Genomic DNA, 57671 nt, shown 5'->3' on the forward strand with positions numbered 1-57671 from the left:
GCAGTTGCTCAAAAATTTGATGCACTTTGGAAAGGGGTAGAATGGAACTGGTATACAAACAACAAAAATGTATTGTATTGGCACTGGTCGCCAAACTACGCATGGCAGATGAATTTTCCATTACAAGGATACAATGAGTGTTTAATTACGTATGTGATGGCTGCCTCTTCACCAACTCATTCAATTGATGCAAAAGCATATCATGAAGGATGGGCCAGAAGTGGCGATATAGTTTCTTCAAAAACAAAATATAATATTCCACTTATTTTAAAACACAATGGTGCAGAAGAATTTGGTGGACCGTTATTCTGGGCACATTATTCTTACTTAGGTCTGGATCCGAATCAGTTAAGCGATAAATATGCTAATTATTGGGATTTAAATGTAAATCAGACCAAAATCAACTATGAGTATTGTGTCGAAAACCCTAACAAAATCAAGGATTATGGACCGAATTATTGGGGGTTAACAGCATCCTATTCCAGAAATCCAGACGGTTCTATTGGTTACAATGCTCACATGCCAAGTAACGATCAGGGGGTTATTTCGCCTACAGCAGCCATAAGTTCTATTGTTTATACTCCAAAAGAATCATTGGCTTTGATACGTAATTTATATGAAAATCATAAAAATGAAACCTGGGGAGATGCAGGCTTTTATGATGCAATTAGTTTAGGCAATAAGTGGGTGGCTAAACGTTATTTAGCAATAGACCAGGGACCAGAAGTTGTCATGATTGAAAATTACAGAACAGGTTTATTGTGGAAATTATTTATGAATGCACCGGAAGTAAAACAAGGTTTAACAAAACTTGGATTTAAATCTGGTAAATACGGAATTTAAATAGGTTTTTCATGAATTACAAAGTAACATTTTTATTGCTGTTATTTTCAATAGTTGGATTTTCCCAAAGTGAAACAACCGGAAAAATCAATACAGTCATACTATCAAAATATGAATTGGGTTATGCTTTGCATCGTCCAGCCAATCTGAAAGAGAAAAAGCCATTAATCGTTTTTATTTCAGGAGATGGAGAAAAAGGAACTGACATTGAAAAAGTAAAAATTAATGGCCCTTTTAAGTATTTAAAAACACATCAGTTAGATGCTTATGTTTTGGCTCCTCAATGCAAAGAAGATGAAAATTGGGATATTGAATCTATTTATCAACTTATTGTAAAAATTCAGAAAGAAAATAAAATCGATTCAGAAAGAATATATGTTACTGGTTTGAGCTCAGGAGGATGGGCTTCCTGGAATTTGGCTTTTGCACATCCGGATCTATTTGCCGCAAATGTACCTGTCGCTGGTTTTGTAGATTTAATTCAGTTAGAACACGCTTGCGCAATAGCCAATATTCCAACCAGAATTTATCACGGATTATTGGATGATGTAGTGAATGTGAATTATGCGATTACGATTTACAAAGAATTGAAAAAATGTAATGCAAAAGATGTCAGGCTGACCATTTTTGATGATGCAAATCACGATAGCTGGACAAGAGTTTATGACAATCCCGAAATTTATGACTGGATGTTTAAACAGATTAAAATCAATAAATAAAAATAAATACCACAGAATGAAAAATCGCCATTGTTCCGAACCAAAATAGGAATAGACAATGGCGATTATATAAAAGAATAAATATTATCTAATATGAAATGAGCATTACAGTAAATTGGTTTCAAACACCAATGAAAATATGCGAATTACATATGACAGATAAAAATCAATAAATATCTTCATATGAAAAAGAAATTAATCATACTCTTTTTAGGATGCACTATTTTAGGTTACACCCAAAAAAAGAACACTAAAAATGCTGTAAAAATAAAACCAAAGTCGGAGTTTGTGGCAGAGTTAATGTCAAAAATGACTTTAGATGAGAAATTAGGTCAGCTAAATTTACCAACATCGGGAGATATTACGACAGGTCAGGCAAACAGTTCGAACGTTGCAAAAAATATTGCTGAAGGTAAAGTAGGTGGGTTATTCAATATTAAATCGGTTCAAAAAATAAAAGAAGTACAGAAAATTGCGGTTGAAAAAAGCCGATTGAAAATTCCGTTGCTTTTTGGTATGGACGTGATTCACGGTTACGAAACCACATTTCCAATTCCGCTTGGATTATCCTGTACCTGGGATATGAAGCTAATTGAGAGAAGCGCGCAGATTGCTGCGCAGGAAGCAAGTGCTGATGGTATCAACTGGACATTTTCTCCTATGGTAGACATTTCGCGGGATCCTCGTTGGGGAAGGATTTCCGAAGGTTCAGGAGAAGATCCGTATTTAGGAAGCCAGATTGCAAAAGCAATGGTGAACGGGTACCAACAGCACGATCTTTCTAAAAACAATTCCATTTTAGCCTGTGTTAAACATTTTGCCTTATACGGAGCTCCGGAAGCTGGTCGTGATTATAATACAGTAGACATGAGCCACATCAGAATGTTTAACGATTATTTTCCGCCTTATAAAGCAGCGGTTGATGCGGGTGTAGGTTCAGTTATGGCTTCTTTCAACGAAATTGACGGAATCCCTGCAACCGGAAACAAATGGTTAATGACCGATGTTCTAAGAAAACAATGGGGTTTTAAAGGTTTTGTAGTTACTGATTTTACAGGAATTCCTGAAATGATTGAACACGGAATGGGAGATTTACAAACAGTTTCGGCTTTATCATTAAACGCCGGAGTTGAAATGGATATGGTTGGAGAAGGATTTTTAGGAACTTTGAAAAAATCTTTAGACGAGAAAAAAGTAACAATTCAGCAGATTGATAATGCTGTTAAATTGATTTTAGAAGCAAAATACGATTTAGGATTATTCCACGACCCATACAAATATTGTGATCCAAAAAGAGCCAAGACAGAAATCTTTACAACAGCTAGCCGAAAAGAAGCCCGTGAGATTTCAGCGCAGTCATTGGTTTTATTAAAAAATCAGCATCAGGTATTGCCTCTTAAGAAATCGGGAACTATTGCTCTGATCGGACCATTGGCAGATGCCAGAAACAATATGTCAGGAACCTGGAGTGTAGCCACTGTTGGCGAAAAATGTATTTCATTATTACAGGGAATTCAGGATGTAGCCGGAAAAGCTGTAAAAGTACTTTATGCAAAAGGAAGCAATTTAGATTACGATGAAACGTTTGAAACCAATGCTACAATGTTTGGTAAAACCTTAAATCGTGATGCCCGTCCTAAAGAACAATTAATTGCAGAAGCTTTAAAAGTTGCTGAACAATCTGATGTAATTGTGGCTGCCTTAGGAGAATCTGCTGAGATGAGCGGAGAATCCAGCAGCCGTACTAATTTAGAAATCCCACAGGCTCAAAAAGATTTACTGAATGCTTTGCTAAAAACTGGAAAACCTGTCGTTCTTGTTTTATTTGATGGCCGTCCTTTAGTTTTAAATGATGAAAGCGCAACAGTTCCTGCTATTTTAAACGTTTGGTTTGCCGGAAGTGAAGCAGGTCACGCCATTGCGGATGTTTTATTTGGAGACGTTAACCCTTCCGGAAAATTGACAACGACTTTCCCAAGAAGCGTGGGTCAGGTACCCATTTATTATGCACATAAAAATACAGGAAGACCGCTTTCTAATACAGAAGGAAAGTTCGAAAAGTTCAGGTCGAATTATATTGACGAAAGAAACGAGCCTTTATTTCCTTTTGGATTTGGTTTAAGTTATACGACTTTCGATTATTCAAACCTGAAAATATCTGCTGATAAAATGAATTCAACCGGAAAATTGAAAGTTACGGTTGAGGTAACAAACACCGGAAATTTTGATGGAAAAGAAACCGTTCAGTTATACATCAGAGATTTAGTGGGTTCAGTAACAAGGCCGGTTAGAGAACTAAAAGGTTTCCAAAAAATAGAGCTTAAAAAAGGAGAGAAACAAGCAGTAAGTTTTGACATTACTGTTGAAGATTTAAAATTTTATAACTCTGATTTACAATTTGTAGCAGAGCCCGGACAGTTTGAAATTTTCGTAGGAGGAAATTCGGCTGCCGATAAGAAAGTTAGTTTTGAGTTAACTAAATAATTGGTTTGTTATTAGTAATTGCCCTTCGTACTGGTTATACGAAGGGCTTTTTTTCTGAAATAAAAACCAATTTTAAATTCTTAAACAGATGAATACTTTTAAAAAAGTTTCTTTTTTGTTCGTGCTGATCGTTCTTTCTTCGTGCAGTATCAAAAAGAATGAAATTGTAGCACATAGAGGAGCCTGGAAAAAAAAGAATCTTCCTGAAAATTCAATTGCAGCTTTACGCCATGCAATCGATTTGAAATTTGCAGGTTCAGAATTTGACGTTTGGAGAACCGCTGATGATTCACTTGTAATCAATCACGACTCTCATTTCAATAAATTATTGATTGAAGAAACCAACTACGCTGATTTGATAAAATTTAAACTTTCAAATGGAGAAAAACTGCCAACCTTGCATGAATATATTTCTGAAGGAATGCAAAATAATAAAAAAACACTTTTGGTCTGCGAAATAAAACCTTCGGAAATTAGCCAAGAAAGAGGAAAAAAGACTGCTGTATTAACTGTTGAAATTATCAGGAAGCTGAAAGCAGATAAAAATACTTGCTACATTAGTTTTGACTATGAAATTCTAAAACAGATTCGGCAAATAGATCCTAAAACTTCTTTGCAATATCTGGAAGGAAATAAATCTCCGAAACAGGTAAAAGCAGATAATATCAACGGCATCGATTATCATTTTTCGGTCTTTAAAAAACATCCGGAATGGATTCAGGAAGCCAAAGACAGCAAAATGATTCTGAATGCATGGACCGTAAACGAACCTGGAGATATGGATTGGATTATAGCTCACAAATTCAATTACATCACCACAAATGAACCGGAGCTGTTAATTCAGAGGGTAAAAAGTAAAAAGTAAAAAGTAAAAAGTAAAAAGTAAAAAGTAAAAAGTAAAAAGTAAAAAGTAAAAAGTAAAAAGTAAAAAGTAAAACTGCTAATCACGAATAACAAGATTTTAAAAAATAAAATAAAGAAATGTATAAACTGTCTTCAATATTGCTTTTGTTGTTTTTGATAGCATTTAATATCAATCTCAGGGCACAAAAAACAGAATGGTTTGATCCTGTCAGAGCTGCAACAACGTATTGTAATCCAATAAATATTGGTTACAATTATACGACACACAATCACAACGGAATTCCGGAGTCCCGTCGTTCCAGTGCTGATCCGGTAATTATTACGTATAAAGGCGATTATTATTTATTTGCCACAAATCAGGCGGGTTTCTTTTGGAGTAAAGACATGTCCGACTGGAATTTCGTTTACGGAAGTTTTCAAAGACAACCTGGCGATGATGATCAGTGTGCTCCGGCAGCCTGGGTCGTAAATGACACTTTATTTTACGTAGGTTCAACATGGAAAAGAGATCATCCCATCTGGAAAACAGCCGACCCGAAATCAGGCAGATGGACACGTCACGTAGACAAAGCAATGCTGCCTACGTGGGATCCTGCTATTTTTCAGGACGATGACAAAAAAGTCTATATGTATTACGGTTCAAGCGGAAAACTGCCTCTTGTAGGTGTTGAGGTTGATTATAAAACCTGGCTTCCAAAAGGCAATCAGGCCGATTATGCAACATTGTATAAAGCGACTGAGGTAGAGGATATTCAGCGCCCGTATGGTCAGATTAAAGAAGTGGCTATATTAGATCCTTCAGCTCACGGCTGGGAGCGTTTCGGACCAAACAACGATATGGAACCTGCGCCCTGGGGGAATTTTATCGAAGGTGCCTGGATGACCAAGCATAATGGAAAATATTATATGCAATACGGAGCTCCTGCAACCGAATTTAAAGGCTATGCCAATGGTGTTCACGTAGGTGATCATCCGTTAGGGCCTTTTACCTATCAAAAACACAATCCAATGTCGTATAAACCGGGCGGATTTGTAATTGGTGCCGGACACGGAAATACTTTTGCAGACAATTATGGAAATTACTGGAATACCGGAACCTGCAAAATCTCTATTAAAGACCGTTTTGAGCGCCGTATCGATATGTTTCCTGCCGGATTTGATAAGGATGATGTTATGTATTCTATTACTTCATACGGCGATTTTCCAATCGTGCTTCCAACCAGTGAACGCGATCAGACAAAAGGCGCTTCATCAGGATGGATGTTACTTTCGTATAAAAAGCCTGTAACTGTTTCTTCTTCGGAAGAATGTATGGAAGTCGAAACACACCGAATGGATAATGGCGGAAAAAAAGTCTATGAGAAATTCTGCTACGGAGCTGAAAATTTGACGGATGAAAATATTCAGACGTATTGGTCGGCTAAAACCAATAATGCGGGTGAATGGCTTCAAATGGATTTGGGAAGACCTATGGAAATAAAGGCGTTGCAGATTAATTACGCAGATCATAAAGCAACACAGTTCAATAAAGCAATGGATATTTATTACCAGTACAAAATTTTCATGTCTGATGATGCTGTAAACTGGACATTGGTTGTAGACAAATCCAAAAATGATAAAGATGTGCCTCACGATTACGTAGAACTCACAAAATCGATTAAAGCGCGTTATATTAAAATGGAAAACATTCATAACGCTTCCGGATTATTTGCAATTTCAGATTTCAGGGTTTTTGGTAATGGATTAGCAGCAAAACCAAAAGCAGTTGCCTCTTTTAAAGTAAACAGAAATAAAACCGATTTAAGAAATGCCATAATTTCATGGAAAAAACAAAATGATGCAGTCGGATACAACATTTATTACGGAATTACTCCGGATAAATTATACAACAGCATTATGGTTTACGGAGACAACACGTATGATTTTAGAGGTCTCGATAAAGGCACAGAATATTACTTTACAATCGAAGCCTTTAATGAAAATGGAATCGGTATAAAAAATAAGATTATCGAAGTAAAATAATTTTTATTTAAAGAATTTATAAAAGCTCTGACTGCAAATTGAAGAATTTGTAAATCAGAGCTTTTTTATGAAAAGGCTGAAGAAAAAATCTGACAGATTTGGAGAATTTTTGTTTCTTTGTGAAAGAACTAACCAACACAAAAACACCCAAAACACATATAAAAACGATGAAAAAAACAACTCTTCTGCCTGTTTTGATTTTAAGCGGTTTGATGGCTTTTGCACAATCAAATGATGAAAAAAATATTAAATTATTTTATAAAAAAGCCTTAACCGATTCCAAATGTTATACATGGTTAGAGTATTTATCCAACGATATTGGGGCTCGTTTATCAGGTTCTCAAAATGCGCAATTGGCGGTTAATTACACCAAGTCCCAATTAGAGAGTTTAGGACTTGACAAAGTCTATCTGCAGGAAGTAATGGTGCCGCATTGGGTACGTGGCGAAAAAGAAACAGCATTTATTTTAGACGGAAAAGTAAAAACCGTAGTGCCAATTTGTGCTTTGGGAGGCTCTGTTGCCACACCAAAAACAGGACTAACCGCTGAAGTAATAGAAGTACAGGGTATCGAAGAATTAAAAACGTTAGGAGATAAAGTAAAAGGAAAAATTGTGTTTTTTAACAGGCCAATGAATCCTGAAAATATTGAGACCTTCAAATCATATGGAGCTTGTGTAGACCAGCGATTTGCAGGCGCAAAAGAGGCGGCTAAACTTGGTGCAGCAGGAACGATTGTTCGTTCAATGAATTTGCGTTTAGATGATTTTCCACACACAGGAGCTCAGAGTTATGGTGACTTGCCAAAAGAGCAATATATTCCGACTGCGGCGATCAGTACGAATGGCGCTGAATTATTAAGTGCTGCTTTAAAAAATAATCCTGCGTTAAAATTTTATTTCAAACAGTCCTGCGAAACTTTGCCGGATGTATTATCTTATAACGTTATAGGTGAATTGACAGGAACAGTGACGCCTGAAAATATTATGGTTGTAGGCGGTCATTTGGACTCATGGGATTTGGCAGACGGATCTCATGACGATGGTGCAGGAGTAGTGCAAAGTATGGAAGTGGTTCGAATTCTTAAAAGTTTTAATTATAAACCTAAAAATACGATTCGTGTCGTATTATTTATGAACGAAGAAAACGGCGGAAAAGGCGGAGCCAAATACGAAGAAGTTTCAAAGCAAAAGAACGAAAACCATATTTTTGCTTTAGAAAGTGACTCAGGTGGATTTACACCAAGAGGATTCTCAATTGAAGCAGACGATGCGAATTTGAAGAAAATTCAGGGATTCAAAGACTTTTTCGAGCCATATCTGGTACATAGTTTTACCATTGGTCATGCTGGTTCAGATATTGGGCATTTAACCTCTAAAGCGATTGTTAAAGCAGGTTTAAAACCGGATTCGCAGCGTTATTTTGATTACCATCATGCTGCAAATGATAAGTTTGACGCCATTAATAAGAGAGAATTAGAACTTGGTGCAGCGACTATGACTACTTTACTTTATTTGATAGATCAGGGTGGGATTGTTTTGCCTGGAGCTAATTGATTTTTTAAGAAACATCTATAAGCTACTAGTTTAAACATATTCTCAAATTCTAATAAAATAGAACCATTTAAATGTATGAAAAAAACATTATTCATTTTTCTTTTTTTACATTTTTCAATTTATTCTCAGGAAAAGAAGAAAGCGATAAAAACAGCGAAAGAAGTATTTTCAATTATTATAAATAATGATTTTCAAAAGCTATATGAAAAATTAGAAGACACAATAAAATTTCAAGTTAACATAGAGGAAATAAAACTATTTACTAATAACTTAAATAAAACATTAAATAATACATCTGTAGATTTTGAGAATTTTAAATCTGAAATAGTTGTTCCATTAGATACAAAATCAAAGTTCGATTATATTGTTTATCAATTTCCTTTGACTGGAGAACCTAACAATAAAGATTATTTTGAAATCTCCTTTATTTTGAAAAACAATTTCTCAAAAATATTTAGTACAAATGTTGTCAGAATTGATAAAATGCCTGATATAACAGTTAAATATGGAGCTGAATATGAAAAAATTCCTAAAGTTGGAGAAGTTGTTACTGAAAAGAACAGTAAAACCGGATTTATAGAAAAAATTAAATACCGAGATTTCAATAATTTAATCATTATTGAGTTTAACGAAAAACAAGTAAAAATAAGTGAGTCAAATTTTTTGCTTAAAAATTTGAAATTCAAAAAAATTACCGAGTTCTATGAAAATGGAAACATTAGTTTGATTGCGAGTTATGACAATGGAATTGTAATTGGTGAATTTAAAAGCTTTTATGAAAATGGCAATCCTGAAAAATCAGGATTGTATTTAGAAGATTTAAAAAAGGATAAAACATGGAATTATTATAATGTAGATGGAGCTATAGTTGAAATAGAAAAATATCAAAACGGAAAACTCGTAGATCAATAAATACGTTGCATAACTGTTATTTTTGCGTAACGGCTGGTTTGTTTTTCTTAGACTGAAAATACTCAGCCAAAAATTCACAGATTTTTTAATAAAGGGGGGCATTGACACCAAAGCGCAAATCTTCAGTACGTTATGTATTTGTAAGTTTAATTATGGTTGTTTTTTTAAATTCAAAGTTTCATCGCTACTGAATAATACAAGTACGCAATAGGAATATTACTCAACAACAGGAAAATTTTAACCGCTATATCTTTTCGTTCCTTATATAATTTTATAAAACGGCCTGTCAGATGAAAGAGCATGATTGCGTTTAAAAATAAAACGGAAACAGCAAAAGGAAAAGCAAATAACAGAACATTAGCGTTTTGGCTGGTAAACATATAAAAAGCAAATAATACAGTACTGATTATAAAAGTTCCAATCACTAATTCAATAGTTTGGGTTTCTTCTGAAAGTTTTTGATGTGTAGTTTGCATAAGATTAAATATTAAAAATGTGTTGAATCGTTTTGACAGGTACAAAAAGCATATTTGAAAAATTCAGATAATAAAAAGAATGTGCTTTTTTGCCTCTTTTGTATTGTTCAATAAAATACCCAATTTGTTTCGGGTAGAAGGGAGTACCTGAAAAGATTACCAAAAACAAATACATACTTCTCTTTCCGTTTCCTAAAAGATAATACTGCATCCCGATCTCATCTATAACTGAAATTCCGGTATTGGTTAAAACATGAATGATGTCATGATCTTCTAATTTGGGCTGCATATCAAAATGATGTTTTGAAAGAAAGTTTCCCAAACCATTTCCTAAAGTGCCTTCGGGATAATTTAATAGTGTTGTTTTGTCAATTTCCCAAGGGGTATTTCTTTTAAAATATTTTTGATAAGGCTTTTTTGTGTATTCATACAATTTTTCAATAATGTGGTCTTTCATAATACATGTTTTATAAAGTTCTTTGAAATTCAAAGTTAAATAGTAAATAAAAAAGTAATCTAATTTTTGAATAATAGCCTAATATGTATTTTGTCTTTTATTATTCATTTTTAAAGCACTTTGAATTGCAAAGTAAATAATAAAATAAATAGCTGCCAAATAAAATTGCAGTTATTTTTTTCAATAGAATAATGCTCAATTTTTATTTAAAAGTTAAGTGTTGTTATTTATATTTGTCTGAAATATAAATTAAGATTAGTAAGTTATAAGATTAGTAAGTTAATTGAGAATTAAAATATGAAGAAATTATTTGTTGCAGTATTGTTGGTTTTTTCTGTAATTGGAGTTAAAGCACAGGTTGTAGGCCTTGAAGTAGGGGATATAGCTCCTGAAATCGATCTTCCGGATACAAAAGGGGAAAAAGTAGCACTTTCATCTTTAAGAGGAGGAATTGTATTAGTTGACTTTTGGGCATCATGGTGTGGTCCATGCATTAAAGAACAGCCTGAGTTATTAAAATTATACAACACATATTCCGGTAAATTAGATATTTATGGGGTTTCATTAGATACTAAAAAACCTTCCTGGACAGGAGTAATAACAAAACTCAAACTTCCATGGACACAAGTAAGTGATTTAAAATACTGGAGTTCTGCAGCAGCAACTGATTATATGGTACAAGCGTTGCCATTCAATGTTTTACTGGACAAAAACGGAATTATTCTGGCAAAAAATATCCATGGTAACAAGCTGAATGAACTGGTAAAAGAGCTGTTGACGAAATAGTTATTTTGTGCAATTTTGCAGATCAATTTGAATTAATTGATCTGCAAAATTTTAATTTCCTCTAATATATTTCGCCACATCAACCATTGTCGCAATCCAAATATCTTTTTTTCTTTTCTTTAAATATTCAAGTAATTTTCGGTGTTCTTCCAAATCGATATTCAGAGAATGTTCGCCCCCTACACCGTGAAACAGAAAAACAATAAATGAGCCCCTTTTTTCTGCTTCTTCAACCTGAACTATCATTTGTTCGGCTGTGCTTCCGTTTTGAACAAAGGAATTTACATTAGAAAGATCAACTTCCTTCTTGTTTAAATAACCGGCAGCAACTCCCCGTGCAGCAACAAAATCATTTTTTAAAAAATTATAATACAATGTATCTTTAATGGTCAAATCACCGCAAGGATAGGCAAAAGTACGTTCGTTTTTGCCGTCAATAGCTTTTAGTAAAGTATTTGTAATTCTGGTTTCATTAACTGCCCTTGCAACCGTATATTTGGATAAATCAGCTTCAGCTGTTACAAATTCTCTTCCAGGTAAATTTCCGTCACACGGATGGTTTAACGTATGATTACCAAGTTCATGTCCTTGTTTTGCTGCGGTTCTCCATGCTTCAATTCTCTGGGAAACAACTGGAGAAGAGCCTATCAGATAAAAAGTTCCTTTAAACTGATACGAATTAAGCATTGGGATGACTTTGTCAAGATGAATATTTAAGGCGTCATCATACGTCAGTACAACGGCACATTTTTTACCATTCCAGTTTGTGTTTTGTGTCTGTGCAGAAACGGCAGCAGAAAACAGATAAACAATTACGGCAGCTATTATGTTTTTGTGATTCTGGTTTAATAGTTTATCAGGAAAAGTGGTCATGTTAGTTAGTTTTTATTTAGAGGGTTTCAATTATTCTGACCAGAAATATATGAAAAAATATTCAGGCAAAATGACAAATGGTATTGTTTTATTTCTTCGGTTTTTAGAAGATTGCATCAGATAGAAAATAGCTATATTTACACTTATTTATTATTTATTTTATGGAAGAAAATAAACATGTAACGATATACGATATTGCTGAAAAGTTAAATTTAGCAACATCAACTATTTCCAGGGCTTTAAAAGACCATCACACGATTAGTGATAAAACAATAAAAAAGGTGAAAAAAACTGCCGAAGAGATGGGTTTTGTGCCTAATACTTTAGCAGCAAGTCTAAGAGGAAATAAAACCAAAACCATAGGCGTTTTGATTCCGACAGTTACCCAGCCCTTCCTGTCATCATTAATCAGCGGAATTGAAATTGCCGCCCAAAAATCCGGTTATACGGTTATCATTATGCAGTCTCATGACTCTTCTGAAGAGGAGGTAAATATGGCCAAATCTTTATACAGCAATCGTGTTAGCGGTGTTATTTGTTCGCTTGCTATGGAAACCAGGGATACATCACACTTTTTGCAATTTTCAAACAATAATATTCCCCTTGTTTTTGTCGACAGGGTTCCTAAAGATTTTAATACATTCAGAGTCATAATTGATAATTATTCAGCAGGTTATAAAGCAACGAAACATCTTATTGATCAGGGCTGTACCAGAATTGCACATTTGACCGCTGGATCAGAATTTGGTAATTTATATAATGAAAGGAGAAGAGGTTATATCGAAGCTTTAAGAGATCATAATTTACCTGTGGACGAGGAACTGATAGTCAATTTAAAGTCAGTTACATATGAAGACGGAGTAAAGGCAAGCAATAAATTATTTGATTTAAATCCAATTCCGGATGGTATTTTTGCAGCTGGAGATATTATTGCTGTAAGTGCTGTTCAGACGGCTAAAAAAAGAGGAATTAAAGTTCCGGAGGATGTTGCTGTTATTGGCTTTAATAATGATCCAATTTCGCAAATTATTGACCCAAATTTATCAACCATAACACATCCTGCAGAAAAAATGGGTAAGGCAGCTGCCGAAATTATTATTAAAAACCTAAAATCGTCTAAAAGTGATGAGGTTAAAGAAATCACTTTTTTAAATACTGAAGTTCTGGCACGTGAGTCTTCGAATAGAAAATAAGTTGTAAGGGCTTCGACTCCGCTCAGCCTGACAGTAGAGTTATAGTTTAGGATTAAATTTAGCAACTTTAAAATTCTTAGACTTAATTACTTTTCCGTTATCAGTAATCATTAAACAACTGTAATCCGGGAATTTTTGAAGTAAAAGCACCCCATCATCTTTGCCTAAAACCATTATCGAAGTACTTAATCCGTTGGCAGTTTCAGCATTGGGACCAAAAACAGTAACACTGCATAAACCAGTTGCAGGATAGCCAGTTGCGGGATTTATAATGTGAGAATATCGTTTTCCATTAAAAACAACATATTTTTCATAATTGCCTGATGTGGTTACAGCACCCTCATTCAAAGGAACAACCGCCAAAAGTTTTTCAGGTTTAAAAGGGTTTGTAATTCCGATTTTCCAGTCTTCGCCGTTGGGCTGCTTTCCCCAGGTACTCATATCACCGGATCCGTTTATGATTCCGGCTTTTATTCCTTTTGCGACCATCATGGTTCGGCATTTATCTGTTGCGTATCCTTCACCCAGAGCGCCAAATCCAATTTTCATTCCTTTTAGCTTTAAGAAAATAGTCGATTGAAGACTGTCTAACACAATGTTTTTAAAGCCAACTTTCTCTACCGATTTTTTTATGGCTTCCGCCGAAGGCATTTCGGTCATGGAACCGTCAAACTTCCAGATTCTGTCCATGGCAGCAAAACTGATGTCGAAACCACCATTGGTTATTTCAGAGAACCGGATGGCTCTTTGTGTCAGTTCAAAAACTTCCCGATCCACTTTAACGGGTTTGATCCCCGCATTCTGATTCACCTCAGAAACCTGCGAATCCGGTTTCCAGTCTGAAATCAGGTTTTCAATCCGGCTGATTTCTGCAATTACTTCATTTATATTTTGTTCTGCTGTAATAGAATCATTGGCAACAATACTAATATCAAAACGTCCGCCCATTAGCAAAGTAGTTCTTTTGCGCAATAGCTGAGAATACCCGTAGATGTTCCATAAAATTACAAAAGCAAGTACAATTTTATAATGAGATAACTTCATTGGTATAAAAATATTAATAACAGTCAGTTAATAATTGTCCGTTTTTCTTATAATCATAAAGGTTTTTGATGTTTCTTTCCAGGCATAATTCGTTTAAAATTGCTTCTACATCATTTTGCATTGCCAGCGAACCACAAATCATGATAACGCCGCCTTGTTGTAATAAATTAACAAAAAAGGAAGCATCACGTTTTATCAAATCCATCACGTAAATATGTTCTGCTTCCCGGGAAAGAGCCAGATGAAAACCTGCAAGTTTTTGTTTCTGAATCATTTCAGCTGAAAAATTTTTGTAACCCGTAACAGTTTCGGTTTCCATTCTGAAACCGCAATACAAATGAGTTTCTGTTTTTTTTCTGTTTTGCTCAATCATTCCAAGAAAAGGGGCAATTCCTGTTCCGTTTGAAATCAGAGCAACTTTTGGAGCTTTGGCAGGAAAATGAAAAGCATTATTATTTATGATTCGGGCTTTAATGATATTTCCTGCTTCAAGGTTATTTAAGAATTCGGAACCCAGTCCGTTTGGATGTAGTTTTACAACCAATTGTATGTTTCCGGAATGATTTCCAATAGAGTAGAGGCGTTCGCGTGAATCATTTGCAGGATAAATGGCAAGCAAATCTCCCGAACTGAATTTTGCCCGCATATTGGCCCGTAAGGTTAATATGAAAGTGTGTTCGGTTACGGTAACTTTTGTTTTGTCTAAAACCATTAGTTTTTGAAGTCCTTTTGGAACATGGTTATATAAGGAAGGTGTCGTGGCTAAAGGAATTCCGGTTTTTTCGCTCCATAATTTCACCCAGTTTACAAACTCAACAGCCGATTTGTCATTAACCGTCTGCAATTCAAGAAAACGTTCTGTCCAGTTTTGGATTTCCAGAAGCTGATCGGCTTCTACTGCAAACTTGCAAAAATCAGGATATGATTTTGACCCAAAACCGATTACGGAAAAATTGATTTTCTGTTTTTGTTTCTGCTTGTGCAAAAGAGATTTAAATTGAGTTCCGTTTGAAGGCGGATCTCCTAAACCATGCGTAGAAGAAAAGATAATGATATGTTCTGCCTTTGGATAAACAGAAAAACGGTTTAGTTCGGTTATAAAAGCTTTGTGTCCCTGATCTGTAAGTTGCTTCAAAATAGCATTGGCAAACCTGAAAGAGCTCCCGTTTTCAGAACCTACTAATAGAATGATGCTGCTCTCATTAGCTTTGAATTTATTTTTTATTAAACCAGATCTTCGTTTTAAAGTAATTGCAAATCCTGAATAAACAAAGAAAAGAATATTGATGCAGGCAATAGCCAGAATAATAGCCCATACGGCATTGATTCTTCCGGTATGAAGATCAAGGCTCAACGCGGCTAACTGAACTGTTACAGGAGAACGTTTTTCAGAAATAACTGCACCGCTAACCTGATTTACTTCAATTTCACGATCTTTTAATTCGATAATGTAATATTCTTCAGGGTCATCCGTAAAAGGAAATTCTATTTTTTTTACGTCTGATAAAAGTGTATTTTTAAAGATTGAAGTTTTTTTGGCTTCCGAAGAGAGTTCGGTATTTACAGGTTTGACTTTTTCATTGCCCATAAAAAAGTTGAATCTTTCCAGAGAAAGATACATTCCGGTAAGTGCAATAATAAAAATCGGAATCAAAGTCAGTCTCCCCAAAACAACATGGTAGTACTGGGCAAAATATTCTTTGATTACTTTAGAAAAGAAATTTCGGATACCTCGCTGTCTTTTTAAAACAAGCACGAAACCCGAAATTGATATTAGTAATAAACAAAAAGAGATTACACCAACAAAAAATCTTCCGGTTTCATGAAGAAATAAAGAGCGATGAAAACCTGTAACCCATTGAATAAATTCGCTTTTTTTTAAAGGCGTGCCTAATGTCTTACCGGTTTTGGGATCGATATAGGCGTTGATGTCATTTCCATCCCTATCGATTGCCTGCAATGTTACAAACTGGTTGTAATCTATACTCAATTCTGTAATTTCAGGATATGCTTTTTTTAATATTGGCAGTGTTTCGCCTAAAGTTAACTGGTCAAAATTCGCTGCTTGGTACGGCAATGTTTTTTCCTGCGCCGCATCGATGGCCAGAATGATTCCGGTTACCGAAGCCAAAATTAGAAATACAGAGGAAAATAGGGCCAAAGCCAGGTGTGCGTAACGCCAGAAAGAAAGAGTCATTGCGTGTATTCTAGAAATATAATCGTATTAAATTTTGTTCAGTCTTACGTATCTGATATAACCTTTGCCTTCTGTTTTTTCAGCAAGACCTTCAGTTGTAAGCGGAATTTCAAGATCGTTTACGTAATATTTTTGATCTTCAACTGCCGATTCAAATCGTAATTTGTATCCTTTGTTTATTTTAGAATTTTCAATTTCAATAGTAGTAATACTGCGATCTCCGCCAGTTACAGAAGCTCCGGTTTTAGCACTAATATCGTCTGATTTTTGAGCTGTATGAAACTTGTTCCATTCCTTCAATGATTTGTACCATTTTTTGTCATCTCCCATCACATAAAGCGTTTTTTCGTAATCTCCTTTAGCATTAATTAGTGATACGACTATATAGGCGCCTTCTCCCATATAATTTGACATTTGGAGCATGCATTTGTATTTGCCCGACTGTGCATTTATATTGAAAGAAACAAGACATATAAGAACGGCTGTAAGGGCAATTTTAATAGATTTCATTTGAAATTGATTTATTTTATTGGAATTTGGAATTTAAAAAATTGAAATTTAATGATTGTTTACTTTAAAAATTCAACAGAAACATTGCTTTTAGTAAGTGATTCATTTTCTTTTGCCAAAGCGTAAGCACTTTCGTCAAATTCAGTTGTTACGTCTTTTTTTGCACCAACAGAAATAAGATATTTTAATATAGTATCATCTTTGGCAACCATTGCTGCTTTATGCAAAGCTGTTAAACCGTCTTTATTTTTAGTATTAATGTCGATATTTAAATCTGCAATTTTTTTCAGTAATGTTAAATCGTTTTTTATGACAGCTAAATGGTATAGTGTGTTTCCGTCTTTTTGCGGAGTTGTCAGGTTTAGTCCTTTATCCTGTAATAATTTTATTTTGGCAGCTAACGGATCTTGTTTTGAAGAAGCTCCATCACCACCACGTCCCATCATTTGAGGACGGTAAGATTGTATTAGATAAAAACCAAGGTTGTTTCCGTCTTTGTCCAAAACTTTGGTATCAGCTCCTTTATTTAAAAGGATCTCAACAGCACCCGGAGTTCCTGTTTTAACCGCTAATGTTAAGGCAGATTCTCCCTTTAGATTCTGTGTATTGATGTTTTTTGTATTTGGTAATAATTGTTCCAGTGCAGTTGTTTCTCTGGCAGAAGCAGCAATCATTAAAGGAGTATTTCCTTCATTGTCAGCTTTGTTACTATTTACTCCTTTTGCTATAAAGTAATTGATAATTTCTGTCTGGTTGGGTTTATTTGCCAGAAAATGAAGTACAGTTTGTCCTTCTTTATTTGTAGCTGTTGGTTTTATTTTTAAATCTTCGATAAGATATTTATAGGTATCAATTGTGTTGGTTTCCCTGCGTGAACCTTGTGCTGCAATTAGTAGTGCATTGTCTGTATATTTTACACCTTTTTCTAATAGTGTTTTTAAAAGTACAATATTTCCGGTTCTGGCGGCATAATCAAAAGCAGTATTACCATCATTATCAACATCTTTAAGTGATAATCCTTTTGTAATAAAGTAATTCGAGATGGAAAGATTTTTGTCATACGGTATCGCCATAAGCAACAGGTTTGTACCATCTTTGTATTTTTTCTTTGGATCTATTCCTGCTTTAAAAAAAGCTTCGTATACTTCTGTATTGTTTTGGCCAGCGCTTGCTGCTGCTGTAACAGGAAAGCTGCCATGGCTGTCTTCTAAATTAATATCAGAACCTTTTGCAATGAGGTATTTTACAATTTCAGCATTACCTTTTCCTGCAGCCCAGTGAAGGTAAATTCGGTTATCGTGTGTGGGTTTGTTTACTTCATTACCTGGTTGTTCCAATAAGAACTTTATCGTTTCTGTTGGAGCATCATTATTAATCGCTATAACAACCACATCAAAAGCGTTTGAAGTAGAAGCGGAGGGACTATTGCCTTTTGCAATTTCTGCCTTAACAGTTTCGATATTGGGAGCTGTTTTCCAGAAAGATTGTTCTAATAAAGTATTTTTTTGCTGGGCATTTACAAATAATGAGGCCACTAAAGCAAAAGAAACAAAAAAGGTATTTTTCATAAATTTTTAGATAAATTTTTTGGTAAAAACATCAGGTGCTGATTAGATGCTTTTGAATCCAAAAGGTTTAAATTGGGCTGAACTTTTATTTATTTCAACTTAATTATTTAGAATAAATAAAAATAACGCAAATATAAAAATAAATGTTAGAATACCAATGTTTATTTGGTTTTTAAGTAAGTTTTAAGGTTTTGTAAAAAAAATCTAATTTCAATTATTAGGCAGATATACTCGTCTTTTAGGATAACAGGTTGGTTATTGGCATTTTCTAATTGACTAATTTAATGCATCTTCATTTGCTTCTAAAATTGCCTGATCCATATCATTTAACATTTGCCCTGTTGACCATACAGCCCAGTTGGCTGAGTTTGGTTTTGGTCTGATAACTTCTGAATTGTATTGTGCCATAGAAGCCTCAATATATTCAATAAGTTTGGCAAGCACCCAATTTTTTGGTTGTATTTTTTGTTTTTCTTTGGCGAGTTTTAGGTTGTTATCCATTATTTCGAAATCTTTCAAGACTTTTGGCATATCTACTTGTAGTATTTTTTCTAAGCCAACCATCGTACAAAGCTTGTTATAATCTGTTGAAATCGTAATGTATTTTTGTAAATTTTCTCCTGTTTTATCTGAATGTAACGATCTTAATTTTTCGATTTCCTCTTTCCAAAGATTTAGTTTGTTAACCAAAACTTCTTTTGCTTTATTATCATTTCCATTTAACATTTTTGAATAGAATTGTAATTGAGACATTGATGCTCTAATAGTATCTATTTGCTCTGATTGCATAATAGTTTTAATCAAATCATTTTCTTTTTTCTCTATAGCGATATTTACTTTCCCTCCCACTTCCCAGGCATCTACTTCTTCCGGAAGGTTTTTGTACTTTTGATAATTCCCTTTAACATTAAGATTTGTCAATACTTTATTACGTTCTTCGCGTCCGGAACCGTACACACTTTCATGAAATTCAGCAACTGATTTGTGCTGTTCTTTTGGAAGTACTGTTTCTGCGTTTAATTGAAGTGCATATTCTACGATCTTAAGCGGTACAGACATTTCAGAAACAATTTTTTCTTTTGATTCATGTTTTTTAATTCTCATCAAAATCATTTTAAACCATTGTTCTGAATGCCTTGCCTCATGATAGAGTGTGTTAGCAAGATTTGCATCGATTGTGAGAAGACTTTCATCTATTTCCATCTTCCATGTCCGAAAATCAAAATGTGCAGAACCTTTATTTCCCAATCCTTTTTTACTTATTATTTCAAGTTCTGGAAATTTTAGGATTCTTAATTGATTATTAATACTTACCATCATTGCACTTAATTTTACCATAGGTGGGGCCAGATCTTTACCTGCCAAATTTTCATGTAAACTATCTGTGAATTCACCTATATGTTTTTTAGTATTTAATCCATATTCTCTATTCAATTGTGTAACGTTATTTGGTTTTGTATAGTTGATTTGTAAATTTTGAACCTCTTTTTTCTGAACTGTTATTGCCTTGGTTCCCATAACATCCGCCTCCCTCTCCAAACCTTTGTCATCATTTACATTCACTTTTCCCTTCATTTGCAAAGTAGGTTTTACCCGCCCTTGTTTTTGCTGTACGACATGCCAGGCTTCATGTGGCAAATGTTTTTCCTGTCCGGAAGCAATATGAATATCTGTACCCTGTGCAAAGGCATGGGCATTTAGAGCTGCAGGTTTGTCAGAGTTGTAATGTACTTTAACATCGTCCATTGAATGCCCGGAAAGATTTTCAATTCCTGATTTTAAATTATCAGGTAAGCCTGTATTGTTATTTTTTCTTTGTAAAACAGAAGCTGGACGATTGTCCTGAAGTTTTATTGTTTTATTTTGAACTGTTTTACTTGTGATACTATTAGCAACAGATTCTATCCTTTGCTGAGTAGCTTTATTATTTATGTATTCCATAGCGATATTATTTTTTTTATAAAATAATTTTAAACAAAGATTCCTTGTGAAGATGATGGAGGCGGAGGTGGAGGCGGATCTTGTCTTTTATGAATATCTGACTTATGACTTGAAGGCAATATTCTTTTTAGTTTTACTTTCTTCTTTTTTGACGGATCAACTTCCCTTGATCGTGCTTCATATTCTTGTTGCTTTCTTGATATGGGTCTTCCCTGACCTTTTTTCCAATCGAAAGAATTGTGCATACTTACCTTAACATCACTTTCTGCCATTCTTGCCGGATTACCCTGTTCTTTATATGGGCCGGATGCAGATACACCAAAACTTGCCATACCAGTTTGTGTTGCAAGAAATGCAAGTTGAGATGAATTCATGTATTGTTGTAACATCTCCGGATAGTCTTCACCTGTTTCAGCCATTTCCTGATTACACCCTCCAACATGTCCACTCCCTCCTTTATGCCCGCATGACGCTCTATTAATTGCTATGTTGCTGCTAACGGGTATGCCTGAAAGAAAATTTAAAAGGTTTTCAAATTGTTCGGGAGTTGCGTCACCCACACCAACTTCCGGGTCAAAATCCATAATATCTGAAAATTGCTCAATATCGTCAGCATTTCTTTTTACAGATGATCTATATGCTTCACTATGAACTGCAAGAGCCTCAGCATGCGCGGTTGACCTATTGTCTGGCAAGTTTACATGTTGAGGAGGCGGTCCTTGTCTAAACAGGTGACTTTGATAAAATTGAGGAACAGGATGTGTTTCATTAGTAACATTATTTACAGGTGTACTAACTCCGGAATGGCTATGAACATGTAAACCGTCAAGTCCTTCAGAAAAAACCATTGCATGTGTATTTCTTGCACTAAATGCGGTTGCTTGGTCGTGTGGTATTACTGGACTGCCTGCTAATGCATTAACTTGTTCTCTTGTTACATCTCCTCCTGTTGTCATCACAGGACCAAAATGTACTGGGTTGTTTAGTAATGCTGACGCAAGTGGAGTCTGACCTATGGGCGGTCCCTGCAACGGTGGTTGAAACTGAAAGTCTACAGGTGGTCTTTCTTCTAATCGAATTCTTTCTTGCTCAGCCAAGTAGTCGCTTTCAGCCTGTTCAGCTTCTTGGCGAGTAGGATAATTTAGTCCGGTTAATGAACTTTTAAAACCTCCACCAATACGATTTGCTGATACTCTTAGCTGTATTACGTTATGAGATAAGCCTGCCTCATTTTGGAGATTATTATTAATTTTTCTAACAGACAGTTCCCTGTTATCTTTTAATTGAACAGCTTTTTTTAAATCACTAGAATTCGCTGCAATAGGTTCTATTTTATTTTTGAATGATTTTTCCTGATACAGTTCCATTTTTAATTTTTTAAATTAGATAATTGTATGTTAAGGACATTATTTATACATTCAGCAGTGCTATGTCCACAGGTCCAATAGCCCCCGCATAATCAACCGCAGAACAAAAAGGATGATTTCGAATCAATAACTTTAAATCTTCCAGCTTTCTGTCAAAATAGGGGAGTGTTACTTTTTTTCCTGTCAGCAGCTGAATTAAATGTTCATTTTTTAACGGATACATTTTAAATAATGGTTTTCTGATAAAATAAAGCTTTTCTTCATGTGTTTCAAAACTATATCTGTCAATGGTTTTTAATTCTTTTGTATGATTTTCAAGTAAAAAATGAATATTATTTTCTATTTTCTTTAAAGATGAATCAAAATTCTTATCGTTAGTTTTGACTATCAAATAAAGAGTTTTATCTGTAATCAAATAGCCATTTATTATCAAGTTATCGTTTTCTGTACAGTGGTTTAAAGCCATTGCAATAAGTGTTTTTACATAATTGAGATGAAACTGATTCTTCCAGTCTCCCAATTTCAATTCCGCCTCATGTGAGTAAAGATGTTTTTTGATGATTATGGATACAGATTTGTCGTTCATTTTTTTCATATCAATTCATTTGGGTCACACTTAGCGTTCGATTCTCTTTTTTAAATTCACGTCGAATTCCTTCAAGCAAATCCTGATACCCCACAATAGGTCCATTTTTTTGAATGGCCTTTAAAGCACAATATCTTAAAACATTTATTATGGCTCCTCCAGCCAGTTCATATTGTTCTGCAATGTTTTCGAGATCAATATCAGGATCTAACTGACATTTTCCTGAAAAGGCATTTTTCCATAATACCAAACGTTCTTCAGGACTTGGCATCGTAAAATGTATCATCGACTGAAACCTTCTCGAAAAAGCTTCATCCATATTTTCTTTAAGGTTTGATGCTAATATTACAACTCCCGGAAAATCTTCGATTCTTTGTAATAAATAGCCTGTTTGCTGGTTAGCGTGTCGGTCATTTGATGAGGAGGTCTGCGTTCTTTTTCCAAAAAGAGAATCTGCCTCATCAAAAAATAAAATCCAGTCTTTGTGCTGTGCTACATCAAATATTTTAGAAAGGTTTTTTTCTGTTTCTCCAATATATTTTGACACTATCAACGAAAGATCCACTCTGTAAACTTCCCGATTCGTACTTTTTCCTAATAAAGTAGCGGTTAGTGTTTTTCCAGTTCCCGGGGGGCCGTAAAAAAGCGTTCGATAACCGGGTTTAATTTTGCTTTCAAGCCCCCATTCGTTCATAAGTGTTGATCCATGTTTTAGCCATGCATCAATTTCCAGAACTTGTTCCATGACGTGATCTTCTAAAACTAAGTCTGACCAATCCATTTTAGTAAAAATTTGTTGAGCAGGAAATGAAACACTATGCTCTAACCGGGGTAATGTACCAGTGATAAAATAATGCAGCCAGCGTTCGTTAATCGAGATTACCTGATTTAAAAGTGGCGTATTAGATTCTGTGGCTTCTAAAATTAAAACCTGTTCTTTCAAAAGAATATTTGATGGGTTAAGAACATTCAGCATTTCCATTCTTAATTCAGGATTAACAGCTGTAATTAAAAAGGAAAAGGTTTGACCGGTTGGTAAAAATCCGCTGTGGATTTTGTTTACTACTCCTCCAAATTCAGTAAAACCACGATCGTACATGGCATTTTTACTAAAGAAAATATCTAATACTTCGGGCTTTATCTGAGGTGCAAGTATTAAAGCAAGACAAAGCCTTTCATATTGGTTAAGATTCCATTCTTTCAGTTTTTGATAATAGGTAGTGTTTTCTGTGTCCTGATCAGTTTCGGGAAACGGAATATCCATCCAATGATTTTCATGGCCTTCCTGAAGCAAATAACTGCAAATAACCTGATCGATCACTTTTTGCAGCCATTCCATTTCTTTGTACAAAACGATACTATTTTCTTTAGTTTCCATAACTTTCAAATAGTTTTTCTACATCATCTAAAGTCGTATCTGCCCATTTAAAATACAATAATGCTGTATTTGGATTTAATTCACCGGATTGTAGCATATCTAAAAAATAACCCTGAGCATTTTGCATCATCATTTGTGAACTGTAGTCAATATCATTATGAAAATTTGAATCAAAAAATGTATCAGTCCATTGACTTGAATTATAGGTTTTATTTAAAAAATCACTAATAAAATAAGTTAGTTTGTCATCTTGTACAACCAATTTCTTTGCCTTAAAATAGGCAGGTTTCTTTTTGGTTTCACGATGATAATAATCAATATCCTTAGATTGTATTGTTTTGGTATTATCATGACCAAAAATATCAACTAATCCAAAGTTTTCAGAATCACTTGCCAACTCCAGTTCAGCATTTACTTCACCTGCAACAGCCAGAGTGGTATTAGCAGCAGTAGCGCTTTCTGTCACAATATACAGTTCTCTGAAAGAGAATATAGTTTGAGTAAGTTTTATAATTAATTGCTGTTGAATATCATTCCAATTCTCAATTTTCATGGATTCAGGTTCTGCAGCCCTAAAGATGAAACTTCCTTTATTTGCAAAAGCGAGTACCTGTTTGCTGAATTCAAATTGTCCTTCAATAGCACTATTACCAAAACCTCGTCCTGAATAGGGTTTTGAGATGCCATCACTAAAACTCCAGCTTGAGGGATTTAGTTTAATTACAGGGCTTAAATTAACTTCATCCGGAGACAGAATACCGTTGCGATATAAATTTCCCAAAAGGGTAATCGTACCATTTTTAATTTGGAAATAATCGCCAGGAAACAGGTTTTTATTTAATGGTTTAGTAGGTAGAAATCCACCTGTTTTTAAGTAAAAATGCCTGTAATAATTTTTATAAATTAAATCCATAAAACTAAAAATTAGGTGGTTAAATGTCCACTGAATCTTTGATTGAAACAGTGGACTTTTTTATTAAGAAGCCAAAGCAGCAGCGTTTGCAGCAGCCAAAGCAGCCTGTAACGATTTAAGTTCAACCTGAGCTTTATTTAAGTTGATATTTGCTACATTCAATTGTCTTGTCGTTTCATCATTTGCTTTATTTGCTTCAAGATAATTGGCTTTTGCTTCATCATTTGCTTTGTATATCAAGGCTTGTACTGAATTATTACCCTCTAAAATAAAGGTCTCTTGCGGGTCTTTTTTTCCGGTTAGGGTCAAATAAAGGTTTAGAGCCTGTTTTTGTTCAAGAGCTGTAGAAGCCTCAGATTCAAGAGATAATGATTGTGCAGCAAATACTGATTTTAAAGCAACCAATGTAAGTGCGATTGCATTATTAGAATCTGTACCGGCAGCATTTATTTTGGTAATCAAATCATCTAATATAAGCGGGTTTAATGATTTTTTGCGAATAACAAGATTGGATAGTTTATTAATAATCTCTACAGAATAGATAAGCTTATTAATTAATACCGTTATTTCTTTTGCAACTTCTCCTGTAGCCTCGTTCGCCACAGTCATTTTTGAAAAGGCAATTTCAGAATTCTGAAACAAATCTAATCCGTTCTGAACCACCTGGTCTACAAGTTCTTTGTTGCTTTTTGCCTGAGTTCTAGAACTTTCAGCATCCAGTAAATATCCTTGATATTTTATTGATTTTTGATTTAAGGAAGCAACAACTGTTGATTGCTGATCTACAACTGCCTGAGCATCTGTTACCTGAGAGGTTAATAAATCGATATCAGATTTTTTCTTTTCGGTAACTCCATATCTCTGTGGATTTGAATTTAGTATAGTGTCCATATTTTAAGATTTAGTTGATTAGTATTTGTTGATTATTAACAATTGAAAAAGTAAAACTTTCTTCATTTTCCCAATCTGATAAATTATTATTGTACTGTTTTCTGTTCGTTTCACTTCCATTGTAATAAGACAGAATTACTGGAATATACAGTTTGCTGTCTATTAGTGAATTACCAAAATTATCTGTCGTAGCTGGATCAATTTTTACCTCATATGTCAGCGGATTGTTTGAAACAGCAGCAGCAACAGTATAATTGCCCGAAGGAACGTTTTCGGCTAATTTTTGATTAAAGAAAAAAGCTTTTGTGTTTTTAATTTGAGCAGTTTTTTGGGAATACATTTTTTCGAGACCAATATATAAATGGTTCAGTCTTGTCTGTGCGATTTCCAGTTTTGAATTAGTTTCTATCTCAATCAGACTATAGCTATTTACCTGACTTTTAGTTTTACCTATTTCATCATTCAATTTTTGTTTATCAGATAAGTCAACAGATTCCTGATTCTTATCCAGTTGTTTATCCAGTTGGTCTTTGAGTTCCTTATTTTTATCTTTAACAGATTTTAATTCGGTCTCGTACTGGGTAATCTCATTTTCAACTGTTTCGATTTCTTTCTTTAAAATAGTTTCCTGAATGGATTCTTCAAAGTTGTCAAGATCATTTTTTGTAAAGTCGTTTTCTTTATAAGGCAAAAACATACATCTGTATTCTGTAATTAACTTATCATCCTTATTTACGGTAAAATTTACAGCATAAGGCGAAAGCGCTGGTAAAACTGCATTGGTATTGTCTTTTCTTTCAGACTTTTGCACAATGTTAATGTCTTTTACCGCATTCAGTGTTTTCTTTAAACTGAAAGTTTCTGATGGAGCTGATAGATAATCATCGTAAGTATTTATTCCTTTTTTATATTCGTCTGTAAATACAATAAGAAGAAAGATGACATATTTTTCTCCTAAAACGATCACTTCGTTATCCGTATCTACTAAATCTAAAATGTTAATGGTTTTAAAAACGTCTTTTTTTTCTTTAAAAGCAGTTTCAGCAGTTTCCAGATCTTTTTTATCATTAGTAACTAATGTTTCCGCTTCTGATACTTCATTTTTAGCGTTTGCGGCATTTGTATTTGCAATTTTTAAATTATCTGCTGCCACTTTTACAAAGTCAGTTGCTTTTGTTTCGGTGAGTTTGGCAATATTCAGAGATTTCTCAATTGTATCCTGATCTCTGGCAGCCTGTGCTGAAGTTTTGGCAAGATCCTTATCGTCAGGATTTTTTTTGGCTGCTTCTGCTGCTTTTGCTGTATTTTGTTTAGCAGTATCTAATTCTTTTGTCAGTCTGGTAATGTTGTTTTTCGTATTGTTAACAGCATTATCAGCATCACTTTTTTCTTTGGTTGCTAATGCCAAAGCAACATTGGCTTTACTTAAATTATCCTTTGCTTCAATGGCTTTTTGTTGGGATGCTCTTAGATTATTGATCGCCTGAAAGCGGGTTTTATAATTAGACAGAATGGTTTCGCTTGTCAATAAATTTGTTTTAGCAGGAGTACCGGCTGGAGGGATCAAATCAGTAAGAGGAATAGAATTAGCCGGAGGAGTCAAATCAGCTAGAGGGATTAAGTTAGCAGGAGGAATTATCTGAATACGCTGAAGCGGATTAATCAATAATTCTTCAGCAGCTGATGCAGAAAAAACAGATTTTTTACTGTCCTTAACCAAAAACAGATTATAAGTTTTTACTGGGTTGTCTAACCCAAGAGGCGGCGTATTTGTTCCTTTTTCATCTGTTTTAAAAGGTGCTTTAAAATAGTTAAAGGAAACTTCATAAGAATTATTATAAATCTTAGGAACATTGACTCTTAAATTGTAATTAAGACTTTTGTTATTAAGCAGATAAGCCACTTTTGCTGCCTCTAACTCTACTTTGTTAGATTCAATGATTCCCTGGGCTGCTTTTGTATTTACGCTGGCGGCCGCTTTTGCATCATTATCAGCAGCAACAATTGCTGCTGTAGTTGTAAAATTTGTACTGGATACCTGCAAAAGGTTGCTTATTGAAGCATCCGTAGCTTTTGCCTTGTCCTGTACTGTAGATGATGAGACTTCTGCAATAGCTGCAGAAGCTTCCATAGCATGCTGAGAAGCGACTTCTGCAAGATAAGCCGTTCTGTTCATCAAATTGTAAGCTTCGATACTTTGCTGATAAATTTGAGTACCGTAATCCGACGCATTAATAATACTGAAAATGCTTCCCATATCACTTGCCAGTCGTACAATTGCATTAGTAGCAATTTGAATGTTTGCCGCACTAACAGCCCCATTGCTTACAGATTGCAAAGTATTTGTGTTTTGCTGGGTAGCCGACATTACAATATTGGTAGAAATATTTTTGGTTTTAACCGCCTGCTCCTTAACCGTCTGAGCCTGATTGTATTTTTTTGTGGCCAATTCGAGTTTGTTATCGGTAACGATTTCTGCACCTTCTGCATAATAAAGTGTAAACATGGATGAATTTAATTGTGAATCCAATTTTTTCTGATTCATCTCCTGGCTTTCTAATGATGCCAATACACTGGAATGTAAATTTTCACTGTAGCTGTTCATAATTGATTTTTTAATTGATTAATTTTTTATTTTAAGAGATTGTATTTATAGTTTTATAGGTTTAATAAGGCCAGTTAACATGCAATGGTTTGTCCATCCAGGCATATTTTATAATTGAAAAAGCAAAAGGTGATTTGTTGATCAGTACATCATAGGCTTTCTTGTCTACTGTAAGTTCCCATCTGTCTTCAAGCTCTGTCAGGATACCGTCGCGTACAAGCCAGTTTCCTCTAAAACCATCTACTGAACAATCGCCAATTGCATCCCAGTAGGAAATAGCAGCCAAGATTAAACCGTTGATTAATGTTTTATTTTCTTCGGGAATTTCGATTTCGTCCGGTATGGCATGCATCATCGATAATCCGCACAATACCTTGTTTAGGGGTAAATATGCTTCTTCTGTTTTTGTTAATCCTGTAACTACATATTGCAGGTATTGCGAAGCGCGAATCTGATTTTCTATACTGGTAAATTCGTTATCAACTACCAATTTAAGCCTCTCAAACAACATAATGATATAGCTGTTTAAGATTACGATTCCGGCGTTTCTGACAGCAATACCCTCCAGAATAGGGGCTTTTGTTTTTTTACTGATGCTTATTGTTTCCATTTTTTCAAGTATTTCAATATTTTTTGAGATTTGAGCAGTTTGTTTTTCGGCATTGCTTACTGCTGTAAAACTAAGTTGTAAAGACAGTGGAAATAGGTGAATGTGTTTTTCAATGTCGATCAGGAAGCTTTTTTTTGCAATTCCTTTTTGGGTTACCACTTCCCAGATTAATTCATTCCAGATTTTATCAATCGAAATCAGTTTCCAGTTATCATTTGCTGCGGCTTTGAGCAGTTTTCTTAATAACAGTATTTGTATTTCTTTTGAGGCTATTCCTTTAATCGCAACGGTTCCTAAAACGGAATAGAATTTTTTTAGGATTCTCAGATAAGACTCTCTGTTTTTATCTAATTGATCAATTGAGTTACATAAATCATCAAAATTAATAGTACGGCTAAGCCAGTCTAATTGCGCTTCGGCAACGAATTCATTTTTGATTATTCCGAAAAATATTTTAGGATGGTTTACTACAATTTCACCGAGTAATTCCTTAATGTCAAATGTTCCGGAAATACTTAAAGCAACAGGAATTTGTTTTTGACAGATGATGAGTGAGAACCATTCCTGTTTTTCTTTTTCTGAAAGGTTTTTACCTGCAAACAAAATTTTGCTTTTAGTTTTAGTCTCCAAAGGCAATGTATCCTCAGGCAGATTTTTCACGGTAGGATTTTCTATAAAAGAGGGGAGAGCCTTATTTTTTAAATCTATTTTATGAAGACGTTTTATCTCCTCTATAAGCTGATTTTGATTATTGTTACTATTGGTTTCCAGGTAAACGTTGAGCGCATTTTGCAGCATTTTTTGAAACAGGATTTCATTTCCTTTATAGGCAGAATATTTTAAAATCGTTATCCAGAACAATTCATTTAATCCAGAACAGATTTCTGTTTTTGAAAGTGTTGTGATTTTTTTAGTCAATAGGGCAGATTGTTCTGCTATCCAGTGGTTTTTTAAAGATGTACTGTTCTTTAAAAAATAATGCATAAGGATTTTACTTTCTCTTTCGTCCTTTTTTCGTAATAAAATAAATTTAGGATCATCAAAATTCAGAATCAGCAAATGAGATAATTCAGAGTGGGATTGTTGAGATGTGCTCTGTATCAAAAGTGCTAGTTCTATAACATCTATGGCGCTGTTGTTTCTCAATTGATTAAAAAAAGTATTTTTAACTGCGACTCCAAAAGACTTTATTTTTTTAGAAAGCAATAGTTTGGTTATAAACTGAAAGTAATTTTTACGATGTGTATTGGTTACTTTTTGGGATAACTGAAGAATAATGGTTTCCAGGAACAGCGATGAAGTATGTTCCGGATGAAGAAATATTTCCTGTATACCAAACAACAGCAAATCATCAGTAAGAAGCTCTTCAGGAAAATCGTATTTTTCTTTGGCATTTAAGATTTCGTATACCATCTGAATCGTTTCTACCAGTTTTGTTTTTTTATAGTTGGCAGTTTTAACCAATAATTTCAATAATTCACGGTTAAGGATCAATGGAAGTATTTTTTTTAGCAAATCTTTATTGCCATACGAAAGCATTACTTCGAAAGCCATTTTGGGATGTAGCGTGATGTTTTTGATAAGTGATCTTTGCAGGTCTGTAAAAAGCTCTTTTTGGGCTGATTTTTTTTGTAATTGGATTTCGAGTTTTGATAGTAAATTTTTGAAATGAATGGCAGGATAACTCGAATTATTACGGGTTATTTCACTGCAATAAATAGCATTGAGGCTGTTGTAAATTATTTCAGAATTATGATTTTTTACAGCAGAAGGAATTTTGGCACTGGTAAACGATTCTAATAAATGTTCCGGATCAAGATTATTCTTCTTACTTAATTCTGTAATGCAGTGGAGTAGAAATGTACTATGAGTTACATTTTTATTTTTTATCAGAAAAATAATTGAGATTTGCCATAAGGTCTTGCTGTTTGTTTTCAACTTAAGGGTGCTGCTTAATTTGTTCAGACAAATTATAGTATCCAGATTCAACGATGATGAAGCTGTATCGAAGTTAGAAAACAATAATCTGAGAGCTGTTTCATTTAGATCCTGAATCAGTAAAATAAGAGCATTCTCGTTATGTAAAGTTTTATTTATGAGTGTGCTAAATTTTGTTGGATTCTCATTGCTCAGCGCAACAATCAATTCATTCAAATCGTTTTTATTGGTATTTGTTTTTTCTTTAATTGTATTGTTTAGTAATTGTTCGAAAATATCCCAGTAATCTTCGTTTTTTTCAGGCTGATAAGGGTCTTTTTTTTGAGATTCAAATTCCTGTGTAAGTGTTTTTAGCGAAGCAATAAAATCATTGTCCTGACTGGTTTTATCAGAAAGTTTTATAATCGTGTTTTCAATCAGCAAAATAAGTTCAGTATACGAAATATTGTAATGATTTGCCATTTGAAGAATACTGCTTTTCATAAACGCCAGTTTATTAAAAAGCGTTCCTCGTTCCAGCAGCAGAAAATTGAATATAAAAAACCAAAGATTTTTTTTGAAATTGATTGCACTGGTCTGAATAATAGTTTCTTTTACCTGAAGTTTCGTCATAACAGATGTGAATTCAACTATGGTATTGCTATTATTGGGTTCAAGTGCAGCGATTATTTTAGTTATATTACTTTCGTTAAATTGCCAGGCGATTCTTTTTCTTACCTGTTCATGGGTAATTCCTGCTTTTTTGATGATAATAGTAACTTCGGCTAAATTATTCTGAAGCAATTCGGCCAATATTTCGTTAATAGATCCTTCTTTGTTTTGGTAATTCCATGGCAGATAGCCTTCCATCAAAAAAACAATAAGATTCTCCAGAATCGATTTTTCTTTGTTGTAAACCGAAATCAGGTTTTTCTTCTGATGATTTTGGTAGATAATCATTTCAGCAATTTTTTCCTTCAGCTGATTTCGAATTTTGGTGCTTAAATCAAACTCAAGATCATCATAATCGCACGGGCCAAGGTTTAATTCCAGCGATTCAATTCTCCAGCTTTGTTCAGGCGGACAAAGCTCATTAAATATATTAGCGACTTCTCTGGGTAAAGCGATTTTGCTCCACGAACTCAAACGGTCCTGAAGTCTGTATCCTTCTTCTTTACGGTCAAAAGTAGTATCCCACTTTAGACTTGATACAATATGGCGGTTAATTTCTTCCATTTTTTGTTTCTAAAATTGAGGTTAAACTACTTATAAGATTCATTGCAGACTGGGCAGGGTTTACAGTTACATTTTTATCTGCATTATCTGTAAACGGACTCTCCTGATCGGTTTTCAGTGGCAGCAATTCATCTTTGTATCGCAAACTTTCATACCAGTAGAGATAATCCGGAATAAATTCTTCTAATTCCTGACAGCTTAGAAAAAGACATTCGTAATTCACATTTGCAGGAAGATTGATTTTAAGAAACTGTTTTAATCGTTTTTTAAATTCAGCAGTTTGAAAAGGTGGAATAAAATCCGGGAATATCAAAAAGACACTTTTTTTAAAGATTTTAGAATCAATAGTTACTTTTTCATTTCCGGACGGAATTGTAATCCGGAAAGAATAATTAGACCGTGTTGCTTTTACGTAATCATTTTGATTTTCAATTGTTTCATTGCTGGGAATGAAAAAATATTTTACATCAGAAAACAATAAGAAATTTTGTTGTAACTGTATATCAAGTGTAGTTTCATCTGTAACGTTTAAAACATAATTCAGATTAGTTACAGTTTGAAAATCGATATTTTCAATACGGTAAGAAGCAGCGTTTACCTGATTCTCTTTTATAATTTCGAGATTAAATTTTAATTGATTCAGCAGAAGTACCGATTCCAAAAGAATACTTCCGCTTCTTTTTTCTGTAAACCATAATGCTCCCTGTACTGTTTTGAACGCATCACTATCAGATTGCTTTTCAGAACTGTTTTTTAAAATATCCAGTTGACTTGTAATGAAATTTGAATATATATTTTTTAACCCGAAGAGCAAATTCAGTTTTAATTCAATTCCCGAAAAATTATTAAAATCATTTAAATGTAATTTCTCCTTTTTATTGATTTGTTCAGATCTGAATATGAAATCAGAAGTATTTTCATTTATAAGCCTGAAATGTTTTTCTTTGATTTTAGGTAAACTCGTATCAAGTTTTCCGTGAGCCTGACTGGCTATCTTTGAGGCGCTTAAAAAATCATATGCTTTTTGTCTGTTATACGACAGCAGTCCAAGATTTTGTAAATACAGGCTTTTTAAGATTATTTGATCTTTTCGTTTGTCTCCTGTGTAAATCGTGTCATCAATAATAGAATCAATCACTTTTGGAGATTCACCGTGTCGAGCAAGCAGATGGTCCAGTAATTTGTTTCTTCGGTCGAGGCTGATATTTTCCTGTTCCATAAGTTTCATCAATCCAAAAATGTATGGATTATAAGGATCCTGCTGATATTCAATCCAGCTTTTTTCTTTCAATTCAGCCTGAGATTCATTACCGTAGCTGTAATTAAACGTATTGCTGTCTTTTAATAAAGGCTGGATGTGAGGAACCGTATATAATGACTGATAATAATAGCTAGGCGAAAACATTTTATAGGGCACGGGATATTCTAAATGCTTTTGCTCGTATTTATCTTTTACGGCATAAAAAGCTTCTTCATCTGAAGGGGTTCCACAAACAGAATTTTTAAAAGAAAAAAGTTTAGAAATATTAGCCAATTGCGAAAACTGATTAGCCAGTATTTGATCAAATAATGTCAAATATCCTTTTAACTGCCGTGATTGTGCCACCTGAACCGGTTTTGTCTCATCTTCGATCGTATCATCGCCAATATTGTATTGCGCCGGAAATGTATTTTGAATAGAATAATAGGTGTTAATATCCCTAAAGTAACTTTTAGGTAATTTTATACCTGTACTATTGCTTATAATACTGGTTGTTTCTTCAAAATTATCAATACTGGCCAATAAAGGTCTAAAAGAATCAAAAGGCAAATCTTTTCCGTTACAGCTCAATATCAGGTTTTTATTTTGATAAGAGCCCAAAATATCAATTGACAAAATTTGATTTACTGTAGACTGAAGCAGAGCAACCGTTTTTTGTTCCTGATAAAGCTGTAAACCGGAAATGGAATCAACTCCCGCCACAGATTCTATTACAGAAACTAAATCAACTGCCTGAATAGTATCTTTTTTATCAACTAAAGATGCTGTTATAATCCAGCCGTTTTCTAAATAAGGGCCATCATAAATTTCAGATGAAGTATATCCCGCAAGTTTTAAATTATCCGTACTTGTTTGCGCAATTTTAGAAAAAACATAAGATCGGAGTGCAGCTTGCAGTTCCAGTAATACGGTATAGGGGTCAGCTTCTTTTTTTAGGTCTAATTTTCCTCCAATCCAGCAATTTACAGGCTGGAGTGCAATAGGGACATTAAATAGCTCTCCTAAATTTCGACTTTTGTTGAGTAAATAAAATGCCGATTTACAAATATTTTTAATTTTATTGGGATTCGTAATTTCAGGATTTACGTAAACATAAACCTGATATACTTTATTAAAGGGAAAAATATTATTGTTATAGCAAATTATGGCAACATTATAGACCTCTTCGATACCATCAATCAAATATTTTTTATAATCGTCAATTGTATACGGAGCAGTTGTAAGTATTTGATATGGTAAATAAAACTGGTTATTAATTTCGAGATCACCGTTGGCATCTGTTAAAATATCCGGAATACTAAAATCAGTACAATACCCCAATTCAGTGAGTGCATAACAAAACTGATCTAAAATAGTCATTCCCGGATCACTTGGGTTAAAGTTTGTCCATTCACTTCCAATATGTTTTTGGATATAACCAAGTGCTTCGTTTTTCAGAAAAGTGAAATCCTGATGCGGAGGAAGCGGTGTCTTTGTTATGTGATTGATTGTATCCATTTCTCAGATTAAAAAGTAATATTGTGATCAGGTGCTGAAACTAAAAGTGTCGTTGGACCATAAGCTTTAAGCGTAGCTTTATTTTTTTTGCAAACCGTTTGTATTCTTGTTTTGGAATTAATGTAATAACTGGAGAATGAAACATTTTCAGCTAAAGCTACCCCTTCGATATTTTGAATAAAAGAGGTTACTTTGGCATTAATCAGCGGTTTTTCAATTTCTGTCTGAGCTGCAGCACTGTTAATCCAGGGTGACAGATACAGTTTTAAAGCATCATTTACATTTTTATGAATGAGGATTGGCTGATAACCGCTTTCAACAACTATTTTAGCAGTAACAGAAACATATTCCATATTAAAATTCGAAACTGTAATGTTTGCAAACGGAGAAGCATTTTCTTTTAAAAAATCTTCTACATCGCTTTCCAGACTGTTTGACGCCAAAGGGATAAAAGCATTACTGTCGTTCCCACTATCCATTTTTTTTACCAGATAAACAGTACAGCTGTTTTGATATTTTTTATTTACAATTTTTGAATAATAAACACTATCGTATTGTTGAGCGATTAAAGTATAATAATCAGAAGACGTAATGACTCTGTTTTTTGTTTTGATAGTGTTACTAACTCTTTGATTTTTATTGGTTTCGTTTTCTGCTGCTTTTCCTCCAAAAGAAGCAAATGGCTGAATCAGTGTTGCAATTTGTGGAATTGCATTTTGCGGTTTGGTGATTGTACCGCTATTTATCTGTGGAGTTTCCGTATCCAATAAAAATTCTGTTCCTGTTCGCTGAACGCTAAATCCGTTTGTTTGCAAAAAAGTGGTGTTAGAGTAGGAGTCAGGTGTACCGGAAACCACAACAGAAATCCAGTTGTTTTTCCCCGACATATAAATTTCATTATTACAGCAATCTGCCGGAATAGGAAGTTCAATAATTCCTGAACGTTTAAACTGATTCGTTTCGTCTGCCAGCGGTTTTATTTCTTCCCAGCCTGAATTACTTAAATAGAAATAGGTAACGCTCTCACCAGGTGTTATTGCTGTTGAATTTCGGGCTAATTCAAAATATAAATTTAAAGTACTGTTGCAGATTAAATTTTCAAGCTCTATAAATAAACCTCCTGTATAATCAAAAGAAGGATAAATAGGCAAACCGTTTGTAACAGTCGAACCAGACCCTGAAATAGCTGTATTTACATGTGTATTGGTTTGATCAGCATTATCAAATATCTGATAATTCTTAAACGGGGTATAAATGAAATACTGCAGCGGATATTCTCCGGCGGTACTATCCAGTTTATACGTTACGCTTGCTGAATAATTTGCAAAAAAGGATTTTATTTTTGGAGCAAATGGTAAATTTGCTGATGGAATGAATATGGCATCATCTTTACCTTTGGCTTTGGCAAGACTATTCGCATTTTCTAAGGCAATATGGGTCACAACGTTCGGATATATCTCTGATCCAAAACCATATTCCGGTCCTGATAAAACCAGTTTTATGAATCCGGATGAACTGGTGTCAGTAAATTTTAATGGCTCGTTCTGGATTTTAGGATCAACAGCAAAAGTATTGTCAATTACAACCTGAGAATCAGATGTAATTGTTTTAGAATACATATAATAGCTTTTTGAGTCGGTAACAAAGGGAACTGTCGGATCTCCATTTTCAGGATCGAATAAAAAAACAGGATCCGGATTAAAGATAGCGGGTGCAAATACATCTACGCCATTTGGGCTGTCCACTTTGTTTATTTTAAGTTCCTGCCACGATTTTCCCTCCAATATATTAAAGTCAACAGTAAAGCTGGCATTGCAAAAAGTACCGTCGTTAACTACAGGAACAGGCTTCGGAGAGAGTCCAATTATGTTTCTTAATTTTTCCCCCAGAGTTACATTGGAAACAACAGGCTTTATGAAATCATTGTATTGTTTATAATATGTTCCAAAGTCAGAAGGCCGTTTGTCCCAATTGATTCCTATGATAAACTTGTCAATAGGTTTACTCAATATTTCATTATTTCCAATTATAAAATTGGCATTTTCTACCGGAATTGGGCCAAAAGGAGGAAAGGGATTTTTAGTATTTAATTCCCCAAAATCGTTATACAACTGAAATGTTTTAACTTCATATACTTTTACACCGATAGTAATAGAAAGTACTTTTGGAGGCGTACCCGGATTTGGAACTGATTCAAATAATATTTTAAGCATTGGCCATTCAGTCTTTAATCCATCTGGATTAATAAGGAAAGGCTCTATTGCAGCTTCTGTAGCAGCAAGGCTTATTTCTATTGTCACGGTAGTTAAGGAAGTATTTATCTTAAAAACTGTCGGGTCTAATTCAAGCTTTAACCAATCGTTTTGGGTACTTAAAAAATAGGAAGCTTTCTGTAAAAAACTTAAATAAATTGCCGAATCAAATTCCAGCGTAAGCGTGATGATCCTTTTCCCTTCCCGTAATAATAGCATAGGCGATGCAAAAGCAATTCCGATTGGTACTGAAGCAGCGTTTGGGTTTGATTCCCCAAAAGTTGGCCAGCTTATTATTTTTCCATCAGGATCTTTTTGTACGCTGGTGGATTTAATCGATTGTAAATTATAGGATGAAGTATCAGGCTGATAACAAAGTGTATTTGCACTTACAATACTGGCCGGATTTAAGGCAGTGTTTTTTTGTGATGCAAATAATATTGGATTTTTTTGTGCATCAACTCCGGCATTAAATAAAGTACCAACAGGTAAATTATAAACTGAATCCGTTTTGGCAAGTGTGGCACACAAAAATGTACTGTCGGCCAGAGCAGGTAATTTGGTTTGTTTTAAGATATCACGATAATAAAAATCAAGATGTTTTTGTGAAATGCCGTTTAATTGATCTTGTTGTATTTTTAAAATATTGATAAAAGACCTTAAAAGTGTTGTATCTGGAAATTTACTTTTTTTATGGCTTAATTTTTTAAATTCATCAGATGAATGATGAATTACAGTTTGTAAAAAACTAAATAACTGATCAGCTTTTTTGGTCAGAATATTCAAACTGAAAGCAATCATTGTTTCTGATGTATTCAGAATATTTTGTTCTGATTCAAATCCAAAAACTTCCCAAAAAGGAGATTTGTCTTTATTGATACTCCACAAATGGGTTTCAAAAGAAACAAATTTACTTACAGGCGCAGGCTCAATAAAAACCTTATTCACAGATGAGGTATATAAGTATTGTCTAAAAGATTGGATAGCCCAAAAATCTATGCTCAGTTTTGTCTGTACTTCGTGAAGAATATAATTTTTAAGATCATATTTTTCATTTGTTTTTTGCATATAATGGGTCCAGCTTTCGATAATTTTATAAATAGCATTCAGGTGGTCGAATAATTTGCTTAACGCTTTTGAATTCAAATTACCTGCGTTAGTATTTAGTGACTGTTTTTGAATTTCTGTACAAATAGTCTTGTAGACAGCATAAAGGTTTTTATAATTTGTTTTGGATATAGAAGCCATTAAAAACACCGGATCTTTTAATAAAAAAGGATTCCAGTTTCCTTCAATGGTATTGGTGTCATTATAAAAATTGATTAGCTTGCTAAATTCGGCAACAAAGTACAGCCAGTCCTGCTCAGTCCTTCCATCAATCAAAGTGGAATTAGGAATGAGTGACTCATTAAGTGAATTTATGGCGCTATTTTGATCAATTACAAGCATTATTTTACGGCTAAATTGGTTCCTTCGTTTAAATGAAAAGGAAAAACATAATTATGTCTGGTATTCGTTTGTGCGTAGATGTAAATAATTAATATTTCGACAACACCATTAATTAAATCTGTAGCTGCTACCCGTACTTCCTGAACTATTATTCTTGGTTCGTAACGTAACAAGGAAAACTGAATAGTTTCTACAATTTCTCCTTTCAAAGTATTGTCGATTTTTCTAAACATAAATTGCTGTAATCCGGATCCAAAATTCGATTCCAGCGTACGTTCTCCTTTACGGGTATTCAAAATGATATTGATAGATTCGTTTATATTGGTTTCGTTTGCCGAGATATTCACCTGATGATTACCTGCAGAAAAAGACACAGGAAATGCCCATCCTGAACCCAAAAAAACATTTTCTTTTTTATCGGCTATTTTATCCACCTATTATCACATTAAAGGCTCCAAGGACAATTGATCCCCCATGAGCGGTTTTATCTCCTATTCTTGCGGCGGGCATTCCACCAATTTTAACAGTTGCCGATCCTTGTACTATAGAGTCAGGCGGTCCTACGCAAACCAGTATATCGCCAACTCTCGCTGCCGGCAATCCTGCTATCAAAACATTTGGTTGTCCGGGGCCCACAACTGGTCCGCCCACATGCGGAATAGGAGGTACTGCCGGAGTTTGCATCGGGCACTCATGAAAATCTGTAAGTCTTGCTGCTGGGGGCATATTTTTAGTTTTTTGTTATTGGTTTTTAGTTGTTGGTTTTTAGTTTTTTTTAGGTTGTTAATAAGCTGAACTCGATTATTCTTCAACTTTTAAAGTCTTTGATGTAATTAGTTTTAAAAATACTTCGTAGTGCTAGGTATAATTCCCTATATAAAATTAATTGTACCAAACAGATTAACAACAGCCAACCACCAACTAAAAGCCACTAACCATCAACTAATTAATCATTACCATGGCGCCTTTCAGCGTTAATTCCATTCCTCCGGAAACCTGAGCTGTTTGTCCGCCCTGAGCAGTATACTGCATATCTGCAGAATCCTTAATATTCATTCCTTTGGTGGCAACATCACCTCCACTAGACTGAATTGAAACGCCCTGGGTTCCTTTGATGGTCACATTTTCCTGAGCCGAAATAGAAATGCTTTTTTGGCTTGACAGATCGATACCACTGCCAGACATGATAACACTATTCTGATTTTCATCCTGAATTGTGATTTTTTTGTCTTTATCGCTGATAATGATGGTATTTTTATTAGGCGTAGCAACAGTCCATATTTTATTTTCATCATCAAATTCTATTGAAATTCCGGATTTGGAAACAATAGCTTTTATTGAATTTTTTTCATTAGGCGCTAAGTCCGTAAAAGGTTTATTTTTGGTTCCGCTGTACAAACTTCCCAAAATCACAGGATAACGGGGATCTTCGTTTAAAAAACCAAGGATAACTTCATCACCAACTTCGGGTAAAAAAAACGCTCCCGCTCCACTGGTAGAATAAAAGTTAGAAAGTCTGGCCCAGATTCCTGTGCCATTCGTGTCAAATAATGGAACATCTACTAAAATTCGATATTGAGAATCGGGATCATCATACATTTTTTTAACGGTAGCGTTAAATAAACCCCTTGCTCCGGGCAAAAGACCGGATGCGGGAGGAGACATAACATCTGGTTCTTCGGTAAACCAAAAAGGCGAAAGTCCAAGTGAAGCATGAGAAACCCAATTTCCTTGTGACAAATCATGAACAACTCCCGAAATAATATAATCACCATTAAACCGATCGCCAACACCATCAAAAGTCATATATTTTCCCGGATCAATTAAGTTCGTTCCCTGAAATTTAGCCTCTCCAATTATTTTAGAATATTCACTTTTAACAATTTGTGCTTTTGACCAATTCGTTAAATCAGCAGTTTCTAAAGGTGCTGAAGTTTGCAATTGAAAAGCAGAGAGTCCAATAACTTCGGATAATTTTTTTGATGATAAATTTCCGGATCCGGCTACATTTGGAGTTGCTTCACCTTTTACGAGTACCTGATTTTTGTAATCCCAGCTATTAGAAGTAACATTTCCTAATTGTGTCGTGGCATTTAATTTAGCATTAAATTCCAAAAGAGTATTTCCGTAAGTTACAGTCAGTACAGATGTTGTATTGCTATCGGGCGTATTGACAGAAACTTTTCCGTTTATCGTTGTCACAATTAATCCGTTCGCTTCGGCAAGAGCCAAAATATAATCCCAGTCGGTTACATAATATTGTACCTGTTCAGGCCACTGAGTAGTGGTAGCCGTTACATCCGATGATAATCCATAGGTTCCAATAATGGATGAAATGATATCACTGTCTTTTTGATTAGAATACGTCAGGCTTTTTCTGCCTACAATCATTTTTATTGCAGCATCCCTGCATTCTATTTCCAAGGCTGATCCAACCAAATCATTAATACGAATAGATTGCCCCATAATTAAACCCGAAAAAATAACGGTGTTTTTATTATCATATCCGGCCTCTATACTTACACTTGCACCCGGAACAAAAGTAGAAGACGAACTTGCATCAAAAGTTCCGGTATTGGCTTCTCCGTCCAGAATCATAATTTTTGCAATAGCGATCCGATTTACTTTTTTTTCGATGTGAACAGAAAGCACACTAAGTTCATCTGGAATTGTATTGCCGTTGACTTTGACTGAGAATGTTGCGATTCCCCCACTTGCTATTTCGTTTGAAGCACTCATGATTAAGATGGATTTACAGGAGGAAATATTAATTTATCGATCCCTTTGAGATTTCTGAATTTGTTCAGGTTGTTGAATTGCGCCACTTGTATATAGAGTGAGTCATCATCCCAAGTTTGTAAACACAACTGAGGTAATGACATTCCCTCTGTTACATTGACAATATGCGTTAAGTCCGGTGACTGAGGAGCATCAATCATTGTTACTGATTTGGGAGAAATATATTGACTGAATGCCAAAGATATTTTTGCTCTCAAAGGACTTCCGTCTGGTTTAAACAGAGTGTATGAAATATCTATAGAATCCAGAACCCCATTAAAAGTAATATTCTGACCCCATTGTACTTTTACGAAATTAGGACGGTGAATTTTACCGTTATACGTATAAATAATAGTTTCCAACGCCTCTATTTCCTGTGCCATATCAATGCGTTTTGCATCTACAATACCTGTACAGTCTATTATGATTTCGAAACTTAGTTTATCGCTGGGAGTACTTTTATATTTTTGAGATGCAGAGCTTGTTGCAGGAGCCTGCTGTTCATTATATTCAATGCTCTTTTGTATTTTAATGGTATCAGGATTAATCATAAAGGCATACGGGCTTGCTGAGAATTTATTTTGAAATTCTTCATCAGTATATCCTGTTATTTTCATTAATTCCAGACTTGCCATTTTTTTATTTTTAACGTTTATAGCTATTCTCCTGATTTTTTTCTGCAATCAGCCTTTTGCATTCTTCCAATACCTGTTTTCTTAAAACAGATAATTCTTTTTCTTTCACTATAGAAGAATTTCTCGTATTGCTGCTTACGATTTCTGTCTTGATAATGAGTTCTCTTATTTCTATTGGCATAATTATTAAGTAAAAAGGTTATCAAATTTTGTGTCTGAAGAAATATCAAAATAGGTATAGGCGAGTTCAATAGATTCTATTGCAATACCGCTTTCCTGCGAGTTTAAGTCAGAAATAGCATATTTTACAGGATAAGCATTATTAAAAGTCCATTGCATACATACAATACCGGTGGCATTAAGCAAACTCAAAATCACATTGTGGGGCTGAATCGTATTTGATAATCCCTGATCAATAGAGTTTGCACACCAGTTTACCAATTGAGATCCCACGGGTACTACGGCTCTTTTAAGAACTAAGTTTTGGCTGTTAGAAACAGTTGGGAGGCGGTATTTAAAACGATTCTCGCCTCCGCAAACAATTTCTTCAACACTTAATTCTTTCGAAATTCCTGATACCTCTTTGAAAGCTGCATCTACACCTGAAAATGAAAGTGTAAAATAGAAGCTAACCGGATAATCCATTATTTGCCACCATTTTTGATGATGAGCTGCTCATGTGCAATTTCGATAGTGTCTACTGCAACCTCATTTCCATCAGATTTTAAATCGGTGCTGGTAATTTTGGTGGGCCAGGCATTATTTAATGTCCATTGCATGGTTACATCGCCTTTTTCGTCTAATAATTTGATCAAAACGGTTCTTCTTTTAATCGTATTCATCACGATTTGCTGATGCCAGTCCCAAAAAGTATTATCGTTTACAAAAATGCCACGCTTCATGGTAACATTTCCGTATTTGGTAATTCCCGGCATTTTTTCTACAGAAAAAAGAGGGCTGTTACTTTTACGATATTCTATAATTTGATTTTCGACATCCATTCCTGTAACTTCCTGAAAAGCTACTTTTGTCAATTCGGTTCCAAGGTCTACTTCGAACCTAAACTTTGGCATTGGCCATGTTGCGCCTTGTACGCTTCCGTCATCTGGTGGTGGCATAATATTTTATTTTAAATTAAAAATTTCTTTGATTTACTAGAGTATTTCTTTGATTAACTAGAAGTTGCCATTTGCTGTTGAAATGTCAATACGATAAATTCTGCAGGATGAACTACTGCTACTTTTACAGTTACATTCATAAAACCATTCAAAAGATCATCTGCTGTCATTGTAGAACCCAATCCACAGGCAACAGAATAAGCATCTGATGCACTCGCACCTTGCAGACCGCCTTGTTTCCAGATCGAATTAAGAAAACTGCTGATCATAGAAATTACGGCTTCCCAGGTATTTTTGTCATTTGGCTGAAACACATAAGCCTGAGCTGCGAGTTTACAAGACTGTTCAAGAAAAATCATGGTTCTTCTTACCGGAATATATCGCCAGTCCTGGCTATTTCCGTCTAAGGTTCTTGAACCCCAAATTAAAATACCCAATCCATTAAACATTCTGATTGCATTGATAGATTTTCCTGAAACGGCATCAACATTTAAATTTGCCTGCTGACTTTCAGAAATACTGATTGGTAATGAAGATGCTCCAACAATAGAAGTATTTGCAGGTGCTTGCCAAGGGCCAACAGCATTGTCAGTGGTAGTAATAACCCCAGCCATAGCACCGCTTGGAGGCAGAATATTAGCATCAGTCAGTACGTGTTTTATGATTAACGAGTAAATTGGGCTCGCAATCAAAAGAGCATTGTTGTTCTGAGTAACACTTAAACCACTATCAGGATTTTGAATGTTGGCAATGATCGTAGCAACGGCAGGGTTAGGTGCACTTGGCGGATTAAGAATGGATGCAAGTTGTTTTGTATCACCACCAAATAAATTGGTATAATCAATATCCGAATTCTGCATTATGGTAGTTCCAATAAATGGATAATAGGCCATACCATAATTTAGGCCCTGAGCACCCGTGTTATTCCTGAAATTGGTAATGTCCTGAGTATACAAAATAGGATCAGGATCATCACCTCCGATAATATCAAATAAACACATGGCCGTTTGCATTTTTGTAGCCTGAAGAAGCATTGATTGCATAAGAGTACCATTGTCTGCAAGATTTAACAAAGTAGCTTCAGGACAAATGTACATCGTTGGTTCCGGTTCGTTTAGTAATAAAGCAAGACCGTTAGATAAGTCGCTTAACTGTACATTCGGATTCACAATCGGAGTACCCGGAGTCATTGGCTTTTGTGATCCGGGTCCATAAGTACCCACAGATACAATATACGCATCGCCACCGCCATTCTCATAAAAAAGCTTCACGCTGTTGTACAAATAATAGACTGTATTAGGATCAGGAACTATAGAGTAGTAAGATCCGTTGATCAACATATAGTCTCCCTTTGCCGGTTGACTTTTTTGTTGTACTAAATAATATTCAGGGCTATATTGTTTAGCAGGGCTTGCTGGACTCGCAGGATCCGGTAAACAAAAAAATGCCTGAAAATCAGAGAACGATGTGATTCTTACTGGTACATTCGTATACGATTTACCTTCGTAAGAAGCTTGTGGCGTGTATCCAATAAATGCCGGTACAGCCGTAGCAACTGCTACTACTGAATTTGGAAAGGCATTTAATTCCTGAATATACACACCAGGGGTTTGGATGGTAGATAAATTCATTGATTTTTAATTTTTAATGTTCATTTTAATTTGTTTTTTATAGATAGATATACATTGGTGATGCTATTTGATTTGTCTTACTGTTTTTAACTATTTTAATTTGTGAAACATCAGGAACAGGTAGCCCTTTAATGATTACTTTTCCGTTTAAATTGCTTTGACCGGATCCATTTGATGTATTTTTATTAATTAAATCAAATTTGTACTTCGGTTTTTCACTAAGCAGAATATTAGTAGTGTTTGATGTAAAAAGGAGCGCTTTTTCTCCTGTTTGAAGAGTAACCTGCTGCGGACCATTAAATTGAATATTTTCTTTTTCAGTAATCGCCGGATTGTTTAACGGAACTGCATTTTTATTAATAAAATAGTATTGCCATTGTGTCGCTCTGGCTTTAAATTTTATTTCAAACTGTAAGGGAGTAGTGGTTTGATTTTTTAGAATATCAGCAAAATAAATTTTTAAACTGCCAAAAAACGGAGCCATTGATTTTGTTTCTAATGTTGGGTTGAGCATTGTAATACCATTGTTATTCTGATTTTTATCATCCTGGCTGTCAAATATAATTTCGCCGAGCCAGTTGATAGGTAATGCTGTAAAAAGAATGAAATTTGGATTACTGCATTTAATGTCAAATTCAAAGTAATTCTGTGTAGTAGTTTTCGAAATATAATCGAATAAATTTGACAGTGATGATGTAGTACTGAACAAATCAAAACCGTTGTAAATAGTATTGATTTTAAAACCAAATTTCTTCAGTATTTTTTCGGTTTTATGATTAGCAATAAAATGCAGGCAATTGCACTTGGTGTTATCAAAATAAGTATGATACACAGCTGTCGTAAATATTTTTATGTAATTGCTTTGTATCATGTTGTCAGAGCATTATTGGTATTGGTTACAGCTGGTATAATCGCGATTGTTTCATTGGCCTGAACTTTTATAAGTTTCATTTTATAAATTATTGATGGCTGGTATTTTGCTCCCATTGCGGTCCACAAACTATGCATCTGATGGTACGAAATCTTTTCGTATTCAAATTCCAGTTTTGACAAGCCTTCCGGAATAGAAGAAGAGCTGGAAGCATCCAGATAATTATTAATCTGAAAAAAATAAATAATGGCATCGAGAAATTTTAGAGATTCATTATAATCGTCAAAATTACTGCTGATCAGGATGTCCAGATTGTATCTTTCGACAGGGTTAAAACTGGAATAATTTCCATTTTCGAGCTGCTTGTTTTTTATATAAAATGGCTGATTGGTTTCTTTCTCCACATTAATTAAAGACAAAACCACTTTATTCTGATTCACTTTAGGAAATGTACCATTCACATCTACAATATAATTCAGGACGATTTTATCTTCGTCCAGTCCAAAACGGTTTTTTAAAAACTGTCCCAGTAATTTATTCGTAAATTGAAGTGATTGATTGATCATTTTAATATGATTTAAATTATTCAGAAAAGAGATTGTCAATGGCAGTGGTAAAATTACTTTAGAATTGAATTTGTGTAAGATTTTCAGAATGTACTTTTCGTATACATTGTTTAAAATTTCTGATGTTGTATAGACAAAATGTAGACAGGAATATTTTTTAGTAAAAAGAAAGGATTTATTCATTATATATGGTCAGTTTTAATACGATTTATGAAAGATGATTTTAGGTTTTTAGTTTTATTTAGGGTATGCTGTTAGTTTGTTATAAAATAAAAATTGATTCATTTATAGGTTGTAAATGAATCAATTAAGATTTTTTATATCGAAAGATGAAGTGATTTTAAGAGACGCTTCTTAAATACGAAATGATATCCTGTTTTTTTTCAAGTGTCAATTTCTTTTTTAAGCGGTATTTATGAGTTCGTACGCTTTCCTGATTAATACCGAGCAGATTGGTAATATCATTATTACTCATATTCATTTTAATGTAGCAGCAATACTTTAAATCTTTAGGACTAAGGGAAGGATGTTTTTTGGCAAGGGCCAATAAAAATTCAGGATCTGACTGTTCAAAATAAATTTTAAAATCGTCCCAGAGTTTATTGTCATTGGCAGCCGTTTTAATAGAATTTGCGATAGACATTAATTCTCTTCTGATAGTATCATCAACATTTGGGTACAGGAACGAAATACGTTTTTTAATATTTTGAAGTACTTCTACTTTTTGATCAAGTTCCATTACATAATGACTTAATTCTCTGGTATGATTAAAATCATTTTTTTGTAAGGCTGCTTCTGCAAATGTTGAACTTGCTTTATTTGTAGTTTCTGTTTTTTTTAAGACAAATATAGATTTGATCCTGTAGATTAAAAAATCAACATTATTAATAAGCTTATATGGATGTGTAAAAATAATACAGTTTTTTGACCAGCATGACGATTCGCATTCATAGCTTTGAGTTAAACATAAAATAGGAATATCTATTTTGCTGGAATTGAAAGTACTGTTGTTTATAACAGGCTGATTTCTTTTGAAGCCTAAAATAATTAAGTCCGGTGCCAGTGATTTTGCGGTATTATATAAATCGATAGCTCTCGAAACAGTAACCGTAGAAAAAGTAAAATCAGACATTGTTGACAATACATTTAATACCTGGGTTAAAACGAAGGTATCATCACATCCTATCAATATTGATTTTTTTTCAGGCATTTTAGTAATCGTTTTTTGGGGTTGGTTGGTTTTATTATAGCAGTTTAAAATTAAAAATCTATTATGTATAACAATAATAATATGTTATGAAAGGCTGTTTTTTTGTTATGAAAATTATTTTTTGGTGTTGTGATTTATAGCGTTTGTGATTTAATATTAATTTTTCAGGCATTTAAAAGAAAATATAGAGAAACTTAAAACAATGAAAGCCATTCCGTTTGGAATGACTTTCATTGTTTTTTACTATAACTGTAAACACTGTTTTCTAATTTAGGGAGGTATTCACCGGAGGATTTATCTTAAAAAACTACAGAGGTAACTTATTATAAAGTACAACAAAAAATGTAAAATTGTAAATATCAATATAAATATTAAAAAATTATATTTTGGAATTAGATTTATTTTGGCAAAAAAATAAAATACTATTGCTGTAACGTATGGCAAACCAAACATAACCGCTAGTTCCAAATAAAATTTTTCGGCTATCTCTTGCTGATACGTAGTTATGTTAATTATGTTGTTATGAAAATTATTTTCTGTACTTTTTATGCTTTCCCAAATAAGATTTATAGTAATATATCGTATTACAGCTGCCGTTGTTATTGAAAATAACAATAATTTTAAAATTTCTTTATGTTTCATTTTAATATGAATTTTGTTTTTTCTACAAATGAACTATTTTTTAATTTTATTAGCGTTTAGTAAGTTTATCCTGTTTTTATCAATTTGGAGATATTTAATAATACGGTCCAAAAAAGAATGAGATATATATTGTCCTCTTGAAAAAGTTATAAAATATTCATTATTAGGTTTCAATATAATTCTTGTCGTAAAATTGTTAATCGATTCATCACGATTATATCTGTCTTTTTTTATGAAATTTATTAAAATTGTGCCTTCGAAAGGTCTTGTTTGTAAAATATTTTCTTGTTTTAAATCTAATAATCCTTTGCATATAAAGTTTATTTCTTTTTTATCTGTAATATTGATTTCCTCAATTCCTCCCAAAAAACCTGAAGCCCTATTCTGAATATTAATCTTGTAGATAGAATTTATCATTTCTTCATTAATATCATTTTTAGAATTACAACTGCTTATTAAAAAATATATTAAACCTAATAAATAAGTTTTATTCATAATTAACTTTTTTTCAATGTTTCCTAAGTTTTATTAATCTCCAAATATATAGATTTTAAGAAAAGTTGTAAAAGATGTTTTATTAAAGTATCGCTTTAAATTATATAAGTAATATGGTAAATTGTATAATTTTTTATAGAATTAATTTTAGATTTTTGAAAACTATTACAAATAAAATAAATCCCAAATACGATGAGAAATATAAATTACATTCTGAGTCTTTCAATGGCAGCTTTTACATTATTCAGCTGCTCGAACGATGATAAAAACACAAACGATCCGGGAACACCGACAAATCCTGTTGAAAATAATTCAGCCAATACAACTTATACTCCTGCGTTTGAGGGACAAACACGAATAGGCGGACTACAGACCAATACAAGTTATGAGGCAAAGATCATAACTTCAGCATTGACTAGTCCCTGGGGGGTCAAAAGCCTTCCGGATGACAGACTTTTAGTTACCGAGAAAACAACAGGAAACTTACGCATTGTTAAATTAACAGGTGAAGTAAGTGCCGCAATTACAGGTTTACCAGCGGTAAATTCGGCAAATCAGGGAGGTTTATTGGGTTTGTGTCTTGATCCTGATTTTACATCCAATAGGATGATTTATTGGGTGTTTGCTGAAGCAGGAACAGGCGGAAACCTAACAGCAGTTGCGAAAGGAAAGTTATCAAATGACGAAAAAACAATCGAAGGAGCGACTGTAATTTATCGAGCAAATCCGGCAAATGCAAGTACGCTTCATTATGGAGGCCGTATTCTTTTTGATAAAACCGGAAATCTTATCGTTAGTACAGGAGAACGTTCAGTGTTAGCAACCAGACCGTTGGCACAGTCGGTTTCTGCCGGTTTAGGAAAAGTGGTCAGAATAACCAAAGACGGACTGCCAGCAGCAGGCAATCCTGTTTTTAGTCAGACAGGAGCTTTAGCAGAATTGTATACTATCGGGCATAGAAATCCGCAAGGGTTGGCACTTCACCCGACTACAGGTGAAATTTGGCTAAGCGAACATGGACCGCGCGGGGGAGATGAAATTAATCGATTAAAAGCAGGTTCAAATTACGGATGGCCAGTCATAACTTATGGTATAGAATACGGAGGAGAGGCAATTGGAGATGCTATCCAGAAAAAAGAAGGCATGGAACAACCGGTGTATTACTGGGATCCTGTTATATCACCAAGCGGTATGACTTTTTATAAGGGTGACCGTGTGCCGGAATGGAAAAATAATTTATTTATAGGGGCATTAAGTGGTCAACATATAGCACGTCTTGCAATAGTAAATAACCGTGTTGTGGGAGAAGAAAGGCTTTTAGCTGGCGAAGGTCAGCGATTTAGAGATATTACTCAGGGCAATGACGGTGCTTTGTATGCTGTAACCGATCAGGGTAGACTTTATAAGATAGATAAGAAATAATAATTTCAATAAAAATGGCGCTCTCAGGCGCCATTTTTTATAGAGAACTGCGTTCAATATATCCAAACGGATTTTTGAAAAACTCTTTTTTATTGCTCAGTACCAATTCTGCAGCCTTTTGTCCCATGGCTTTAAAATCGCTGCTTAGAACACTAATGTCAAGAAGCGCCTTGAGTGGGGTTTCATTATAAGAAATGACACCTACATCAGTACCAATTTGGAGTTTTTTTTCTTTTATCTGCTGAACAAGCTGCACCAAATCATTATCATCAATAACGATATAAGCTTCTTTTGATTCAAATTTCAGATCATTATTTACTTCTTCTATGATTTCAAAGGCAAGGGAATTATTTTGACAGAATTCCTTAAAACCATGTAATAAACCAACCGGAATTGGAAATAAGGTTTGGGTTGAAAACACCAAAATGATCTTTTTGTATTTTTTTAATTTTGCGAAAGCTTTTGTCAGCGCATACATTATATCCTCTTTAAAATCCTGATAAACTGCTGTAAAATTCCCTGAAATTTCAGAATAAGAATTGTCTAGTATCAAAAGTTTATCTTTCGGAATGGTTTCAATAGCTTTTAGAACTCTGTTTGTATAATTAATATGAGTTTTTTTGCTGGTTCTGAAATGAGGCATAATTATAAAATAGTTATAATTATTAATGTTTTTTTTCAAAGCATTAATAAAAAGCTGCTCATCACAATAATAGATATACATATTGACATGCCCTTTATTTCCAATTGTATCAACAAAAGCATTGTAAGCCTCCATTTTATAGGTACATGGTTTATTGATAAGAAAAAAAACATCAAACTTTGCTTTTGAGCCGGTATAGGAAACAAAATTTCCGGATCCCATCACGGAAACTATTAATTTCTGATCCCTTAATATTTTGTAAGCTTTTTCTGCAGTGTCCCGCGAAATCGAATTTTGGGTACTCAATTCATTTATTGATGGCATTTGCTGGCCGGTCTTCATTTTACCATTCACAATTTCTGTGGCGAGAAAATCGGCTACCTGTATAAATTTAGGAGAGCCGGAATCCATTTTCAGGTTTATAGTTACATTATTTCTTTTTGATACCATAGGAGGGGTTTCTGATATATTTTATAAAGCTTTCGTTAATTTTTAACCTCCTTCATTTTGAAAAACAATAGGTATGAGGATAATTGTATGAATACTGAGTGAAGAATTAAAATTTTAACAAATATTTTATTTTATTTTTATGATTAATGTGTTTGGGTTGTTAAATGTTAATTTGGTTGTTCTCAAAAATATAGAAATTGAATCCTGCATCTGTCCTGTGCTGTGCTGAAAATGTTTAGGGAGTTATTTTTTTAACAAATACTAGATATCCAATTACTAAATCATAAGTTGTAAAACTCAAAAGAATGATTTTTTTAATCTTTTAGTAATTATATTTTTTACTATTTTTACCTTTAGCAGCTATCATACGTCAGCATTGTTTTGTATGAAATACTGATTTGTTTTACTAAATTTAAATATTAAAAAATGAGAAAAAACAATGATTTAGGTTTGTTAATACTTCGTATTACAATTGGATTTTTAATGCTTTTGCACGGTTTTGCAAAATTTGGCGGAGGGTTGGAATTTATAAGCGGTATGCTTGTAGAAAAAGGGCTTCCGGGATTCTTTGCTTATGGTGTTTTAGTTGGTGAAATTTTGGCTCCAATTGCCATTTTAATTGGTTTTAGAACAAGGCTTGCAGCACTTATTTATGCATTCAATTGTTTAGTTGCCGTATTAATGGCGCATAGTGCAGATATATTCAAATTAGGAGAACACGGAGGCTGGGCGCTTGAGCTTTTAGGATTGTATTTCTTTGGTGCTCTTGCTTTATTTTTTACTGGTGGGGGAAAACTGGCAGTTTCAAAAAACAACAACTGGGACTAAAATATTCATTTTAAATCTGTAGTGAATTAGAGATAAGGGTCAGGCTGAGCAGAGTCGAAGTGGCTTTCAAATTATAAAGCTTTTATCATCCTGTCAATTTCATCCAACAGATTAGGATACACTATTTTATCATATACAAAGAGGCTTTCGGGTCTCTTTTTTTTGTTTTCTATTAAGAAAAAAATAACAGAATGAAATCCAATTCTAATGTTATTTTAATGTTGACCATAAAATTTCGTCCTAACTTGCGCCACTTTAAGGACAGAAAAATGTTGAGCAGAATTAAAAATAGTATCTTATGTAAATGCCTTCAGGTGTTGCTAATTGGGTACTTTCTAATCAGTAGTATTAATGTCTCAAATAGTTTTGGCCGTATCATCGCTGATAATGCAGAAACAAATACGGTTAGAGGTATTACCTGTAATTTCCTGAAAAAAATATTCAATTGCGACAGTATTTCGGAAGAATTGGATGACTACGAAACTAAGGAAACAAAAACCACTAAACTCGCAAAAGGAATTCCGTCATTAGATTATCTGGTACCTTTAAACACTTCATTAACTGTTTTGTACTTTCAAATTAGTGCAAAAACAAAAAACTATGTTGATAATCAAATATTCTCATTTGGTTTTCATGGTAAAATTCATTTACCGCCACCTCGATTCTAGTGTAAATACTTAATTTTGTTTGTTGTTAGAAGTAATTCTGACATTCTTATCTATGGTTTTTACCGTATATAACATTTATTAATATTGTATTTATATAAATTCATGACACCATTAAAACGTTTTTACAATTTGCTTCATCTTGACAAACGCGATGTATATCAAATTATTTTTTATGCTGCTTTTGCCGGCCTTGTAAACCTTTCACTTCCTTTAGGGATTCAGGCAATTATTAATTTTATCCAGAGTGGACAACTGAGTGTTTCCTGGATTGTACTTGTAATTTTGGTTACAATAGGAGTTGGTTTCGGCGGAATTCTGACTATTTTACAGCTTCGAATCGTAGAAAATCTGCAGCAGCGAATTTTTGTGCGCTCTTCATTTGAATTTGCCTACAGATTGCCTCTAATCAAATTTAAGGAAATGTACTCTGAATATGCCCCGGAAAAAGCCAATCGTTTTTTTGATACTTTAATGGTACAAAAAGGAACGGCAAAACTTTTACTCGATTTTTGCACTGCTTTTTTACAAGTAGGTCTGGGGATTATATTATTAGTTTTGTACCATTCTTTCTTTACGGTAATTGGTCTTTTGTTTATCGTCATTTTATATATCATTTTTAAGTTTTCGTATAAAGATGGACTTGAAACGAGTCTTAACGAATCAAAATTTAAGTATAAAGTAGCAGCCTGGCTTCAGGAAATTGCCCGTAATAGGGATAGTTTTCGCAAAAAAGGAGGTTTTGAATATGCTTTGGAAAGAAATGACGGTTATGTAAGTCAATATGTGAATTATCGTGAAAAGCATTTTCAGGTAATGAAAAAACAATATATTCAGCTTACTGTTTTTAAAGTTATTGTTACGGCTGCCTTATTGTCTATTGGTGGTTTCCTGGTAATTCACCATCAAATGAACATCGGGCAGTTTGTAGCAGCTGAAATTGTTATCGTATTGCTGATCAATTCGGTTGAAAAAATTATTTTCGGATTGGAATCTTTTTATGATGTACTGACTTCATTGGAAAAGATTGGACAAGTAACAGACATGGAAATCTCATGTATTCCTGAAACATCAGCAGTCTCTGAAACAGGAATTAATATTGAAACAGAAAGCGTGGTTTACAATTATCCGGATCACAATAAAAAGTCACTTAAAAATATTAATCTGAAAATAAATCAGGGGGAAAAAATCATTTTAAGAGGAACAAACGGAGCCGGAAAAAGTACTTTATTACGTTTATTATCTGGCTTACTTGAACCGGAAAGCGGTGCGATGTATGTGACAGATAATTATATGAACCGTTTAAACGAAGATGCCTACAGAGCACAGGCCGGAACTTTTTTACAGGGGGATACGCTTTTTGCCGGAACCATTCGCGAAAATATCCTTTTTGGAAACGATGCATTGAATAATGATGATCTAAAATGGGCTCTTGATAATGTTGGACTGACACCTGACATCAAAACATTCCCAAACGGACTGGAACATCAGGTGCATCCGGGTGGTAATGAACTTTCTGCTTCAGATATCCAAAAGATTCTTTTAGCACGCAGTATTGTTCATAAACCTAATATATTATTTCTTGAAGATCCTGTTGACAAAATGGACGAACTGACTTCTGGTAAAATTGTAGATTTTTTACTTTCTGAAGAAAATGACTGGACGGTAATTGTAACTTCTAAAAACGATATCTGGAAGAACAAATGTGACCGTATGATAACGATCGATAACGGAAAAATTATTAACGACATAAAGCTTTAATCATGCTCAATATATCTAAAGATAATAATGTACTGATAACTCCGGGTAAATACAAATCTATTACCAGCGTAGCTCGCAGGCCACATTATAAAATTTTAAACAGGGTTATAATCGGATTTTTGATCTTTTGTGTAGCCTGCCTTTTTTTGCCATGGACACAAAACATTTCAGGGAGTGGTTCAGTAACGACCTTAAAACCTGATCAGAGACCACAAACAGTACATAATGCCATTGCCGGAAGAATAGAAAAATGGTACGTGCAGGAAGGCGATTATGTGAAAAAAGGAGATACAATTGTTTTTATTTCGGAGGTAAAAGAAGATTATCTGGATCCGAATCTTGTTGGCAACACCAAACAGCAGGTTGATGCCAAGAAAATGGCTGTAGAATCGTATGGGGACAAAGTAACTTCGCTTGAAGTTCAGGCACAATCGCTTAATGCAGAAAGAGAATTAAAACTGCAGCAGGCCCAGAATAAAATTAAACAGGCCCAGCTGAAAATCAAGAGTGACAGTATGGATCTTGAAGCGATAAAAACACAGTTAAGAATCGCTAAAACTCAATTTGACCGTTCGACAGCATTGAATAAGGAAGGTTTGAAGCCGCTTACCGATGTGGAGCAAAAAAGACTGAAACTTCAGGAGTCTGAAGCATATATAGTCACACAGCAAAACAAGCTTTTGAGCAGTAAAAACGAATTGATAAATGCGAGAGTTGAAATTAACCGAATTACAGCTGAGTACACCGAGAAAATTTCGAAATCAAAAAGCGATAAATACACTGCTTTGAGTACGCAATATGATACAGAAGCCCAAGTAAATAAATTGCAGAATCAATATGTAAATTATAGTCTTAGAAACGGTCTGTACTACATTACGGCTCCTCAGAGCGGTTATGTCAACCGTGCTTTACTGGCAGGTTTGGGAGAAACAATCAAAGAGGGGACTTCAATTGTGAGTATTATGCCGGCAAGTTATGATATTGCCGTAGAAACCTATGTTGATCCTATCGATCTTCCGTTGGTACATCGCGGTGCGAAAGTACGTGTCTGGTTTGACGGATGGCCAAGAATCGTATTTTCAGGATGGCCTGGACTATCTTACGGAACCTATGGTGGAAGAATCGTGGCAATCGAGAATTTTATAAGTTCTAATGGAAAATACAGAGTGCTTGTTTCACCTGATGGTCCGGATAATAAATGGCCAAAAGAATTAAGTATAGGAGCAGGGGCACAAAGTATCGCTTTACTTGAAACCGTTTCAGTATGGTACGAAATATGGCGTAACCTGAATGGCTTCCCTCCAAATTATTATAAATCAGACGAAAAAGAGGCGAAGGATGGTAAGGACAAAAAATAAATTGAAGTATGCTGCAACAGTCTTTTCTCTTTTATTTTTATTCGGCTTTTCTAATTTATACAGTCAGGATTTTAATAAAGAAGAATTGAGCTACAGCGAGTTTTTGGGATACGTAAAAAAGTATCATCCGCTGGTAAAGCAGGCTAATCTTGAAATTAGTACAGCTCAGGCTGCATTGATGCTTGCCCGAGGAGGATTTGATCCTAAAATCGAAGTCGATTACAATAAAAAAGAATTTAAAGGAACAGAATATTATTCGCTTTTAAACAGCAGTTTCAAAATTCCGACCTGGTACGGAATCGAAATTAAAGCAGGTTTTGACCAGACAGACGGGCAATACTACAACCCGCAAAATCGTACTCCTGAAGCGGGTCTGACTTCTTTGGGAATTAATGTTGCATTAGGTCAGGGAATGTTCATCAATCAGCGAATGGCTGATGTAAGGGAAGGGAAACTGCAGGTAAAACTGAGTGATGCACAGCGAAAACTTAAAGCTATTGAGGTTTTGTACAAAGCCAGCGAAGCATATTTTGAATGGAGAAAAAGCTACAATGAAGCTGAACTTTATAAAAGATATCTTGGTTTTGCCAGCACTCGTTTTCAGGGTGTAAAAAAGCTGATTGAACTGGGGGACGCTCCGGCCATAGACAGTGTAGAGGCCGGAATTACTGTTCGAAACCGTGAATTAAACGTAGAAAACGGAAATCTGAAATTGGCTAAAGCGAAATTATATCTTTCGAATTATTTATGGATCGAAAATGTTCCTGTTGAGTTAGGAGATGCTGTTAAACCGGAAGAAAATCTGATAAAAACGCTGGAAGAAACCCTAAGAACGGATGCAATGATGGTGGATGTTCAAGGTCTGGACTCTCATCCGAAGATTCAGGCTCTGGAAACTAAAATGGGGATGCTCGAAATTAGCAGGGAACTGAAAGCGAATTCATTGCTTCCAAAGTTGAATGTGGGGTACAATTATATTTCGGAGCCTTCTTATTTTAATTCTTTCAATACCGACGATTATAAGTTTAATGTCGATTTCAGCATTCCGATTTTTTTGAGAAAAGAGCGCGGAAGCTTAAAACTGGCAAAGCTTAAAATTCAGGATTTAAAATATGACATTGACCAGCAGCGACTGGAACTTAAGAATAAAATCAAAGCACAGCAAACCGAAATTGCTTCTTTAAAAAGGCAAAAAGGTGTCATTGATAATCTCGTAAAAGACTATCTGACAATGCTGAATTCTGAAGAAAAACTATTCTCTTTTGGTGAAAGTTCTATCTTCCTGATCAATTCAAGAGAAAATAATCTGGTAAGTGCCAAACTATCACAAATTAGCATCGAAAATCAGTTTTACATTTCAAATGCCGAATTGTTTAAAATACTGGCAAATCCTGATTGATATTTTTTTTCTTTTCCAAACCACTTATTTATTCAGGTAAAATAAGTGGTTTTTTATTTAAAGGATATTAGTTCAACCGTTCAGAAGTTTCTGTTCGAAGACAATGTTCGGTTCCCAGATAAAGCGGGTTTCCGTGTTTTTCAGACCAAAATCCTTCCAGTAGATCTTTGGTGATGCATCGGTAAACAGCGACACCTTTGTATGTTTTTTTGTCTTCTCCTTTATAACTAAAATTGATTACGAGAATATTATCTTTAAAAAATCCTGAGCCTTTTTGTTCCTGAACATTATTGATGATCCACCTGGCTTTAATCCTGTTGTTTTCATCAAGAGAGAGTGTCAGAACACCTTTGTAAGTCATTTCATCAGAACCGTCCTGATTACTTCCCAAAATAGAATAGCTGCCAGTTAAATCTTGTATTGTCATTATTTTATTGATGGTTTAAAAGAAGGGAACAAATATATCAAAATAAATAGCTGCCAGGGATTAGTCCTTTTACAATTATTAGGAACGATTTTATACTTCAAAATAGACAATTTCTAATTTTAAAAGATTGAGACTTGATTATGAAATAGAATTTCTACTTTATTTTATAGAACGTAAAAGACTTATCAAACAAAATACCTCTTAAAGTTTTTATTGGATTAGAATTTTTGTCCCGCTTTAGTAAGCCAATTGTCAACGTAAGCCATGATAAATTAGGATGTTCATGATGTACATCGTGATTTCCGATACCAAATCCCATTGGAAACCAATAGGTGTTTGTTTTATGTTCTAAAGAAGTTCCCATA

Annotated in this window: 47 protein-coding genes (2 of these 47 running past the window's edge); 15 read left to right on the forward strand and 32 right to left on the reverse strand. The window is 34.3% G+C overall.

Annotated features, from left to right (window positions below):
* From JE46_RS11625 to JE46_RS11655, 7 genes are all read left to right on the forward strand, one after another.
* A protein-coding gene (locus JE46_RS11625; protein ID WP_031455455.1) for a glucoamylase family protein crosses the window boundary here: on the forward strand, positions 1-843 show its 3' portion. Its footprint begins 531 nt before the window's first position; only the last 843 of its 1374 coding nucleotides appear in the window; its start codon lies off the left edge, out of view; the stop codon is at positions 841-843.
* 11 nt (positions 844-854) lie between these two features.
* Positions 855-1562: a carboxylesterase family protein gene (locus tag JE46_RS11630; RefSeq protein ID WP_031455456.1), complete on the forward strand. Its 708-nt coding sequence runs from the start codon at positions 855-857 to the stop codon at positions 1560-1562.
* A gap of 183 nt (positions 1563-1745) precedes the next feature.
* Entirely contained in the window at positions 1746-4046 is a 2301-nt protein-coding gene (bglX, locus tag JE46_RS11635) for a beta-glucosidase BglX (protein WP_031455457.1), read from the forward strand.
* An 88-nt stretch (positions 4047-4134) separates the two neighbouring features.
* Positions 4135-4911 (forward strand): glycerophosphodiester phosphodiesterase family protein, encoded by a 777-nt coding sequence (locus JE46_RS11640; RefSeq protein WP_031455458.1) that lies wholly within the window; start codon positions 4135-4137, stop codon positions 4909-4911.
* Positions 4912-5027: 116 nt separating this feature from the next.
* Positions 5028-6932: a discoidin domain-containing protein gene (locus JE46_RS11645; RefSeq protein WP_031455459.1), complete on the forward strand. Its 1905-nt coding sequence runs from the start codon at positions 5028-5030 to the stop codon at positions 6930-6932.
* 167 nt (positions 6933-7099) lie between these two features.
* Positions 7100-8488, forward strand: coding sequence for a M20/M25/M40 family metallo-hydrolase (locus tag JE46_RS11650; RefSeq protein ID WP_031455460.1), 1389 nt, complete (start codon positions 7100-7102; stop codon positions 8486-8488).
* Between the two features lie 75 nt (positions 8489-8563).
* Positions 8564-9400 carry a toxin-antitoxin system YwqK family antitoxin gene (locus JE46_RS11655; protein ID WP_031455461.1) on the forward strand — a complete coding sequence of 279 codons (837 nt, stop codon included), beginning with the start codon at positions 8564-8566 and terminating at the stop codon, positions 9398-9400.
* A gap of 170 nt (positions 9401-9570) precedes the next feature.
* On the opposite strand, the gene JE46_RS11660 is transcribed toward JE46_RS11655, so the two are convergent.
* Positions 9571-9876, reverse strand: a complete 306-nt coding sequence (locus tag JE46_RS11660; protein ID WP_031455462.1) for a hypothetical protein — start codon at positions 9874-9876, stop codon at positions 9571-9573.
* 4 nt (positions 9877-9880) lie between these two features.
* A complete protein-coding gene (locus JE46_RS11665; RefSeq protein WP_031455463.1) occupies positions 9881-10333 on the reverse strand; it encodes a hypothetical protein in 453 nt (150 codons plus the stop codon).
* A gap of 297 nt (positions 10334-10630) precedes the next feature.
* Here JE46_RS11665 and JE46_RS11670 point away from each other — a divergent pair, with 297 nt between their 5' ends.
* A complete protein-coding gene (locus tag JE46_RS11670) occupies positions 10631-11119 on the forward strand; it encodes a TlpA family protein disulfide reductase (protein ID WP_031455464.1) in 489 nt (162 codons plus the stop codon).
* A gap of 51 nt (positions 11120-11170) precedes the next feature.
* Here JE46_RS11670 and JE46_RS11675 read toward each other — a convergent pair whose 3' ends face one another.
* Positions 11171-11992: a polysaccharide deacetylase family protein gene (locus JE46_RS11675; protein ID WP_051872871.1), complete on the reverse strand. Its 822-nt coding sequence runs from the start codon at positions 11990-11992 to the stop codon at positions 11171-11173.
* Between the two features lie 161 nt (positions 11993-12153).
* Between JE46_RS11675 and JE46_RS11680 the strand changes: the two genes are divergently transcribed.
* On the forward strand, positions 12154-13185 hold the full coding sequence (locus tag JE46_RS11680) for a LacI family DNA-binding transcriptional regulator (RefSeq protein ID WP_031455466.1): 1032 nt from the start codon (positions 12154-12156) through the stop codon (positions 13183-13185).
* A 39-nt stretch (positions 13186-13224) separates the two neighbouring features.
* On the opposite strand, the gene JE46_RS11685 is transcribed toward JE46_RS11680, so the two are convergent.
* The 26 genes from JE46_RS11685 to JE46_RS11810 all read right to left on the reverse strand — a co-directional run bounded on the left by JE46_RS11685 (position 13225) and on the right by JE46_RS11810 (position 48353).
* Positions 13225-14229: an FAD:protein FMN transferase gene (locus JE46_RS11685; protein WP_031455467.1), complete on the reverse strand. Its 1005-nt coding sequence runs from the start codon at positions 14227-14229 to the stop codon at positions 13225-13227.
* Between the two features lie 13 nt (positions 14230-14242).
* Complete coding sequence (locus JE46_RS11690; RefSeq protein ID WP_031455468.1) at positions 14243-16426, reverse strand: PepSY domain-containing protein; 2184 nt, start codon at positions 16424-16426, stop codon at positions 14243-14245.
* Between the two features lie 27 nt (positions 16427-16453).
* Positions 16454-16936, reverse strand: a complete 483-nt coding sequence (locus JE46_RS11695; RefSeq protein ID WP_031455469.1) for a DUF2271 domain-containing protein — start codon at positions 16934-16936, stop codon at positions 16454-16456.
* A 59-nt stretch (positions 16937-16995) separates the two neighbouring features.
* Positions 16996-18504 carry an ankyrin repeat domain-containing protein gene (locus tag JE46_RS11700; RefSeq protein ID WP_031455470.1) on the reverse strand — a complete coding sequence of 503 codons (1509 nt, stop codon included), beginning with the start codon at positions 18502-18504 and terminating at the stop codon, positions 16996-16998.
* Positions 18505-18780: 276 nt separating this feature from the next.
* Positions 18781-20445: an eCIS core domain-containing protein gene (locus JE46_RS23840; protein WP_083480877.1), complete on the reverse strand. Its 1665-nt coding sequence runs from the start codon at positions 20443-20445 to the stop codon at positions 18781-18783.
* 29 nt (positions 20446-20474) lie between these two features.
* Positions 20475-21476, reverse strand: coding sequence for a hypothetical protein (locus JE46_RS11710; RefSeq protein WP_157505912.1), 1002 nt, complete (start codon positions 21474-21476; stop codon positions 20475-20477).
* Between the two features lie 379 nt (positions 21477-21855).
* Positions 21856-22407: a hypothetical protein gene (locus JE46_RS11715; RefSeq protein WP_031455473.1), complete on the reverse strand. Its 552-nt coding sequence runs from the start codon at positions 22405-22407 to the stop codon at positions 21856-21858.
* 1 nt (position 22408) lies between these two features.
* Positions 22409-23776, reverse strand: a complete 1368-nt coding sequence (locus JE46_RS11720; RefSeq protein WP_031455474.1) for an ATP-binding protein — start codon at positions 23774-23776, stop codon at positions 22409-22411.
* Positions 23766-24689, reverse strand: a complete 924-nt coding sequence (locus JE46_RS11725) for a hypothetical protein (protein WP_031455475.1) — start codon at positions 24687-24689, stop codon at positions 23766-23768. Before JE46_RS11725 ends, JE46_RS11720 begins: the two co-directional genes overlap by 11 nt.
* A 63-nt stretch (positions 24690-24752) precedes the next feature.
* Entirely contained in the window at positions 24753-25580 is an 828-nt protein-coding gene (locus JE46_RS11730) for a hypothetical protein (RefSeq protein ID WP_031455476.1), read from the reverse strand.
* 10 nt (positions 25581-25590) lie between these two features.
* Entirely contained in the window at positions 25591-28185 is a 2595-nt protein-coding gene (locus JE46_RS11735; protein WP_031455477.1) for a synaptonemal complex protein 1, read from the reverse strand.
* A gap of 61 nt (positions 28186-28246) precedes the next feature.
* Positions 28247-31948, reverse strand: a complete 3702-nt coding sequence (locus JE46_RS11740; RefSeq protein WP_031455478.1) for a contractile injection system tape measure protein — start codon at positions 31946-31948, stop codon at positions 28247-28249.
* On the reverse strand, positions 31935-34706 hold the full coding sequence (locus JE46_RS11745; protein ID WP_031455479.1) for a hypothetical protein: 2772 nt from the start codon (positions 34704-34706) through the stop codon (positions 31935-31937). The genes JE46_RS11740 and JE46_RS11745 overlap by 14 nt, the downstream gene beginning before the upstream one ends.
* A gap of 8 nt (positions 34707-34714) precedes the next feature.
* Positions 34715-38407, reverse strand: coding sequence for a tudor domain-containing protein (locus JE46_RS11750; protein WP_031455480.1), 3693 nt, complete (start codon positions 38405-38407; stop codon positions 34715-34717).
* Positions 38407-38841, reverse strand: a complete 435-nt coding sequence (locus tag JE46_RS11755) for a GPW/gp25 family protein (protein WP_031455481.1) — start codon at positions 38839-38841, stop codon at positions 38407-38409. The genes JE46_RS11750 and JE46_RS11755 overlap by 1 nt, the downstream gene beginning before the upstream one ends.
* Positions 38834-39133, reverse strand: a complete 300-nt coding sequence (locus JE46_RS11760) for a PAAR domain-containing protein (protein WP_031455482.1) — start codon at positions 39131-39133, stop codon at positions 38834-38836. The genes JE46_RS11755 and JE46_RS11760 overlap by 8 nt, the downstream gene beginning before the upstream one ends.
* Positions 39134-39349: 216 nt before the next feature.
* Positions 39350-41146 (reverse strand): type VI secretion system tip protein VgrG, encoded by a 1797-nt coding sequence (gene vgrG / locus JE46_RS11765; RefSeq protein WP_031455483.1) that lies wholly within the window; start codon positions 41144-41146, stop codon positions 39350-39352.
* A gap of 2 nt (positions 41147-41148) precedes the next feature.
* The gene (locus tag JE46_RS11770; protein WP_031455484.1) at positions 41149-41820 is read right to left on the reverse strand and encodes a CIS tube protein; all 672 of its coding nucleotides are present in this window, start codon (positions 41818-41820) and stop codon (positions 41149-41151) included.
* Positions 41821-41830: 10 nt separating this feature from the next.
* Positions 41831-42001, reverse strand: coding sequence for a DUF5908 family protein (locus tag JE46_RS24035; RefSeq protein WP_157505913.1), 171 nt, complete (start codon positions 41999-42001; stop codon positions 41831-41833).
* Positions 42002-42006: 5 nt separating this feature from the next.
* Entirely contained in the window at positions 42007-42465 is a 459-nt protein-coding gene (locus JE46_RS11775) for a phage tail protein (RefSeq protein WP_031455485.1), read from the reverse strand.
* Positions 42465-42938 carry a phage tail protein gene (locus JE46_RS11780; RefSeq protein ID WP_031455486.1) on the reverse strand — a complete coding sequence of 158 codons (474 nt, stop codon included), beginning with the start codon at positions 42936-42938 and terminating at the stop codon, positions 42465-42467. Before JE46_RS11780 ends, JE46_RS11775 begins: the two co-directional genes overlap by 1 nt.
* Before the next feature lie 53 nt (positions 42939-42991).
* A complete protein-coding gene (locus tag JE46_RS11785) occupies positions 42992-44569 on the reverse strand; it encodes a phage tail sheath family protein (protein ID WP_031455487.1) in 1578 nt (525 codons plus the stop codon).
* A 37-nt stretch (positions 44570-44606) separates the two neighbouring features.
* Complete coding sequence (locus tag JE46_RS11790) at positions 44607-45440, reverse strand: hypothetical protein (protein ID WP_031455488.1); 834 nt, start codon at positions 45438-45440, stop codon at positions 44607-44609.
* Positions 45437-46006, reverse strand: coding sequence for a DUF4255 domain-containing protein (locus JE46_RS11795; protein ID WP_031455489.1), 570 nt, complete (start codon positions 46004-46006; stop codon positions 45437-45439). Before JE46_RS11795 ends, JE46_RS11790 begins: the two co-directional genes overlap by 4 nt.
* Before the next feature lie 340 nt (positions 46007-46346).
* Positions 46347-47216, reverse strand: coding sequence for a helix-turn-helix transcriptional regulator (locus JE46_RS11800; RefSeq protein ID WP_031455490.1), 870 nt, complete (start codon positions 47214-47216; stop codon positions 46347-46349).
* A 675-nt stretch (positions 47217-47891) separates the two neighbouring features.
* Positions 47892-48353 carry a hypothetical protein gene (locus JE46_RS11810; RefSeq protein WP_031455492.1) on the reverse strand — a complete coding sequence of 154 codons (462 nt, stop codon included), beginning with the start codon at positions 48351-48353 and terminating at the stop codon, positions 47892-47894.
* 192 nt (positions 48354-48545) lie between these two features.
* Between JE46_RS11810 and JE46_RS11815 the strand changes: the two genes are divergently transcribed.
* Complete coding sequence (locus tag JE46_RS11815; RefSeq protein ID WP_031455493.1) at positions 48546-49775, forward strand: PQQ-dependent sugar dehydrogenase; 1230 nt, start codon at positions 48546-48548, stop codon at positions 49773-49775.
* A gap of 37 nt (positions 49776-49812) precedes the next feature.
* On the opposite strand, the gene JE46_RS11820 is transcribed toward JE46_RS11815, so the two are convergent.
* Positions 49813-50868 carry a GntR family transcriptional regulator gene (locus tag JE46_RS11820; protein WP_031455494.1) on the reverse strand — a complete coding sequence of 352 codons (1056 nt, stop codon included), beginning with the start codon at positions 50866-50868 and terminating at the stop codon, positions 49813-49815.
* Between the two features lie 426 nt (positions 50869-51294).
* Between JE46_RS11820 and JE46_RS11825 the strand changes: the two genes are divergently transcribed.
* The 5 genes from JE46_RS11825 to JE46_RS11845 all read left to right on the forward strand — a co-directional run bounded on the left by JE46_RS11825 (position 51295) and on the right by JE46_RS11845 (position 56879).
* Positions 51295-51696, forward strand: coding sequence for a DoxX family protein (locus tag JE46_RS11825; protein WP_031455495.1), 402 nt, complete (start codon positions 51295-51297; stop codon positions 51694-51696).
* Between the two features lie 191 nt (positions 51697-51887).
* On the forward strand, positions 51888-52364 hold the full coding sequence (locus tag JE46_RS11830) for a hypothetical protein (RefSeq protein WP_236010677.1): 477 nt from the start codon (positions 51888-51890) through the stop codon (positions 52362-52364).
* A 102-nt stretch (positions 52365-52466) separates the two neighbouring features.
* Positions 52467-54122 carry a peptidase domain-containing ABC transporter gene (locus JE46_RS11835; protein ID WP_031455497.1) on the forward strand — a complete coding sequence of 552 codons (1656 nt, stop codon included), beginning with the start codon at positions 52467-52469 and terminating at the stop codon, positions 54120-54122.
* 2 nt (positions 54123-54124) lie between these two features.
* Entirely contained in the window at positions 54125-55480 is a 1356-nt protein-coding gene (locus JE46_RS11840; protein ID WP_031455498.1) for an HlyD family secretion protein, read from the forward strand.
* Positions 55461-56879, forward strand: a complete 1419-nt coding sequence (locus JE46_RS11845; protein WP_031455499.1) for a TolC family protein — start codon at positions 55461-55463, stop codon at positions 56877-56879. The genes JE46_RS11840 and JE46_RS11845 overlap by 20 nt, the downstream gene beginning before the upstream one ends.
* Before the next feature lie 67 nt (positions 56880-56946).
* On the opposite strand, the gene JE46_RS11850 is transcribed toward JE46_RS11845, so the two are convergent.
* Together JE46_RS11850 and JE46_RS11855 are read right to left on the reverse strand one after the other, a co-directional pair.
* Entirely contained in the window at positions 56947-57306 is a 360-nt protein-coding gene (locus JE46_RS11850; protein ID WP_031455500.1) for a hypothetical protein, read from the reverse strand.
* 154 nt (positions 57307-57460) lie between these two features.
* Positions 57461-57671: the 3' end of a fatty acid desaturase gene (locus tag JE46_RS11855; protein WP_031455501.1), read on the reverse strand. 518 nt of this gene lie beyond the right edge of the window; the window shows 211 of its 729 coding nt (coding positions 519-729); its start codon lies beyond the right edge, outside the window; the stop codon is at positions 57461-57463.

It is taken from the genome of Flavobacterium chungangense LMG 26729 (genome assembly GCF_000735715.2).
GTDB lineage: Bacteria > Bacteroidota > Bacteroidia > Flavobacteriales > Flavobacteriaceae > Flavobacterium > Flavobacterium chungangense.

Coding starts and splice junctions, on each gene's coding strand:
- JE46_RS11630 (WP_031455456.1), top strand. CDS start 855: ATGAATTACAAAGTAACATTTTTATTGCTGTTATTTTCAATAGTTGGA.
- bglX (WP_031455457.1), top strand. CDS start 1,746: ATGAAAAAGAAATTAATCATACTCTTTTTAGGATGCACTATTTTAGGT.
- JE46_RS11640 (WP_031455458.1), top strand. CDS start 4,135: ATGAATACTTTTAAAAAAGTTTCTTTTTTGTTCGTGCTGATCGTTCTT.
- JE46_RS11645 (WP_031455459.1), top strand. CDS start 5,028: ATGTATAAACTGTCTTCAATATTGCTTTTGTTGTTTTTGATAGCATTT.
- JE46_RS11650 (WP_031455460.1), top strand. CDS start 7,100: ATGAAAAAAACAACTCTTCTGCCTGTTTTGATTTTAAGCGGTTTGATG.
- JE46_RS11655 (WP_031455461.1), top strand. CDS start 8,564: ATGAAAAAAACATTATTCATTTTTCTTTTTTTACATTTTTCAATTTAT.
- JE46_RS11660 (WP_031455462.1), bottom strand. CDS start 9,876: ATGCAAACTACACATCAAAAACTTTCAGAAGAAACCCAAACTATTGAA.
- JE46_RS11665 (WP_031455463.1), bottom strand. CDS start 10,333: ATGAAAGACCACATTATTGAAAAATTGTATGAATACACAAAAAAGCCT.
- JE46_RS11670 (WP_031455464.1), top strand. CDS start 10,631: ATGAAGAAATTATTTGTTGCAGTATTGTTGGTTTTTTCTGTAATTGGA.
- JE46_RS11675 (WP_051872871.1), bottom strand. CDS start 11,992: ATGACCACTTTTCCTGATAAACTATTAAACCAGAATCACAAAAACATA.
- JE46_RS11680 (WP_031455466.1), top strand. CDS start 12,154: ATGGAAGAAAATAAACATGTAACGATATACGATATTGCTGAAAAGTTA.
- JE46_RS11685 (WP_031455467.1), bottom strand. CDS start 14,229: ATGAAGTTATCTCATTATAAAATTGTACTTGCTTTTGTAATTTTATGG.
- JE46_RS11690 (WP_031455468.1), bottom strand. CDS start 16,426: ATGACTCTTTCTTTCTGGCGTTACGCACACCTGGCTTTGGCCCTATTT.
- JE46_RS11695 (WP_031455469.1), bottom strand. CDS start 16,936: ATGAAATCTATTAAAATTGCCCTTACAGCCGTTCTTATATGTCTTGTT.
- JE46_RS11700 (WP_031455470.1), bottom strand. CDS start 18,504: ATGAAAAATACCTTTTTTGTTTCTTTTGCTTTAGTGGCCTCATTATTT.
- JE46_RS23840 (WP_083480877.1), bottom strand. CDS start 20,445: ATGGAATACATAAATAATAAAGCTACTCAGCAAAGGATAGAATCTGTT.
- JE46_RS11715 (WP_031455473.1), bottom strand. CDS start 22,407: ATGAAAAAAATGAACGACAAATCTGTATCCATAATCATCAAAAAACAT.
- JE46_RS11720 (WP_031455474.1), bottom strand. CDS start 23,776: ATGGAAACTAAAGAAAATAGTATCGTTTTGTACAAAGAAATGGAATGG.
- JE46_RS11725 (WP_031455475.1), bottom strand. CDS start 24,689: ATGGATTTAATTTATAAAAATTATTACAGGCATTTTTACTTAAAAACA.
- JE46_RS11730 (WP_031455476.1), bottom strand. CDS start 25,580: ATGGACACTATACTAAATTCAAATCCACAGAGATATGGAGTTACCGAA.
- JE46_RS11735 (WP_031455477.1), bottom strand. CDS start 28,185: ATGAACAGCTACAGTGAAAATTTACATTCCAGTGTATTGGCATCATTA.
- JE46_RS11740 (WP_031455478.1), bottom strand. CDS start 31,948: ATGGAAGAAATTAACCGCCATATTGTATCAAGTCTAAAGTGGGATACT.
- JE46_RS11745 (WP_031455479.1), bottom strand. CDS start 34,706: ATGGATACAATCAATCACATAACAAAGACACCGCTTCCTCCGCATCAG.
- JE46_RS11750 (WP_031455480.1), bottom strand. CDS start 38,407: ATGCTTGTAATTGATCAAAATAGCGCCATAAATTCACTTAATGAGTCA.
- JE46_RS11760 (WP_031455482.1), bottom strand. CDS start 39,133: ATGCCCCCAGCAGCAAGACTTACAGATTTTCATGAGTGCCCGATGCAA.
- vgrG (WP_031455483.1), bottom strand. CDS start 41,146: ATGAGTGCTTCAAACGAAATAGCAAGTGGGGGAATCGCAACATTCTCA.
- JE46_RS11770 (WP_031455484.1), bottom strand. CDS start 41,820: ATGGCAAGTCTGGAATTAATGAAAATAACAGGATATACTGATGAAGAA.
- JE46_RS24035 (WP_157505913.1), bottom strand. CDS start 42,001: ATGCCAATAGAAATAAGAGAACTCATTATCAAGACAGAAATCGTAAGC.
- JE46_RS11775 (WP_031455485.1), bottom strand. CDS start 42,465: ATGGATTATCCGGTTAGCTTCTATTTTACACTTTCATTTTCAGGTGTA.
- JE46_RS11780 (WP_031455486.1), bottom strand. CDS start 42,938: ATGCCACCACCAGATGACGGAAGCGTACAAGGCGCAACATGGCCAATG.
- JE46_RS11785 (WP_031455487.1), bottom strand. CDS start 44,569: ATGAATTTATCTACCATCCAAACCCCTGGTGTGTATATTCAGGAATTA.
- JE46_RS11790 (WP_031455488.1), bottom strand. CDS start 45,440: ATGATACAAAGCAATTACATAAAAATATTTACGACAGCTGTGTATCAT.
- JE46_RS11795 (WP_031455489.1), bottom strand. CDS start 46,006: ATGATCAATCAATCACTTCAATTTACGAATAAATTACTGGGACAGTTT.
- JE46_RS11800 (WP_031455490.1), bottom strand. CDS start 47,216: ATGCCTGAAAAAAAATCAATATTGATAGGATGTGATGATACCTTCGTT.
- JE46_RS11810 (WP_031455492.1), bottom strand. CDS start 48,353: ATGAATAAAACTTATTTATTAGGTTTAATATATTTTTTAATAAGCAGT.
- JE46_RS11815 (WP_031455493.1), top strand. CDS start 48,546: ATGAGAAATATAAATTACATTCTGAGTCTTTCAATGGCAGCTTTTACA.
- JE46_RS11820 (WP_031455494.1), bottom strand. CDS start 50,868: ATGGTATCAAAAAGAAATAATGTAACTATAAACCTGAAAATGGATTCC.
- JE46_RS11825 (WP_031455495.1), top strand. CDS start 51,295: ATGAGAAAAAACAATGATTTAGGTTTGTTAATACTTCGTATTACAATT.
- JE46_RS11830 (WP_236010677.1), top strand. CDS start 51,888: ATGAAATCCAATTCTAATGTTATTTTAATGTTGACCATAAAATTTCGT.
- JE46_RS11835 (WP_031455497.1), top strand. CDS start 52,467: ATGACACCATTAAAACGTTTTTACAATTTGCTTCATCTTGACAAACGC.
- JE46_RS11840 (WP_031455498.1), top strand. CDS start 54,125: ATGCTCAATATATCTAAAGATAATAATGTACTGATAACTCCGGGTAAA.
- JE46_RS11845 (WP_031455499.1), top strand. CDS start 55,461: ATGGTAAGGACAAAAAATAAATTGAAGTATGCTGCAACAGTCTTTTCT.
- JE46_RS11850 (WP_031455500.1), bottom strand. CDS start 57,306: ATGACAATACAAGATTTAACTGGCAGCTATTCTATTTTGGGAAGTAAT.